Raw genomic sequence first — 57,671 nt, forward strand, 5'->3', positions numbered from 1 at the left:
TACTGAGTTGTCGTAAGCGCTTGTTTATCGCTTTTGACAACTATTTAATATTATCATGTGGCACATTCAGTGTCAATGACTTTTTAAAATTTGTGGCTTATCGAAGAAGTCATTCTTGCGAAAGCCGCACTAAATAATATACCGGCTTTTGCGCGCTATGTCAACTAAAAAAGACAGATCAAATTTGATCTGTCTTTCCTACTATTTAATTCTTGCTAAAAAATACTTTTTCTTTCCGCGACGAACAATGACAAATTTGCCATCGAACTTGTTTGCGGGGTTAATTTCGTAATCAACATCCTGAATCTTTTCGCCATTAATTCTGATTGCACCATTGGTAATATCTTCACGCGCTTGGCGGCGAGATTTTTCAATCTTAGTGGCATCAACCAACCACTGCACAATATTAAGCGGTTCTGAAGATACTTCAACAGAAGGCATATTCTTAAATCCCTGTTCAATCTCAGCCGTTGTTAAGTCAGCAACGTTTCCTGAGAACAATGCTGCAGTAATATGTTCTGCCTGCTTCACTGCGTCTTTGCCATGAACAAACTCAGTCACTTCTTCCGCTAACTTACGTTGAGCTTCCCGCTTCTCTGGTTGAGTTTCAACTTTCTTTTCCAAATCAGCAATTTCGTTCTGAGATAAGAAGGTGAAGTATTTCAAATATTTGATCACGTCGTTATCGTCTTGGTTAATCCAGAATTGGTAGAACTCGTAAGGAGATGTCTTCTCAGGATCCAGCCAAACGTTGCCACCTTCTGATTTACCAAACTTGGTTCCGTCCGATTTCAATAACAGAGGAATCGTTAAGCCAAACACTTGAGCATCCTGCCCTTCAATTCGATGAATCAAATCAGTTCCAGAAGTGATATTTCCCCACTGGTCAGCACCACCCAATTGAACTTGAACGTCGTTATGTCGATACAAATGGAGAAAATCGATTGATTGCAAAATTTGGTAGGTGAATTCAGTGAATGAAATACCGACTTCCAACCGACTGGCAACAATTTCCTTATTCAACATGGTGTTCACGTTAAACAACTTGCCGTAATCACGCAGGAAATCCAATAAGGATAATTTTGAAAGCCAATCATAGTTGTTAACAATTTCAAACTTTCCATCTTGGCCAAAGAGCTTTTCCATTTGAGCAGTCAGGGCATCTTGATTATGGCGAACCTGATCCATCGTTTGAAGGACCCGCTCTGATTTCTTACCACTAGGGTCACCAATTGAACCTGTTCCACCACCAATAACAATCACTGGATGATGACCAGCCAATTGGAATCGTTTCAAAATCATAAATGGAATCAAATGTCCGATATGCATACTGTCACCGGTTGGGTCAATTCCCACGTAAATACCGACTGACTTCTTATTCACCAAGTCATTCAAACCATCATGATCGGTCTCTTGATTAATCGCGCCACGCCACTTCAGTTCTTCCAAAATGTTCATCTAATAATTCCTCCTAAAATAAAAACGTCCCCAGCAAAATTAATTGCCAGGGACGAAAGTTTTCCGCGTTACCACCCAAGTTCTTGCTGGAAAAGTCCAACAACCACTCAATTCATCGGTAACGAGATGATCCGTCTAACATATTAAGAACTCAGCAGCTGTATGTTCGTTGGCCATCCGCTCAGCTCACATCCCCGCTGAGTTTCTGAATTCTCAAAATGACCAACTACCGGACTGCGTCAACGTCCATAAAACAATAAGTTAATCATAGTGTTTGAATATGACCTTGTCAATGGCTTCTTGCTGGAAATTAAAGCCGACCCGTCAGCATTTGCTGGTAATAAAGTCCTGCGTTGGAGCGGTAATGGCGGAACTCAGTCTGAGACATACTCCGAGTTTTCTTCAGCGTCCACTTGGCAAGTTTGCTGTCAAAAGACTTGATTTGAGAGGAATAGTTACCACCCATGATCGTCTGTTTTTTAAACAAACTCCTTAAAGATGCATTTGGATAAGCATATAAATCTTTGGTACCAAACGTGTGACCCAATTCGTGAATCACAACTGCTCGGCGCTTCTGTTGATTATATCGACTCATCCATGACGTGTTCAAAGCAATCACGCCACTATTTATTTCTGCTACCCCCGCGTAGTTGCTGCCAAGCTTGTTAGTTCCCGTAAAGACCAACCGGGAATGACTGATTTGAGTTGTTCGTTTAAAAACATTTTTACCAAGAGCTCGATTCCATTTCTTGGTGGCATAGGTTATTTCAGGTGAATATCTTTTAGCATCTGCTTTAACGTAATACTTGATTGTTCCGTTGTAAGTCAGATTTTTGCTGGTGTGCATCGCGCTGGTAAATTTAATCGTTTGAGCTGAACTTGACTGACCGCCAACTGCGGCAAATCCGATTACAAACATCAACGTTGCTAACACAAGAACAAAAACATGCTTAAACTTAAACATTCAATTCCCCCTAATTAAACGTCGTCACTGTAATATTAAGTTTAAGGATGTTACGACAGCCATCCCCTCATCAATAATATATCATGGCACTATTTTCTGGTCGAATTTAAAGTCTCAAAATAGTCAAACATTCTTCACACAAATTTCATAAAGGCAGTTAGTTGTATTTCAAAAATGTTCAATCTAAAATTAAGTTGTTAAGGGAATATTGATCCTATATAGAAAGAAAGTGGCAGCATGTTAAAAATTAAATATGAGAATGGTGCGGGAACTGAGTCTATTGAATACAACTCAGTAGCTGACTTCGTAGCCAACCAACGCTTGGAAATCCCTGATCTGGAGGACTACTACAAAATTGTTGACGTCACATTGGATGGCAAGCCAGTGGAATTAAAAGACAAAACGATTATTGGTTTGTATAAGAAGTTTGATGATGAGGATGACTAGTCTCCTATAATTCAACTGAAGAGGCCAAACTAAAAGTATTCACTTTTGGTATGGTCTCTTTGTGTGCAGACATCAATTAGCAAGAGTCGCCGTTGATGATTGCTGAATTTCTTTATTTCCTAAATCCACTGATTAAGTTACACTTAACCACAGAAAGTAAAAACACAGTTCCGGCTGGTAGTCCGGACGTAACTCAATTGCGAGTTATCAGTATCCTTCCTCCTAGGTCGTCCATCTTTCTGAATCAAACAATTAGGAGGATCTATCAAATGAATACAATTACCAGTCAGCTAACCATTGTCTTTGATCCACCATTTTATAAGGCAATTTTTGAAAGAAGAACTAAGGACAGCTATGAAGTTGCTCAAGTTGTCCTGGGCTCTTCAGAACCTAAAACGCCTTTAATTACCGACTTAGTAATTAATAAATGGTCAAGGATTCAGTTCTTTGAAGCCACTTCTGACACAAAATCAAAATTGGCCGCAACGACAAAAGTTAATCCGAAACGGTTACAACGTTTGGCTCGAAAAACCATGACATCCAATACAAGTTCAAAAGCTCAGGCAGCCTTGAAGAAAGCATTCGAAAAGTCAAAGCAAACGCAGAAACATTCGAGTGTTTTGCAGAAGGCCGTTGTGCAAGAACAAGAATACCGATTGCGGAAGTCTAAAAGAATTGAAAAACATAAGGGACATTAATGTTGATTGATCGATAGATTTTGAAGGGGTTGAGGCAGTAGGATCATTTCTGTCTCATCCCTTTTAAATTACGAAACAAAAAAACTTTGGAAACAGAATCTTCCAAAGCTCGCTTAAATCTCGTTCAGTTAATCAACATTTTCAATCTTAAAAGACGTTTCACCATTCTTAACGATCCCATAAATTCGCTGCTTATGCTCGGCGTCAACGTAGCCAAAATCAATCACACTTTGGTCGTCTTGAAAATCAACACCCTTTAATTGTGAGCGTAGAAATTGACGAAGAACCGGCAGCTGACGGTCAAACTTCTTGGCCTTGTCGACAGCGGCTTGGAGGGTGAAGCCATCGTCTAAGAAACGTGTCACATGAAAGATAAAAAACAATGTATGCATTGAATATTCACGCGCCGCACCCTTCTTTTGACTGATCGACTTGATATAGCCCTGCTCTTCCCAATAGCGCAGTTGTCTGCCAGAAACGCCAGTGATCTGCTGAACCTGACCAATTCCAAAAATTAACTTGTCTGTATCGATAAATGCGTCATTGCCGTGCAGTTCTGCCATCATTTCCACCTAGCCTTCGTTTATAAACTCATTATATCAATTTTGGCGGTTGACACAAAGTCTTCAAAAAACAGCGTGACCTTTTGTGGAGATTTGTTATAATGCAGTTTGAAAGGTGTGAACAGTATGGGATTTTCTCCAAAACTAATTGTCGCAGACATTGCCCTAGTGGCGTCAATCGCATTAGCTTTCTTTATTCAAAAATCGTCATTTCCTAGTGATGTCAAGATTGGGCTGCTAATTTTAGCATCAATCTTCTTACTAGTATCAGTCATAATCAACTTAGTGTCAGCAAACCAGAATCGAAAAGAACGTAAGAATAGTCAAAAATAAAGTTGTGGCAAACTTCGCCACAACTTTTTCTTTTACCTTCAATTATTTGTCTTCATAAACTTTGATTAATCCTTGGGTGCCTAAATCTCCCAAGTGAAGTTCGTCGGTCATTTTTTCATACAGTTCTTTGGCGACCTTGGTAGCAGGTAACTCGATTCCCATTTCATCAGCTGAATTTAAAGCAATCCGCAAATCTTTGAGAAAATGTTTGGCTGCGAATCCTGGTTTGAAATCGTCCTTTAGAATCCGTGGACCATAATTGGTCATGCTCCAATTAGCAGCCGCACCACCGTTGATGGTTTCAATCATTTGGCTGAGATCGATTCCCGCCTTCTTTGCATATTCCAGCGATTCGATCATGCCAGTCATCGTACCGGCGACCATAATTTGATTGGCCATCTTGGCATTTTGACCTTGCCCCGCTCCGCCAAATCGGGTGATTGACGTGCCCATTGCCTTAAATATTGGTTGGACGGCCGCAAATGTCGCTTGGTCGCCACCAACCATGATCGTTAAAGTCCCTTTGGCAGCACCAACATCACCACCTGAAACGGGTGCGTCCAGCACACCAATTTCTTTTGCATTCCCCGTCTCAGCAATCTTTTTGGCTAAGCTCGGAGAACTCGTCGTCATGTCAATTAAAGTTTGACCGCCATGAGCAGCGCTGAAAATACCATGGTCGCCAAAATAAACTTCTTCGACATCAGCAGGGAAACCAACAATTGTGATGACGACATCACTCACTGCGGTAACTGCTGCCGGCGTCTCCAGCCACTTGGCACCCGAATTCAGTGCCTCTTGAGCATGCGCTTTGGTGCGGTTATAAACGGTCACCTCGAAACCCGCTTTCAGCAAATTCTTGATCATGCCAGTTCCCATCACACCTGTTCCAATAAAACCAATTTTCATCATGTCACCCCATTATCTATTTTGAACGTTCTGTAACAAAGGCCGCCACCAATCCTCATGGTGGAGGTACCAATCGATTGTTTGAGAAATGCCTTCATCAAAATCGATTTTTGGCTGCCATCCTAACTCGCGACGAATTTTTGAATCATCAATTGAGTAACGCAAATCGTTGGCTGGACGGTCAGTGACATAGTCAATCTTTGATTCTGGCAATCCTAACCGTTTGAGAATTTTTTCAACAATCTGAATATTTTCCGCATAATTGTGAGCAGCAATATTATAAACGTTTCCCGGCTGTCCCTTTCGTAAGACGGCATCGATTGCTCGACAATTGTCGGCAACGTGCAGCCAATCGCGGACATTTTTGCCGTCACCATAAACCGGCAGCTGTTTGTCTCGCATGCCGTTAGTCACCATCAGTGGGATCAGTTTTTCCGGAAACTGAAATGGCCCATAGTTATTCGCGGATCGAGTGATACAAACCGGTGTCCCATATGTCTTGAAATAAGACAGTGCCAGGAGATCCGCACCAGCCTTGGTTGCGGAATATGGTGAGCTTGGATTTAAAGTGGCTGACTCATCAAATTGACTACCTGACTGTGAACTGCCGTAAACCTCATCAGTCGAGATTTGGACAAGTTTACGAACGTCAAATTGCTTTACCGCATCCAACAATGTGCTGACACCAACAAAATTACTGCGGACAAATTCATCCGGGTGGCGGATCGACCGATCGACGTGTGATTCGGCCGCAAAGTTGACAATGGTATCGATCTGATATTGCTGAATCGTTTTTGTCACAGCATCCTTGTCAGCAATATTTCCTTCCACAAAATGATAATGAGCAGAATTTTTCACATCGGCCAAATTTGCAAGATTCCCAGCGTATGTCAATGCATCAAAATTGACAATTTGGTCGCCAGAATGATTTTCAAGCAGATAGTGGATGAAGTTGGCACCGATAAATCCCGCTCCACCAGTCACTAGAATATTCAAGCTGCACCTCCCGGAACTCTTTTTTATACATATAACTTACCATAATTAATGACAAAAATGAGACCAACCGCAAATCTTCGCTTGCGATCGATCTCATTATTTCAGTTAATCATCAATTGCATCTTCATTAACCCAGTAGCGGGTGGCCTGCTTATTGGCAGACACTCGGATTCGGTAGAAATCTTCACTTTCACGTTCGCCGTCATCATCGCGATAGTATGCCTTAGCTTTCTTATCCACGTATACGCGTTTGCCAGTGTGAGCTTTAATCTTTTTCCAACTGTATGTTCGATTGTTTTTCTTAGCCCCCGGAACATAGCGATATAGTTTTTCTTCACGATAATCTTCATCTAAAACAGTCTTGAAATTAACCGTCCGATATTTAACGCTAAATACTCGTGAAGCTTGGAAATATAATGGTCTGATCGTTCCTTTATTTAAATCAGAACTACCAGAATATTCAGTGTCGATATTTTCCCCAATTTTATTAACCTGAGCTGCTCTAGTGGTTGAAATATCGTGATCCCGGGTATGAATACTAGCGGAGAAGCCAACCATGGTCAATGGAATAAGCAAAAGCAATACGGCATCGGCTAGATCAAACTTTTTCATAATAAACGCCCTCCAATGTTGAATATTGATGTGGTTCTTTGGGTTATCTCTTATCTACACTATAATCTTATCGTAATGTTTTGGGGAAGTTGTGAAGAAAGTGTGAAGATTGTTGGAAAGTTTTTGGAGATGGCGGATGAAGGCCGATTGTGTGCATCATCTGTTTGGTTTAATGTCACTGAAGTTGGTGCGATTATTTTATTGGCCGGTTCCTTCGGCCTTCAAAATACGCTCCGGGGCCACCCGGGGCTCGTCACGCTCTACTTTTGGTCATAAGCCTTCTGGAACAAGGCGACAATCTCTTCTTTAGTTCCTTTACGTGGGTTTGAGAAGGCATTTCCATCCTTCAACGCATTTTCTGCCATCAATTCAAAATCCTCAGGTTTGGCACCGATGGACTTGATGCTGCGTGGGATATGCACGTCATCACACATTTGACGCATGCCCTTAATCGCTAATTCCGCAGCGTCTCTGGTTGACAAGCCGTCGGTATTTTCACCCATTGCTTTGGCCAATTCAGCAAATCTTTCTGGGCAGGCTACCAAGTTATATTCCTCAACAATTGGCAACAGCATTGCACAGCAAACACCATGTGGAGCATCATACTGTCCACCCAATTGGTGAGCCATCGCATGCACGTAACCCAGGTCCGCATTATTAAATGCCATGCCGCCTAACATTTCGGCTTCAACCATCTTGGTCCGAGCTTCCAAATTATGACCGTTGGCAACAGCTTCACGCAAACTTTCCTCACATAATTTGATTGCTTCAATACACTGACCGTCAGTAATTTCGTTGCGGTTAGTTGACACATATGGCTCAATCGACTGAACAAATGTGTCCATTCCAGTTGCCGCAGTCATTGCAGCAGGAACGTCCAATTCGAGCATTGGATCGTTGAATGAGACCAATGGAATATTACGCCATGACACAACCACGAACTTTAACTTAGTCTTTTCGTTGGTGATAACACAGTGGCGGGTTAATTCTGAAGCGGTCCCGGCAGTGGTGTTAACCGCCATCAGTGGAGGCAATGGATTTTCCAAAGTTTCAATTCCGGCCAATTTGGTAATGTCGTCACCGTTCGTCAAAATAATGCCAGTTCCCTTACCACAATCGTGTGAAGAGCCACCACCAACAGTGATGATACTGTCACAATCATTATCCAAATAGACTTTTTTAGCTGCTTCAATATTTCTGATCTTAGGATTAGGCTCAACGCCGTCAAAAATGACATATGAAACGCCAGCCTCATCCAATGAACTAAGGGTCTGGGCAACAGGACCGTTGTCCATTCCGCGAAGAAACTTATCAGTCACAATCAATGGCTTCTTCATGTTCAACATTTTGGCACGGTCGCCAATCTTTTTAATAACGCCTTTACCAAAAAAGTTCACACTCGGCATTAAGAAATCGAAATTTTCTTTCATGAGTTCTTCCTCCTATGAAATCAATAATTTTTAAACCGCTTTCATGGTAACACCTTGTGAAAAATATGTAAATAGACTCAACAAATTAAATATTGCCTGATTTTCACACTTTCATTCTCATTAATCCTTTGTAAATAAAGGGTTCATATTACAAAATGATTTACATCAGCTTTCAACTTTTAGAAGACAATCATACACATAATTCATCACTTTGTGAATTAATAAACCAGTGATTTCAAATCGGACATTGACCTTTGTCTAAATTTATCTTACACTTAAATAAATTTTAATTTACTTAAGTGTTGATGAGAAGAGTAGCGTTTTTAAGCTGATAAAGAGAGCTTCGGTTGGTGAGAGAAGACTGGTTGAAAATGTGAAGATGATCTCTGAACCCCGATGCGGTCGCACGGCCAATTCGACGTCAGCAAGCGTTACTTTGCCGAGTATCCCATGTTTTTCCATGGCGTACTTACTGAGGCCGAGGTTGCAAAATCTCAGCGAAGCCAGGTGGTAAAGTGAAAAGCCTTCACCCTGAACAATGCCCATTACATTGTTCAGGGTGAAGGCTTTTTTAATCTAATTATTTAAAGGAGAACGATCATATGTCAGACAAATTAATTGATATCGATACATTACTCGCACAAGCAGGAAACCGGGACAACAACGACCAGTATCACTCAGTGTCCACACCAATTTACCTCACATCTAACTTCCGACACCGCGATTTAGAGGACGCAGAAACTTTTGATCCCCACAAACAATATTCATATTCGCGGCTGTCGACTCCTACCAGAAGTGTTCTCCAAAAAACACTGGCCGAACTGGAAGGCGGCGCCAATGCCTTTGCCGTTAGTTCCGGAATGGCGGCAATCCAATTGGTCTTTTCACTGTTCAAATCCGGCGATGAAATTATTACCTCAGATGACCTGTATGGAGGCTCATTTCGATATTTCGATTATCTGGCTGACCACTATGGCGTCAAATTTCATAAATGGAATGGCAAGGATTACGAAAAACTGAGTGACCTGGTGACTGCTAAAACCAAAGCGGTCTGGCTAGAGACCCCTTCCAACCCAACTATGAAGATTATCGATATCCAAAAGGTGGCGGATCTCATCCATGGTGCCAACAAAGATACCCTAGTTTGTGTCGACAACACATTCTTAACCCCGGTCTATCAGCAACCGCTACGTGAAGGTGCTGACATCGTGGTTCACAGTGCCACCAAGTACCTTTCTGGTCACAATGATATGCTGGCCGGTTGTGTCATTGCCAAATCAGAGAAAGTTGCCAATGAACTGGAATTTAATTTCAATACCACTGGTGTGACGCTTGATCCATTCGACTCCTGGCTACTGCTTCGAAGCCTCAAAACATTGTCCGTCAGAATGGAACGCCACACCAGCAATGCCAAATATGTCGCAGCGTGTTTGAGCAAACTGCCGCAGGTTCAAAAGGTATTGTACCCCGGTGTCGGCGGCATGATCAGCTTTTATCTGCAAAATATGGACCAAGTCGACCGATTATTCAAGCACCTCAAAATTATTTCCTTTGCCGAAAGTTTGGGTGGCGTGGAAAGTCTTCTTACCATCCCTTCCCTACAGACCCATAGCGACATGGCAAAAGAAGATCGTTTAAAACTCGGGATTACGGATGAACTGCTCCGGTTGTCCACTGGATTAGAAAATCCCAAGGACTTAGCAGCTGATTTGACCCAAGCGTTAGGCGATTAGCAGACAAAAAAGTCGAGACATTTCGTCTCGGCTTTTTATTTTGATTCTTGTGATACTTTAACGTAAAAGTTTGCAAAAGATAATTGATAATATGGCTGTAACCACAACAGCAAAATCCCATAGGTAAACGAGTTCAAAATGTACCAACCAATAAAACTCAGTGCCATGACAAAATATTCCATCTTGTGGCCGTCCATCATTTTTCGGCTCTGCGTGATGGCATCCAAATAGCTGATTGGTTTGCCCGCATCCACTGAATCGCGATAGATATACAACGCCTGCGAATACGCAAACCCTTTGATAATCCCAGGAATAATCAGCAGTATTGACCACAATAACGTCAAGACGGTGGTAATAATCCCCATCATAATCGCACCAATGAAATATTGACCATTGTTTAAAATCGTAAATGATTTGGTGACAGGGGCATCAAACTTCACTTTATTACGAATAATATCAATACAGACAAACATCATCCCAGATAACAACAATCCTGAAACAATTGAGATAACTGTGGAAATGCCCCACAGATTCAACATTTCATTGCTGCCAAAACGCGCCGTCCCCTGAACAATTTGTTTCATCGCCAGATCGATATCGGATTGATGCAGTGGATTCATTGAGTAGGCAACCGAATAACCCAATTGAATAATAATTGCTGGTAAAAACAACAAAATAAAGAACGGGAAATGGCTGTTAATGATGCGTTTTGCTTCTAGTTTTAATCCTACGCGATCCATAAATACCTCCAAAATGATTAATAACTTCTATTTAAACATAACTTGGAGTCCGGCCGCAATAATTCCACCAGTTAGGGGACCAAACATTGGCACCCATGAGTAATACCATTCCCCACTGCCACGATTAGGGACCGGGATCACGGAATAAGCAAATCGTGGACCCCAATCACGGGCAGGGTTCAAAGCAAACCCAGTGGTAGTCCCGACACCCAAACCAACAACCATAATCAATAAGCCTACCACTAACGGTTTGAGGCCTTGAGTAAAGTCACCCAAGTTCAGCAGCGCAAAAACAAACACGAAGGTCGCAACAACTTCTGATAAAAAATTGGAAACTGGTGAATAAATAGCTGGCCGAGTCGCAAAAATGCCAACCGTATTCCCATTTTCAGGCGTTGTGGTTTTGAAATGTGGATAGAAGATAACCATGATCGTGGCTGCTCCTAAAAACGCACCAATAAACTGCCCCAACAAATAAGGCACCACCTGATCCCATGGGAAGAGGCCAAAAATTGCAAACGGAATCGTCACTGCTGGATTCAAGTGCCCCAATGAACCAAGTGATGAAGCCACATAGACGCCCATCGTGACTGCCATCCCCCAGGCAACACTGATAAAGGTCCAGTTTGATCCTTTGGCGTACGTTTGTCTCAAATTAGATCCGGCACAGGCACCGGTTCCAAGTACGATCAGTACATAAGTTCCAAATAATTCACCGATAAATCCATTCATATTCTCACCCACCAAATTTTTTGTATTCAATCACATTTTACAGGTTCGTTGAGCGAGATGAAAGCCCTTTCGAAGTTAAATGATTCAACCATAAGACCAGTCCAAGTGCAACCACCGCATAGACTGCCCCACCAGGGCCGACACCATCGAGGCTGAGATTGCTAACGATGATACCGCCAGTGGCTGAGCCCAATGCTATCCCAAAATTCGAAAAGATTGAATTCAGGGAAGACGCCAACACGATTGATTGAGGATATTCACGCTCGGCAATTTGGAGAAAGAACAGCTGGATCGGTGAATTAATCAGCGGCATCGTAAAGATAACCAAGGTCAATAAGATTGCCCCCGGCCAGCTGAAGTTAAAGACTAGCGGCATCAGCATCATCAAAATAAACTGAGCAATGAAGACGTAAGGCATTCCCTTCATCCCCGGTCCCTCACTAATTCGGCCGCTGACACGGTTGCCAATAATGTTAGAAATTCCAAACACAGACAACAAGATCGTCAGCATTGAAATTGAAAAATGCAGCTGATTAGTAATGATCGGCCGCAGATAGGTGTAAAAGACATAGATACCGGCTAAATTAAACATCGGCAGTAACATGCCAATTTGGATTTTATGATTGGTCAATAACGTGAGCTGACCGGATATGGTACTCTTTTTCTGTTTAAAATCAGTTGGTAGGCTCATAAAAATCATGACCATCGTGAGCAACGAAATCATAATCACCGTTAAAAATGAAATCCGCCAGCCAAATTGAGTTGAAATCCAAGTTCCTAAAGGCACTCCGACCACTGAGGCGATTGAGAAACCGGAAAACACCCACGACAGCAGCCAGCCACGTTTGGCCATTGGCGCAACATAACCCGCAAAGGTGAGCCCAAGTGAGATGGAAACGCCGGCAACCATTGCCGTCACCACTCGGGAAACAGCCAGCATGAAGAAGCTGGGTGCTAAAAAGCTCAAAATATTTCCAAAAGTGAAGACTGCCATGGCGACCATCAAATCCCAAAACAAATTAAATCTTCCAATTAAGATTGTGATAAACGGCGTGCTGATGGCATAAACAATCGCAAATGCAGTCACCAAATAGCCAACCGTCGCAACTGGAACGTTGAACTGACTGCTCAAGTCATCCAGGATCCCGACAATTAGGAATTCACTGAACCCCAATACAAATGCAATAAGAACTAGAACAAAGCTTTGAAACTTGAATGTTTTCATTGATTTCTCATCCCCTTTATTAATTTCTGAAAAGCACAACTTTTTTATACTACAGGTTATCCAAGCAATTATCTAGCCATTTGGGAAGAAAAAAATAGGTTCTAAGGTTATTTAATATGCCTGTAATATTTCATGAGGCTTGGGTTGCTTCTATATATGTTGGTAATTTGTTACAATTGTAGAAATTATTACTGATTCATTGATAAGGAGGAGCAATCGAGATGTTTGGGAATAAGAAGGTCGAGAAGCGTTTCACGTCCACTAAATTGGAAGGAACCGATTCAGGAAATTTAGTCAGCATCATTACCGATACCAAAACCGGTGTGCAGTACCTAAGTATTGGTGGTGGCGGAGTCTCTACTGGTGGTGGTGTAACTGTGTTGGTGGGTGCAGATGGCAAACCTTTGTTGAATAAGGATGAAGGATAGCTGTTTATTCGCGGGAATTTAATCTTAATGCAAATAACGACCACCGGCGAACTAAATCGTTCACCGGTGGTCGTCTTTTTGTTGGTTTATTTTGTGGGCTCTAACTGTCCCACTCGAATTATTCATTCCATATAATATTGCAGGCATGGACGCGAGCATTTTACTGACTGCACCCTTCGGCTTTTGAGCTATGCTCCGACGACCTAGGGCCCTACTGTACAAGAAGAAGCTGGTAACAATGAACAAAATGCGTTCATCATTACCAGCTTCTTCTTGTACTCCGGGCCCTAACCAGGTCTCGTCGCACACTACCAAAAAGGAACCCGCACATTATTTGCGAGTTCCCTTCTCAAATGCATCAACTATTTTAATTCGTTCTCCACAGCTGATGCCTTAAGAAATATTCCACTATTCAAAAAGCATCACCTCCTTTTTTGATTGTGTATAGAATACTGCGATTCAAAATAAAATGCAAGCTGTTTGAATGATCAGTCATCATAGTCATTTTCGTGGTCATTCTGTAAAACGTCATCGCCCACCCAGTAGTGCTGGTTAGACTTGCTGTTATCAAATGTCACGCGATAAAAGTCTTCATGGTCAAACTCGTTATCGTCGTCATCCTTGAACGTTGCCACTGCCTTTTTATCAACATGAACTTTCGTCTTGGCAGTAACCTTTAAATCATCCCACTGATAAATCTTGTTATGATCCACCGTTCCTGGTAGATCCTTATAAACATTTTCTTCCAAGTATTCGTGATCCAGCGTCGTTGTGAAATTTACCTTTTCATAACGGACCTTTTCTGCGCGCTTTGCGTTAGATGTTGTTGGGGTCACCTCTGAAGTGCTTGTGGAACTTGTTTGTTCCGTTTTAGTGCTGCTGGAACTGCTGCTATTGGAACTACCGGAATTATTCGAGCAGCCAAATAATCCCAAAGGTAGAACCAGCATCAAACCAACCGTAATCAATGCCTTTTTCATCGTTCGGCCTCCTATCATAAAGTCGTTTGTCAGATATTGTCTTTATTATAAATGATTAGGCAACATAAACCCAACAAACCGCTTAAATCAAGAAGCAAGCAATCTAATCCAACACGGTATATGAATATTTATGTTCATACTTGTGGTTCGGGAACACATGGTAAGTGCCGATTCCATGATATTTTATGAGCACTTTCTTATATGAACCGCGGATGAGCTTCTTAGTCACTTTGTATTGACCGAGATCTTTAGTTGAAGATTTAGATTTATTAAACAGATACCAGGATCCCCACTTACTGACTCGGAGTTTCCGATCGGATTTCTTCGATGGTGTGTAAGACTTGCCGTTAGTAGTAAAACTGTGCGTGGTAATCTTAATCACATTAAATTTTCCGCTGCCCCTATACTCATACCAGGTGCCGCGTAAAGCCTTGGGCGTTGTGGTAGTCGAGCTGGCATCGGCGTTGGCTGGAAGAGCTATTAACTGAATTCCGAAAACAATTGCGATTGCGAGCATAAAGAGTTTAATTTTTTTCATTATTCCGCCTCCCGTTGGTTATAAAAAGTATATCATCGATTAGTGGCGATTTAGTTTTCCATCCGACTACAGTTCCTTTACAGAAAAAGCCTTTGACACAAAGGTTCTGTCAAAGGCGTCAGGTTGCACGATTAGAAATTTTATAATGAAGTAAGTTAATGCTAAAAGAGTAATACCTTTACCGTTTTTGTAAACAATATTACGAATAGACTACAAGATTTCCAATCTCAGGCATCAAATCGGCTTTCAATTGCCCGAGCGTGGGCTTCCAATCCTTCGACTCTCGCAAGCGTCGTGATGGCGTCCTTTTCTTTCTTGAGCGCTTCTCTAGTATAAGAAACAAATTGCGTCCGTTTGACAAAGTCTTGGACCCCAAGTGGTGAGAAGAACCGTGCGGTACCACCAGTGGGCAAAATGTGGTTAGGCCCGGCCAGGTAGTCACCAAGTGGTTCAGAGGCTGAGAAGCCAAGGAAGACGGACCCGGCATTCTTGATTTGGTTCAGATATTCAATGGCATCGGGTAATTGAACCTCTAAATGTTCGGGAGCAACGGCGTTCATCAACCTAAACGCATCATCTATATCGTCAACCACGGCAATGAATCCTTCGTTATCCATCGCAGCCTGGGCGATTTCCTTACGAGGTAATAGTGCGACCTGCCGATCCATTTCAGCACTCACAGCGTCCGCAAGTTTGCGATCATCAGTGACTAAAATTGGTCGGGCTAATTTATCATGCTCAGCCTGTGATAACAAATCGGCTGCCACTTGGCTGGGAACTGCTTGAGAGCCTGCAATGACGCCAATTTCTGAAGGGCCCGCGATCATATCAATGTCCACTTGACCAAATACCTGCTTCTTAGCAGTGGCCACAAACACGTTTCCGGGACCGGTGATCTTATCTACCCGTGGAATGGTTTCAGTACCGTATGCCAAACTGGCAATCGCTTGAGCACCACCAACCATGTAGATTTCATCGACGCCGGCAATTTTAGCTGCGGCCAGGACTGCCTGATTTAAACCATCCTTTTGTGGTGGCGTACACATCACGATTCGGCCAACACCAGCAATCTTAGCTGGGATCACATTCATCAAAATTGATGATGGGTATGCTGCAGTTCCACCGGGTACATACAAGCCGACAGCAGCCAACGGGGCAATCTTTTCACCACGGATAACGCCCTTCTTTTTAGCATCGATGAAACTGTCTTCGACTTCCATCTTGTGGAATGAAGTAATATTTTCTTTGGCAAGTTTCAAGGCATTGATTACTTTGTCATCGGTTGCGGCATAAGCATCATCGATCTCTTTTTCGGTGACCTTCAAATTGTTCAAATCAACGTTATCGAACTTCTTCTCATACATTTTGACGGCTTTATCACCATCCTTAACAACATTGGCGATAATATCTCTAACCGATTTTTCAACTTCCTCACGGTTAGCGACTGCGTTTGTTCTGATTGCGACCTGCTTTAATAATTGATCTAAGGAATCTTCAATAATTTGCATATATTCCACTCTCCATTTCCGATGACAAAACATTCCACCATGATCAGAATTCCATGTAACAAAAAAGTCCCCAGACATTGCCTAAGCAATATCTGAGGACGATCTTTCGCGGTTCCACCTCACGTTTATCGTTTTCTTACAAAAACGACCTTATGCTGCTCGTAACTAGTCATCCAAATTGGAGAACAGTCACAGTAGCCGTGGTAACGCTCACTAGCGGGACAACCTACTTGGTTCAATCATCCAGTTCATAGATGTGTTTTCACTGCTCCTCATTTCCCCTTTTCACCAGCGGGGCTCTCTTTATGTGAGATAAGCAATTACTTTTCTAATCGTAACTTCATGTTTATTATTTGTTTTTAATTTGTTGATACTTGTAATTTACCACCCAGCGGAAATATGTCAAGCAAATTTTCGAAAATTCTGTCAATTACAATCCTAAATATTAAAATAAATCGACAAAAACATTGTCAAAGTGCCACCCATCACGAAGAAGTGCCAGATCAAATGCATTCCCGGAATCCGCGGAATGCTGTAAATCAAAGCCCCTACCGTAAAAGTCACGCCACCTGCTACCAACAGCCAAAATCCACTGGTACTCAAATTGGCATATAATTCCTTGCCAAGAAAGACGCACAGCCACCCCATGACAACATAAATCGTGGTTTCGGTTTTCTGAAAACGGCCATGAAAGACCACATGACTGACGATACCCCCAATTGCCAAGACCCAAACGCTTGCCAACAACAAATTGCCGGCCCAGTTGTGGACAAAGATAATGCAGTACGGTGTATACGTCCCTGCAATCAGGATAAAAATATTACTGTGATCCAGTATTTGGAACACGCGCTTTGCCCTGGTAAAGACAAAACAGTGTAGGAGCGTTGATGCCAAATACAGGGATAATACGGTGGCACTATATATAATCAAACAGATAATTGCTGCAGTGGAAAGCCCATCTCGCAGAGCTTTATTAACAAGCATAATTGATAAGACAATTGCCACCACAAACGAAACACCGTGGGTAACGGCGTTTAAAACCTCATAAATAATTTGTTGATGGCGCATTTTTACTGTTGATTCATTCATCACGATGCCTCCTTAGCATCATAATAAGTTATTCTATTCTGTAAGTCAAGATAACATAGTTTCGATGTCTACATACTTTATTTTTCCGTTTTCATATGCAATAATACTAGTATTCAATTGTAAGGGGAATAATATGGCTAAAGAAAATTTCACAAAAAAATTAGCGGGAATGACGATGCCGCACTTTAACGATTTACCCAACCTGGATTTGTACATGGACCAGGTAATCGACGAAGTTAATCAATATTTGGCACCCATCACCCACACCGATATTACCAAATCGATGATCAATAGTTACGTTAAAAAAGGAATTGTTGACCGACCGACCAAAAAACGCTATTCGCGAGTCCATCTGGCCAAAATTCTGGTAGTCAGCCTGCTCAAACCGATTCTGTCTTTGGATACCATCGACCAAGCAATGAAAATCGCCCTCAAATTAGACTCTGCCCAAAAAGCCTACGACCAGTTCATCGACCTTTTCAATCAGGAGTTGACTGATGTCGACATCGACAATCTATCGGCCAAACAATATCAATCAATGGCAATTAAATCGTTACTGTATAAATTGGTCGTTGATGATCTGATTGAAAACAGTAAGAAAGCTTAAACGACGTTTTATTAAGTGAAACCTGACAGTTGAACTATAATTAAGTTGTAAAGATATTATATATTGACGGGGGTAGAGATTATGGACAGAAAAGCATTAAAATTAGACTCCAAGAGTCTATTAAATGCGCATTTCAAATTTTTCTTTTTGCTATTTTTACCAGTATTTGTTCTAGAGTTTATTGGTGGCTTTATGTATGCACCACGGGAAGAGTACAATGCCCAATTAAACTCTGACATGCCAGTGTGGACTGGCCAACAAACATTGGGCATGATCATCATATTGCTCGGGTCATTAATTGCCATGGGTGTGGCTTTTATAGCTATTGACGCAATGCGACAGAAGTTGACCTACGAACAGCCACTTCAGAAATCGATGACGATTTTTAATAATGTCGATTACTTCTTAGGAACAATTGTCATTTACATCATCGAACAAGTCTTCATTTTCCTTTGGATGTTATTGTTATTCATTCCAGGAGTCATCAAGGCAATTGCTTACTCACAAGCCTTCTATGTCTATCGTGATGCGGTTGACAGTGGTGAGAAGATGAGCTATTTGGATGCAATTACTGAGAGTCGGAAATTGATGGACGGCCATAAATGGGATTACTTCGTTATGGAGTTAAGCTTTATCGGCTGGGGACTTTTAGTCGTTGTCACCCTTGGTATTGCAGCCATCTGGGTTCAGCCGTACATGGTCTTGAGCTTCGGTAATTTCTACCGCGAATTGATCGACGAAAAAGATCATCCTGAAACGTTGGCTGATACGTTGACAGCACAGCCAACTAATCCTTCGAATGATCAGCCGGCAACGCCTGATAACTCAAATGACCAATCCAATGATTCGCAAGATACACCAAAAGAATAATCTGATTAATAAAGTCCGACATCTCAAAAATGAGTTGCCGGACTTTTATTGTCAGCGGTTTACCCGTCACCAATATGGTATTATACAGATACAAGGATTTATAACGATTGGAGATTTTCAAGATGCAAGTAACGACCTTTGGCGAAATCATGTTACGGCTGACCGTCCCGGGCAACCAAAAATTTGTCCAGACTGATTGGTTTCATGCTAATTACGGTGGTGCCGAAGCAAATGTGGCAGTATCCCTAGCTTTACTTGGGGATCAAGCAACATTTATCACCAAGCTGCCAAATAATATTTTGGGAGACACGGTCATCCAAAAGCTCAACGAATTTGGCGTCGACACAAACCGGATTGTTCGCGGTGGCAAACGCTTAGGCTTGTATTTCCTCCAACCAGGAGCTGGGGTGCGCTCAAGTAAAGTGATTTATGATCGAAATGACAGTGCCTTTGCGGCTTCAAAAGACGGCGATTATCATTGGGATGAATTGCTGGACGGCACGGATTACTTCTACATATCAGGCATTACACCTGCACTGTCAGAAGAGCTCCAAGCAACACTTCTTTCAGCTGTAAAGTTTTGCCAAGATCACAGCATCAAAGTAATCTATGACGCCAACTTCCGCGGTAAGCTTTGGACGGCAGATGAAGCCAATACTTTTAACTCAAAAATTTTGCCATTTGTAGACATCTGCCTTGTGAACGATGAAGATCTTGAAAATGCTTTCGGCCTGAAGGCATTTGACAACCGAAATCACCAGGCAATTCACGAAAAGGATTCATTCAAACAATCCTTGGAAGAACTGACAACCAACTATCCTAATATTAAATTAGTTGCCAGCATTCTAAGAAACATTTACTCCGCTCAAAAAAGTGATTGGCAGGCAATCCTGTTAACTGATCACAAGTTCTACGAAAGTTCCACTTACAACATGCAAGTCGTTCCCGAAGTTGCCGCAGGAGACGCATTTGGCGCCGCAATCGTCCATGGTGTTTTGAACAATTTCAAGCCACAATTTCAAGTCGATTACGCAATTGCAGCGGCAACTTTAAAACTCACAATTCCGGGAGACTTCAATCTGTCACGGGATTCTGAGATTCGTGACGCAATGACTCGCTGAAATAATTCAATTAAACGATAGAAAAAAGCTGTGAACAAACTCTAGTTTTGTTCACAGCTTTTGTGTTATCACTTTTAGATAATACTTTTAGATAATTAGGAAAGGTGTCCAAGGTGTATCCCCAAGTCAAACTCACTTTTTTGCTTTCATACAAGCTTCCCAGAGCCCATTTAGGTACGCAATTCCAAGTGCCCGATCGTACAAGCCATATCCAGGCCGACCATTTTCGCCCCAAATATTACGGCCATGGTCAGGACGAATGTAACCGTCATAATCGTTATCGGCTAACGCCCTGATAACCTCGTACATATCAATTGAACCATCCGCTGATAAATGATCCGACTCATGAAACTCAGTCTTTTCCGGATTCATGAAGCGAATATTTCGGGCATGAATGAATGGAGCCCGATCCTTCTTCACAAATTCACGGATAATCGCCGGAACGTCATTCTTAGGATTTTCGCCTAAACTTCCAGTACAAATCGTGAATCCATTATATCGAGATTCATAAAGCTGCTCAATTTTCAACATATCTTCGCGGTTCTTATAGATCCGTGGTAACCCAAACAATGGAAATGGTGGATCATCTGGATGCATCGCCATGCGAACATCATACTTTTCACAAGTTGGCATAATACCATCGAAGAAATATTTCAAATTCTCCAACAATTTTTGTGAATCAACATCCCGATATTTAGCAAACAATTGCTGAATATGCGCTAAACGCTCGGGTTCCCACCCAGGCATCGCAAATCCTTTTGAGCCTGACATGATCTGTTTGATCATTTCATTTGGATCATCCGTCAGCATTTGTGGCTGATAAGCCATTGCATTGGAACCGTCGGACAACTGATAGCTCAGATCAGTTCTTAGCCAGTCAAATACGGGCATAAAATTGTAGCAAATAACCTTCACGCCATACTCTGAAAGGTTTTTGATGGTCTGCTTATAATTTTCAATATATTGATCACGTGTTGGCAAGCCGATTTTGATGTCGTCATGAATATTGACCGATTCAACAACCTCAAAGCCAAGCCCGGCATCCGTGACTTCTTGTTTCAGATGCGCTATCTGGTCTTTAAGCCAGACGTCACCAACCGGAACATCATACAATGCTGTGACTGCTTGGGAAACACCAGGTATTTGTCGTATCTCCGATAGCTGGATTGGGTCATCAGTTGAGCCAAACCATCTAAATCCCATTTTCAAAGTAATTCGCCCTTTCTTGATTCACAAAATTCTACACTAATATATCACTTTTTGTGAACGTCGTCAAAGCAGTTATTTCGGGGTTTACTTCACTTTTATAGTTCAGATAAATGATTAATATGGTACCATAATCTCAGTGATCAGATTTCAAAAAGGAAAGATGAGATGACATGGAAAGTTTACAAGATAAGACTTACAACGCAATTTATTCAAAAATCATGAACTTGGATTTGTATCCAGGCCAACAAGTTTCAGATAAACAATTCGAAGAAGAAATTGGTGTGAGTCGAACTCCCGTCAGAGAGGCAATGCTGCGTTTGCGTCGAGACGACATGCTTTACTCACTTCCACAAAGTGGCACCTATGTCACCCGAATTGACCTCAAAAAATCCTTAGACGCACGTTATGCCCGCCAATTATTGGAGTCAGACATTGCCCAATCAATTGGTACTTCGCTAACCAATGATCAAGTCAATACTCTGACAGATGTCGTCGACGAGCAAACTACCGCATCTGAAAAGGATCAGATTAAACGTTTTTTCCAAATGGACAATCAATTTCATCAAAAAATTTATGAATTTGCCGACAAACAAAATATATGGGATTGGCTGCTGAGCCTTAGCACCGACCTCAACCGTTATCGCCTTTTGCGTGTATATGACGCCAACTTGCCGATGGACCGTTTGACCAATGAACATCGAGAAATTATTAAAGCCTTTGCCGATCATGATGCTGACAAAGTTCACCAATTGGTTTACAGCCATTTGAACCTGATGCTGAGTGAGCAGCAATCTGTTCTCGATAAATTTCCAGACTATTTCACCAATATTAAGTAGTTCCCGCAGAATTACTCAGATGGCACAATTCTTTTACAGTTCTGTTAAAAAGCCAAAGTCGGTAATCTTTGAATGTTACACTTTTTATTGAATGAGGAGGAGATTATATGAAAATCACGAAATTTTTGCAGGTGGCATTTGTAAGTTGTGCCGCTGCGATTACAATTGGGATTGGCCTTGGGAACCAACCAACAACTGTAAACGCGAGTGCAAGTACTTATAAGACCGTTTCAACGGCCAGTATTAAGAAAGCACCGTACCATAAGAAATCATCTGCAGGCGCTGTCTACAACGCTTCGCACACCAAAAAAGTTGCTAATTTAAAAACATATCCATACACTACTTGGTATGCAACCGCTAAGGTAACCCTTAAGCATGGCAACTCCAAAGCACTGTATTACAAAGTTAAAAACGGTTCTGGAACTGTTTCCGGAATTGTTTGGCACAATTACTTAAAATCCGGAACATCACCATTTGGCTTGAAATACGCCAAATCAGCAGTTGCACTGGATGTTAATACCAATAACAATGTTTGGACCAAGCACGCTAACACCGCTCGTCCAATCGCTTCGCTTTCCAAGTTAATGACACTTTATCTGGTTCGACAAAAGATTGCGCAAGGCAAAGGCACTTGGTCAAGCAAAGTTACAACCAGTAATGCTGGCTTGAAGAAGTTAGGCAGTTCCAGTGTCTTTGGTGGCTTTAAATTCAAGCACAACTCATACACCGTTCGCCAATTATATTTGGCAGGCTTGATTGAATCTTCCAATAATGCTGCAATTGCCCTTGGACAATGGGTTGCCGGTGGTTCAACACCTGCTTACAACAAAAAATTCATTGGCATGATGAATCATCAAGCTAAGACATGGGGATTGAAGCATTCATCATTTGTTTCCGCTTCAGGAATGGAACAAAACAGCTTGGTCCCATATGGTTACAGCATTGGCGCATCTAAGAATGCCAACTACGTTTCCGCAAGTGACATTGCGCAAATTTCTCGCCACTTCATCGTTGATTACAATGACATTTTGACGGATGCTTCAGTAAAATCAATGAAAGTTGACGGTCAAACGCTTCATAACTACAACAATTTGCTTCCTGGCAGAAAGTATTACCAGAAATCATTGAACGTTGATGGTTTGAAGACTGGATACACTGATCCAGCCGGCTACTGCTTCGTTGGTACCGGCCGAATGTCTGGACACGACCGAATCATCACCGTTGTCTTGCATGACGAAAACGAATTTACTGAAACTCGTTCGTTAATGAATTACGTTTATAACAAGAATTTAGCATAACGAATCAAAAAGCTGTTAACTGGGCAATCCAGTTAGCAGCTTTTTGTTATTGATTGACTTATCTCCAAAAAAATCATAATCTTATAAGTGATGATTTCATAATACAAGTAATGACATTCTGGGGAGACTTACATAACAATGGAAAATTGTAGTAATTATGAATTGTACACTAAACTGACTGCCACCAGCTTTGCAAGCGGTTTGGTATCAGTGGCGGCTCGTCATGAGTTGGAAAGACGAGCAGATAACGGTGATGGCGAAGCAAAAATGCTGCTGGAGCTGCATAAACTTCAGCCAGCAAAGAAACCATTACATGGGCACGTGGTTCATTCAATCAATCCACAGCCTCGTAAGCGTAAGTTTATTTATACTTTACGGATGAAGCTTGGGGATTAAGGACTTTGATGTTGCAACACTTTCGGCTTTGGTTGGAAGTGTTTTTTGTTTGGGTTTGGGGCACTATTCTAGTCGGTAACGATGAACAAGAACCGTTCCACTCGTATGGTTCATCCAAACTGATGTCACTGGGATAGACGCAGTCATTTTATTTACAGCTCCCTTCTGCTTTTGAGCTATGCTCCGACGCAACTGATCCCTACTGCACAAATAAAAGCGGCCAACGATGAACAAAAAACGTTCATCATTGGCCGCTTTTACTTGTGCCCCGGGATCAACCGTTGCTCGTCGCACACTTACTTACATTGCCGTCATTCCGCCATCGATCACGAATTCCGATCCCGTTGAGTAGCTTGCGTCATCCGATGCTAAGAACAGCACCATCTTTGACACTTCTTCCGGTTCCGCAACTCTTTGTAGTGGAATTGATTTTGCAAATTGTTTAATAACTTCTTCGCTGTCACCTTGGTGAATCATTGGTGTTGAAATCACACCCGGGTGAACTGAGTTGACTCTGATATGTGAGCCAGCCAACTGCAGTGCAGCTGCTTTGGTCATCCCACGAACCGCAAACTTGGTATCCGTGTAACCAATTGCGCCACCAACCAAACCGTTCATTGAAGAAATATTAACGATACTACCGCTGCCATTCTTCTTCATTGCTTCAGCAGCATACTTCATTCCCAAGAAGACAGAGAGTTGATTGATCTTGAAGATCTTCATGTAGTCATCAACCGTCATATCAGAAAGTGGTTTGTTAAAACTAATCCCGGCATTGTTGACTAAAATATCCAACTTGCCAAATTTCTGAACCGTTTCGTCAATCACTTTCTTCCAGTCGTCTTCACTGGAAACATCCTGTTTGATAAAAATGGCGTTGTCGCCTAATTCCTTAGCCAACGCATTACCCTTCTCATCATTGATGTCGGTAATTGCCACTTTAGCACCCTCATCAATAAATAGCTTTGCATGACTGGCACCCATTCCTTGCGATGCGCCGGTAATAATTGCAACTTTGTTATCTAATTTTCCCATGAGTTATACCTCCTATGAAAGCGTTTACCTTATACAAGTACAGTATAACTGATTTATTTTTAATATCTAAACAATACGCTCATTAAAATGTCAGTAAAATCTTTTTCTTCTTCGAATTCTTCTCGAGCTTCTTGTGAGCCCAGGCAGCATCTTCATACGATTTTTCCAGCACACTATCTTCTAACAGATAGCCATCTGCCATCAAACGATTAATAAATTTGGCAGCGTCTTGAATTTGATCAAGGGGCGCGTTGCTGATAACGAAGCCACTGATCGTCTTTGATTGGGTATAGAACTTCCGGACATCAAACGAGAATTTATTATTTTTCGGCGCGGTAATTAAACAAACTGTTCCACCAGGGTTCAACGCTTGTAAATTATCCTGCAGTGGGACCTGTCCCGATGTGTCGACAACGTAATCAACCTTTTGAATGTCCGCTTTGGCAAGTTGTTTCTTCAAGGATTTTCCGTAATCCAAGCGCTCATCACTCCCCAGCCGATCCAGCAGATCAAAGTCGCTGGAATTCGAAGTTGTGACAACTTTGAGACCCATGATATGCGCCATCTGGACGAATTTGGTGCCGACATGTCCGGCAGCTCCCTCAACTAAAATCGACGAACCGGAAACAGCACCAAATACTTTCGTCAGCACAATGGCTGCCGTTGCCGAAGAATGAACGGAAGCAACTAACTGCGTCGGCTCCACTTTTTCGGGAACATGAAACAAGCGAGTGGCTGGAATAGCAGCATATTCGCTGGTCACACCTTGCCGACCAGCATAGCCCATGCTGTTAGTCCAAACCCAATTTCCTTTTGAAAATCCAGTCACATCCGCACCGACTTCTTCAACTTGACCAACGGCATCCCTGCCGATGACAAACGGAAAATTCGTTTCGGTTTTAAATGAACCTGAACGTACAAAAGCATCGACATGGTTCACTGAAACCGCATTCACTTTGATCAACACTTCACCTTTAGAAATCTCTGGTTTTGGCAAATCGCCGACTTTGATATCTTTGGCTTCACCATTTTCAGTAATATAAGCTGCGCGCATCACAATTCCTCCCATCCAATTGGTCTATTCTTAACATCTTGATTATAATGCCAAAGTGATAAGTACATGGGAATAACGACCATAAAAAAGCACCCAACCAGATAACACCTGATTGCGTGCAAAGTATGAAACAAATCTTATCAAAATGGCTAAGGTTCACGTTCTTGTATATTCTCCCAAATAAAGATTGCGGTAATATACAAACCAGCGAATTATTTATTCAACCACTGAATCTTAAACTGCTGCTCGCCATCAATTGAATGAACGGTTTCTTCATCACCATTGACTGGCGCATGGGCCATCTCGAAACTAGGATGCATGTGGCTGGTAAACTCAAATTCATAGCCAATACCAGACTTCTGCTTTTCAGCTTTCATCAAACCAAACGTCCCATCGGACAGCTTAACGATCTGTTCCTTCTTTTTTGAAGGGTCAACATAAATTGTTGTCATAATCTGCACCTCCACTTACATTATAGCAGTGGTTAATCAAGGTGGGTGATTTAATCAAAATATGATTCTGAGATAATTTGGAGGATTCGCTTGACTTAGAGTCAACTTCAACGTTTATAGTAAGGCTATTCGAAATCAGATTTTTGATAACGGAATTTTCTGAAACGAGTATACTGAAATTAAGTGATTTTCAGAAAAATAATCAATTAATCATAAAGGAGCCGCAATGAAAAAATATACTAATCAATATTTTGATGGTGAACGGCCATTGTTCGCTGAAACGAACGCGGACATTCAAGGGACCACTTTTGGTACTGGGGAATCCCCACTCAAAGAAAGTCGGAATATTCATCTAACTGATTCAATTTTTACTTACAAGTACCCTTTATGGTACAGCAAGCATGTCAAAGTTGACCATTCAATTCTAGAAACGCTGGCCAGATCGGGTATCTGGTACACCCATGATATCGAAATCAATGATAGTGCCATTCAGGCGCCCAAAATTTTCCGCCGCTGCAGTGACATCACACTGAACAATGATCATTTTTCTGACGCCAAAGAAACCCTTTGGAACTGTCAAAACATCAAGATTAACAATGTTCAGGCCAATGGAGATTACTTTGGGATGAACAGTGAAAACATTTACGTGGATCATTTGAACTTAATCGGCAACTACGTCTTTGATGGCGCTAAAAATGTTGAAGTTCATAACTCTACTTTGGTTTCCAAAGATGCCTTCTGGAACTGTGAAAATGTCAAAATTGTCGATTCAACCATCAATGGTGAATATCTTGCCTGGAATACCAACAATATCACGCTGGTTAACTGCACCATTGAAAGTGACCAAGGACTCTGTTACATCGATCATTTGACGATGCGCAACTGCCGACTTTTGCGGACTGATTTGGCATTTGAATACTGCTCAAATATTGATGCCGACATCAATTCCAACATCATGAGTGTCAAAAATCCAATCAGCGGGACGATCCATGCCCATTCAATTAGCGAAGTCATCTTGGATCCAACCAAGATTGATCCCAGCAAGACAACGATCATCACCGATGATAAAGCCAAAAAGGAGACTGCCTAATGTACGACTTTACTTCAATTATTCCCAGAAGAAACACCGATTCTGTCAAATGGGATGTCAAACCCAACGAACTGCCAATGTGGGTTGCCGACATGGATTTCAAAGTGGCACCAGAAATTCTTGACGCCATGCGCAAAAAAGTCGATTTTGGGATTTTTGGTTACGAGGAGCCCCATGACGATTATTTTGACGCTGTTGCCAGCTGGTACACCAAGGAACACCATGCCACTCCTAAAAAAGACTGGCTATTTCTGTCCACCGGTGTGGTGCCGACGATTTCCTCATCCGTTCGCCGCGTGACCAATGTTGGCGATAACGTCTTAGTTCAAGCGCCCGTTTACAATATTTTCTACAATTCAATCGTTAATAACGGCCGCCATGTTCTCTCCAGTGACTTGGTATATGACGCCACTACACACCAGTACCATATTGACTTTGATGATTTGGAAACTAAATTGGCCGAACCACTGACGACGATGATGATCTTATGCAATCCGCACAATCCAATCGGCAAAGTGTGGACAAAAGATGAACTGATCAAAATTAATCAATTATGTATCAAACATAGTGTGACCCTGTTGTCCGATGAAATTCATGGTGATTTAGTCTTCAAAGGCACCGATTATACGCCGATGTTCTCACTTCCAGAGAACTTGATTCAAAACATCATCGTCTGTGTTTCACCAAGCAAAACCTTTAACGTGACAGCCCTCCACGCAGCGACAGTGATCATCCCCAACGAAGCACTACGGAATAAAGTAAACCGTGGCATCAACACTGATGAATTGGGCGAACCCAACCTGCTGGCAATTCCCGGCACAATTGCCGCCTACACCAAGGCCGGCCGGTGGGTCCACGAACTCCGGGAGCAAATCCGGACCAACTATGAAACAGTCACAAGTTTCTGTGAATCAAACATCCCAGATGTCACTGTCGTCCCATCAACAGCCACTTACTTGGTTTGGATCGACGTCAGCAAGTTGACTTCAGACTCTGCCCAATTAGAGTCGTTTATCAGACAAGAAACCGGCTTGTATGTTTCAGCCGGCACCGTTTATGGCGGTAATGGCAATCTATTCTTAAGAATGAATATTGCCAGTCCGACCTCGATGGTTGCTGATGGTTTGCAACGTTTGAAAAACGGTGTGGCCCAATTTAAACAGGTCAAATAATAGCCTACCAATTCTAAGTTTCAGTTATAAACACTAAAAATCGGCTCGAAGCAAAAATTCAACGAATTTTGCTTCGGGCCGATTCATTTTTATCTTCTACTATTTAAATTCAATTCCGTAAAGGCAGTTGTCATATGTCCATCGAATAATTGTTTGACTATCGTCAGTTTCATAATAGCTTGATAGCAAAGTATTAAAGGTTTCCAACTGGTTCTCATTGATATTAACAATTCCAGCCCCAGCATTAATCAAAATATAATTAGCAGACAACACGGCAGTTCGCTTGTTCCCATCCCAAAAGATCTGGTGTCGCATCATATAATACATAATCTTCAAGGCCTTGTCAGTCGCACTGATATCATCATCCATAATCTGTTGGATGAAGGCCTTCACCTCATCCGGATTGGGAACCTGCGGGACATACTCAACCCCACCAATCTGGACATTGCCACTTCGAATTTGACCAGGATCCAGTGCATCTTCAGCAGCCACAATCCCGTTGATTGTTTTGCACACATCAACGGTAAATGGTTCGCTATGTGCCATGACATATTCCAGCCCTTTTTTGAGATTGACAATCACTTGAATGTCATCAATTGATACACCTGCAACACTCATCCCATCAATAATCGTTTTAGTTTGTGGGAGAGTGGTGTTAACGCCTTCAAATTTCGAATTGGAATAAACCATATTCACAAAGTTCTTTTTCGCGAGAAATCGATTTTGTTTAAGTGTTAGATTGAATTTATTTTCCATCATTGTCGACCTCCGAAGTTATCACTCAATTTCTATTATCCCAAATTTTTCATGAAGTGTACATGCCTTTGCGGTAAACCAAAAATTAGACCAAGCTTGCAACCGAAATGCATCAGCTGTCAACTTGATCTAATTGGGTCTACATTGAAATTAATCTGCCTCAAATAGGAACTTTAAATCAGATCATTGCTCAACAATCTTGCCAACCGCAATCGGTAAGGTCGTATGTTGATCATATTTGCCAACTGCGCCTTGAATGGTATCTGGCAATTCCATTGAATCAGGAACACCGTGAATATAAATGACTCTTTTTTCGAGGTGTAAATCAGCATCATTAAAGACTTCTTGGAATTTCTTGCTAATTTCAGCCAAAGGCACCTCCTTCTTGTAATGGAAATGACCATTGGCATCCGAGGTTGGATAAGTATCAGTTGGGATATCCATCTTTTCGGGTGCATCGTTAAATGGGACCATTGTTGTACCAGAAACTGGTTCCGTTTCGGGTAAGTCAACATAGCCATCATGATTGGTATCTTGGGCAATTGTTGCCGGTTGCGCGTCCTTACCGTCTGGGAATCCGTGAAAATGCATCCAGTGTTGGGTGTTCGGTGAAGTATGATCCATGGTAATTTCGACGGTCAAAGTATCGCCATCAACAGTGAAGGTCGCTTCGCCAGTTGGATGAGTCCCAATTTTTTCGCCGTTCAATGACTTGATTTCTGCTTGATATTTTTTTGTCATGATTAACGCTCCCCTTAAATAGATTGATTAGCCAACTTAAATATAGCACTTATTTAGGTTGTACACAATCTAATGATCGATTTCGGAAGCTATTATTTTGGTTGATTCACCGGCCATTGTGGCTGCTCGCCATTCAACACTCGGACAACTTCGCTGGCTGCATCGGTGGCCATTCTGGAGAAACTTTCAACGGTGCTCGATCCAATGTGTGGTGTCAACAACACGTTATCCAGCTTGAATAATTCACTGTCCATTGGCAACGGTTCCTCGTCAAAGACATCCAAAGCTGCACCAGCAATCGAACCGGATTTGAGTGCATCAATCAACGCATCAGTATTCACCAGTGCACCTCGTCCGAGATTGATCAACACGCTAGAACGTTTCATTTCTGACAGTTGTTTTCGACCAATGATGTGGCGGGTTTGTGGATTAGCTGCTAGATGAAGGGTCAAAACATCTGATTTCTCCATCAGTGTGTCCAAATCCACAAATTCACCATATGGCGATTCCTTCGGGGTTCGGTTATGAATCAAAATTTGCATCCCCAAACCACTTGCTTTTTTGGCAACTAATCTGCCAATTCTACCATAACCCAGAATTCCCAGAGTTTTTCCTTCCAATTCGAACCCCAGATGAGACAACGAATAACCAAAGTTTCCAGATCGCATTTCAATTGAATCCTTGGTCAATTTTTTCGAAACATCCATGATCTCGGCAAGTGTCGTCTCAGCCACCGTCACCGCATTCGCATTTGGCGTTGTTGTCACCCAAACACCATGCCTTGCACTGGCATCCAAATCAACGCTGTCATAGCCCACACCGTGGCGGGCAATGATTTTCAAATTTGGCATTTGTGAGATGACCGGTTCTCCAATCGGATCCACAAACAAAATCATTCCAGCGGCATCTTTGCCATTCTTCAAAATATTTTCTGCGTTGGCTCGGAGAAGCTCAACAACGTCAAATCCGTGATCACGCAGATATCTCTTTCCATCCGGATGTAGTTGTGCCGGAACTAAAACTTTATCAGTCATGATTCAACCTCCCTATAAATGTTCCTCAGCAAACGCCAACATCTGTTCAGTCTGAGTGTTCAACAACGGTGGCAGTTTACCAAAATCAAAATAATCTAATCTCAGGGTTTCGTCAGTCGCAGCAGACAGTAGTTCTCCACCAACTTTTCTGACCAAAAACAACTGAGTGATCGTTTGAACTTTATCACCATTTGGATAAGCAAAAATCCCCTGGTCAAATAGCTTCAACGGCCTGACAATTTCCACGTCCAGGCCACTATCTTCTTTGTATTCTCGGACACAGGTTTGGGCAAAAGTCTCGCCAAATTCCATATACCCTCCCGGCAAGCTCCAATTATGAGTATCTGTCCGCAGGTTCAACAACACCTGATGTCGATCGTTTAGCAGGATTCCACCCGCTGTATCAAGAATCAACGGCATATGCCCGACGAGTTTTCTGATGTCCCCAATATATCCAGTTGCCATCTAACCATCCCTTTCGCGTAAAATATTGATCTCTGCTGTTATGGTCTTACAAAATAGCGGACAAAGCAAGCAGACTTCATGAAGAATCCTGAATCGTCGTCTGAGATACTGACATATTAGCTGAATGAACCACTAATTTAATCGATTTCACAAACGGCAACGTTTTCAATGAGAAAAGTAAAAGAAATCCGCTGTTGTCAACGTTTTCATAGTGATTTTCACTTGTATTAATTTTTGAAGTGTTTAAAATAACTATTGAGGTAAGGGGAACATAGCTGCTACTAATATGTCAGATTACTGATTCCTTACTTGATTAATTGAGGGTTCACATAACGAAAGGAAGATATAAGATGACAAATACCAACTGGAAAGACTCATTGCAGTCAGAAGAAGCATTTAATGATTTTATTATTAACTATTTTAAAGATCACAAGCAATTGAATGGTAATTATGAAACACCATCGTATTACGAATATTACACGGTCACTTTGAACAGCAAAAAAGGCTTGGTCATCACACTAATCAGCTCTGTAAATCCAGCTGTGAATACTGATGCTCCAACAATTCCATTCAAGGACGTTGAGACAATCTCAGTTGAAGAATTTCGTCAACTGATTCTCCACAAAAAATTTGCGGACATGCATACCTCATTGGCAGATGTCTTCCAGACAGTTGCTGGTGTCCCAGGGTCAACTAACTAATACGTCAATACAAAAGAACTTTGGCCAATCGCCAAAGTTCTTTTTTTAGTATGAATTAACGAATAATCTTATGATTTGGATCCAATAAATTGATCACGAATACCACGACCAACATTGCCACCACGCCAACAAACACCATATGAAGCGCTGTGAGAATGATCGGATCGATTAATGATCGATTGACCACAACCGCGGTCCCTTTTGTACTGATAACGTTATTAACCTGTGAGAAGGTAATCCCGCCGTGAAGTTGCATGCGAATCACCAAATTAAGAATTGCCCCGTAGACACCTGCCATGACCGTCTGGCCGAGTGATCGACCAAGGGTCAGCACAGATGTCGCCGAACCGACCATGTCATTTGGCACCAAATGCTGGCTGAGAATCGTGTTCATGCTGACAACGACCCCCATACCAATCCCGTTGATCATCGCAATCACATAAAAAGACCACACAGGAAATGTTCGACTGGCAAAGATTAGTGACAAGTAACTTAGTAGCATCACGCCAATCAATGCGATCGCAATTTGCTTGGGGACATATCGATTAATTAACTTGCCGACAAGAAACGATGCTGCCAACCACATGATGGAACTAGACGTCACCACCAAACCGGCAGTCGTTGCCGAAACTCGATACAGCGACTGCAGCCAGATTGGAAAGTACATTTGATATCCGATCAGGACACCGCTCAAAATGGTTGCGGTCATAATTTGAATGGTAAAAGTCTTTGACATGAACATTTTCGGAGAAATCAACGGATCCACGAACCGCTTCTCCTGACGGATGAACAAGACTACCGCAATGATTGTGATCAGTAAAAGTCCGATTCCAAGAGCTGGCATGGTATCCAAGGCCTGAATTCCAAGTAATAATGTGACCAACGAAATTGCCAGCCACAAGATTCCCCACCAATCAATAGTCAACCGACTGCTAAGTTCAATATTCTCGTGATAACCAAGCCAAACTAGGACTGCAACGATCAGTCCCAAAGGTACGTTGACAAAGAAAACCCAATGCCAGGAAAGGTGGTCAACTAAAAACCCACCAATCAGCGGTCCTACCAAGGCGGACAACCCCCAGGCGGTATTGTTGAGTGCCAGCACGTTTGCTCTTTCTTTAAAGGTAAAGATATCTGCAATGATTGTAAACGTCAGCGGCATAACTGCCCCGGCGCCGATTCCTTGAATGGCTCGGGCTAAAATCAAAAATAAAATAGACGGTGACAGCCCACTAAGCAGCGACCCGATGGTGAAAACAATCACACCCCATTGAAAGACATTACGTCGACCCAAGGCATCTGCCATTTTCCCGTAAATTGGCGTGGTAATTGCCGTTGTCAACAGATAGGCACTCATAATCCAACTTTGGTAAGCCAGTCCATGCAGTTCACTGATGATTGATGGCAACGCCGTCGTGACAATCGTGACTTCCACGGAGGTCATAAAAGTTGCAATAAACACCGCGGTCATGATGACCCACCGCTGATGACGGCCAATTGTTGATTGATTCATTTTGTTCGATCCCCTATCGTGCTATGATAATCGTTATTGATTCATGAAATGATACACAATCAAATAATACCACAAGCCAAATGGAGGCCCAATTTGAATTTACATTTTGAAGACGCCAATTTAACCGAACTTCCAGAAATTATGACAATCGAAAATGCCGGCTTTTCACCAGCTGAAGCAGCCACCGAAACGGCGATGAAGGAACGAATCAGCTTATATCCTGATACGTTTATTACCGCCAAAAACGGTGAAGACCAGCTGGTCGGCTACATCGTCGGACCTGCCTTTGACCATCGTTATTTAACCGACGAACTGTTTGATCAATCCCATCCCAACCGAACAAAAGACCGCTACCAAACAGTTTTAAGTTTAGCTGTTCACCCCAGTTTTCGTGGTCAGGGCGTAGCCAGCCAATTGCTCACAGAACTTGCCAAAGTTGCCAAAGCTCAGAACCGGATTGCAATCACGCTGACCTGCCTGGCAAATTTGGTCTCCTTTTATGAACAGAATGGTTACCAAAACGAAGGCCTTTCGGCATCTAGTCACGCTGGTGAGACCTGGTATAATATGGTTTTTACCCTCGAATAATTCATAAGCCTTCATTAAGACGGCTGAATTTCAAGCAGGTTTGCTTGAACGGACCTCATTGGAATGATATTATTCAGTCGAAATGATTTTTATGCAACTTCAAGTGGGGGTCACTTATGAAAAAACGCAGTTTCATTCTCGTCGCATTAGCTAGTATCAGCTTCACCTTAGCGGTTCCGCTGACATTGAATACGACTTCAAGCCCAATTACTTATGCAAAGTCAACTAAGCGTATTGCCGGCAAAACCGTTGCCAAAGCCATCAAAAAAACGCCGGATTTAAATCCGACTGCTAGTGTCCGCAAGTATCCCGCTTATATTTATGACAAGTACTGGCAGGTATTCGACCGGTGGTACAACGTTCAACCCATGAGTGCCCCAGGCGTTTTCAAAAAACATACCGCCAGCGTGTACGTCGCAAATCAGTCGCTCAAATCCTACACCTATGCGGCCATGCAAAATTGGAACAAGGCACTAAAAGTCAAAGCCTTTAAGCTGGGAACGAAGGCTCATCACACCATTACCGTTGGCTTTAAAAATGCTGGGACTGGTGAAGGCAGCTGGGATGGTTATTACATCACCAGCAAACTCTACATTAACTACAATTTCTTTGATAACGCAAAATACTTACCGGCAGTCTACAAAGCTGAAACCGGCAAGACATTAGCATCCGCCGATCAACCAAACAGTGCCGATTATCAGGCACTCTATGACACTTACTGGAAATCAGTTATCACTCATGAACTTGGTCACAGCTTAAGCTTAGACCACACTCCCTACTCCAACGACATCATGGAGGCAGATTCCGGTACCAAGAGCGGTGATGCCAAATATTCCTGGAGTCAATCAAAAGTGGTTAATGACGATTACGCCATTTTCCAAAACAAATTATCTTCACGAGATATTAACCGGGCCAAATTGACTAGAATTCTTGGTTATTGGTAAGCTAAAAAAACTCAAAATGAGGCTGGGACAAAAGTACAAACTTTTGTCCCAGCCTTTTTTATTACGTAGCCAAAACGTGCTCAAATCGGCTAATCCCGGCCATTTAAGGGAATAAACCAACCATTCCAGAACCAGGAATAATTGGTTTATTCCCTTAAATTGTGGGATCAAAACGCCTCTTTTCCCACTCTCATTTTTTATTTTTTACTATTCAAAGTCTCCTGATGATTGTAACTGCCATCAAATGAGGTCAGAAAAATTACAGTCACCACCAGGATGATGCCCCAAACAGCACCAAACACCGGCCATGAGACCGTGGAATTGACAAGATGGGTAACCGAAATGCCTGGCTGCCAATCAATCAGGGCATGAATTAAGATGACCCACGTCAGCGTATTCGTTGTTAATCTGATTGAGGCGAAGATGGCACCAATCACAAATGCATAAGTTGCCTGTTGAAGTGTTGGCAAAAAGCTCTGCCCCGATGTTAAATTCAGGAAGTGAAATAGACCAAAAAAGATGCCTGACGCCAAAGCTGCCTCGGTAAACTTATATTTGGCATTTTTGAACACGGAAAGAAAGCCCGATAACAATAACCCACGACATAGAAGTTCTTCAAAGATCCCAGCAGATAACGCCATCATGGAGTCAGCAAGAATGGTCTTGGAATGCATCATTAAAGTCGTATGCCCAAGAAAGCTGATGAGCAGGAACAAACCACCCAAGCAAATTCCAAAGATGAATCCCCAAATTTTTGAGAAAGTTCCCAGCTTAATTCGATGTTCAAATATTTTCATCGTGCCCAATACATAGAACACAATCCCGGCAACGACTAATGCGAAGACTAGCCGAACACCGCCACGCATTACTGGTCCGGCGCCTTTTACCGAGAAATCGATCCCCATTAATAAGATCAGGAACAAGATTGCCAGCAGAAATTCTTTTCCCCAAGTCATTTTATTTTTAATCATCGCTTGTGACCCCGTTTCATTATGTAAAAAGTAGCTGGGACTGACCCAGCTACTTTAGTTTAACGCATTATATTGTTTGATCAAAGAATCCTTCGATATCATCCCAGACATCATCCAAATAACCTTTGGCATGCCGACTCCCCGGCATCATCCGGGTTCGATATGGAATTTGGTGTTTGGTCAGTGCCTGAGCCATGTCCAGAACACCGCTGGTCGGCACAAATTCATTCAGCGAATTAGCCAAATACATCTGGCCGGTCTTGTCGGTTACCCGATGAACCGGCGTTGCTTCGGCATACTGGTCAGTTCGACCATTGAAGTAGTTGGTCACAAACCATTTGTAAAATGGATCGTTGGCACCAGTTTGGTTGATGTTTGCACTAGCCGTCGAGTTAAAACCACTGGTATCGCCTTCCGCAGCCACAACATCCTCATGTTCACCCAGCCATTTATCAATATCCAAAATGCCGGATAGTGAAACAATCGGAATCCCATACTTGATGGCGAGCTCGACGGTCATATTCCCGCCGGCAGAAGACCCAAATGCGCCGATGTGATCGTGATTGAATGGCAAGTCAGACTTCTTCAGCCACTCATATAAGTGATCCATATCTTCCAATGGTGCGGGATAGAATGCTTTTGGGGTGATCCGGTATTCCGGGGTCACAACCAAATATCCAGCTTCCACGAAACGAATCGATGCATCTGCATCCTTGGATTTGTTGCCACGGAACCAACCGCCACCATGAATATCGATAATGGCACCTTTGCTTTGGGCTTTTTCAGCATCGTAATAAATATCAGTTAATTGATGGTTAATGGAATCATATTCAACGTCTTTTTTAATCACTAAATTTGTCATGTGAATCCTCCTCAAAGTAATAACTTATCTGGTCACCAAAAGTATCTACCCAGAGAAGGTTGTGGTCAATCAAATCGACTCCAACAAAAAACAGCCAACTATGGCTGTTTTTTGTTGCTTTATGATTTCGTAATCCTGAACCCAAAATCAATATCCTTGCCAGCCGGAATGTGATATTGTTCCTCAACATCCCTGCCCCAGCTATCGATCCCACCAACACCACGAACGGCGCCTAATATTGAGACAACCGTCCGTCGAGGTAATGGTAATTCCTCTTGGTGAGTCGCATTTTCCAGCTCTTCAGAGGTGTATGGCAAGCAGCTGAAAGCAAACGGCTGGCCGTCATTGACAAATTTAATCTTGAATGGCGTACTTGATTTATCTGAATTATCCTTGGTGGTGTTGCGAGTGACCGTCAATGATTTGGTAGCCATGTGAACGCCGCAATCTTGTGGCACCATATAGTTAGTCACTGGCAGGCCATCGACCTGATATTCGCCGGGAATCCCGCCAGCCATGCGGTCTGGATAAGTTTCTCCAGACAAGCCATCGTATTGAAAACCAGCTGCCAAAGTCGGCATCACAAAGCGAACGCCAAATGCCGGTAAATCAGGTAATTGATCATTGCCAGTATAGTGGACATGAACCGCAATATCACCATCTGGCATAACCGTATAACTGATTTCAACATCAGTCGTTGGGGTGGTTAAAGTCGTGAAATGATAGATTACCTCAACCTTATCCGCGTACTCATGATTGGAATATTTGTTATTCAATGGGGCACTCGGAAATTCAATTAATTGATCATTAATCTTAATATCCACTTTATCTGCACTGGCAAACATATCAGCACCGTACCACTGAACTGATTTCTGTGAAAAACCGTTACCACGGTCATTATCAGTAGTTGCCCGCCAGAAAATCGGCTTTGGCTCCCGATACAGCCATTCCTTGCCGTTGATGACCATCGACTCAATTCCGCTTCGAGTGTAATTGAAAATATAATGGAAGTTGTCGCCGCCGACACCTAATCCACCATCGCTATAAATCACGTGTAACTGATTATTTGTGTTGACCATAGTAATATTTCACCTCCTGCATTGCTGGCTTTTCTGTACGATCCGCAAACATCAACCCGTCACCGGAAAATTCGTAATCAGACATCCGGTCGTCAAAATCGCCACCATATCTCAAAACTTTTTGGCCGGTCACTTCATCATTGACTCGAATTGCTTGATCGATGAAATCCCAGATAAAGCCGCCCGAATACATTGGATACTTGTCGATTAAATCAATATACGATTTCATGCCGCCAAGTGAATTTCCCATGTCATGCATATATTCGCAGAGTATGAATGGCTTCTTCGGATGGTTATCAAGATAGTCTTTAATTTCATCAGGGGAAGCGTACATCCGGCTTTCAAAATCCGAAATTACATCTTCATACTTACGATTCTGGACAACCCCTTCGTAATGGACCAACCGGGTTGGGTCAACACGCTTATAAAATTCCTGCATCGCTTGAATATCATCACCGGCATAAGATTCATTCCCAAGTGACCAGAAAATAATGCTGGCATGGTTCTTCAACATTTCATAGTTATTGCGAGCCCGATCGACAACAGCTGCTTTCCATTGCGGAACCGATCCTGGAACGTTGTAGGAAGGCTCCACAGCGCCAAGCTTCTGCCAGGTGCCGTGGGATTCCAAATTATTTTCCGCCATCACATAAATTCCGTTGATGTCACAAAGGTGATACCACAACTTGTGGTCGGGGTAGTGACAGGTTCTAACGGCATTAATATTGTTGGCTTTAAACGTCCGAATATCAGCCTCCATATCATCCACCGAAACGACTCGGCCGGAATCACAATCCCACTCATGTCGGTTGACACCATTAATAACCAGGCGTTTACCGTTATACGTCAACACTTTATCCTGATTAATTTCAATTTTTCTGAAGCCAAATTTATAAGGCACAATCTCTAAAACATTGCCATCTTTGTCATCGATTTCAATCGTCAGTTGATACAAGTATGGATCGTGGTTACTGTAGAGGTGAACGCCTTTAAAGGGCGCGTCTTTCACGGTAATTGAATCTGTAACCGGTTGGGTATCATTATAGAGTTGGTTGCCATCCGCATCGCTCACGGTTACTTTGGCGACCGCCCCGGATTTGTTAACCGTCATTTTGGTTTCAACGTTTAATGTGCCATCTTTTAAATCATCCGATAAGGTCGGTTTGATCGAAAGATCTTCAATGTGGGCTTCAGGCTGGGCAATCAATGAAACGTCTCTGAAAATGCCAAAGAAACGGAACATATCCTGATCCTCAAGAAAAGCAGCAGTACTCAATTTAAACACTTCGACAGCCAAGGTATTTTCACCCTCTTGAAGATATGGCGTCAAGTCAAATTCTGAAGGTGTAAAACTGTCCTCGGCATATCCAAGGAAGTGACCGTTCAGCCAAACGTACATTGCCTTTTCAACGCCGTCAAAACAAACCCGCACTTTTTTATCTTTAAAGGCTGGGTTCAATTCAAACTTTTTGATGTACTGACCAACGGGGTTATCAGGGGCTTCACTGAACATCCCTTCGCCCTTATCGTTTTGGTCGAGTGCATAAGCTGGCCGGCGATAGATTTTTCCTTCCCATGGATACATGGTGTTAATGTAATGAAATTTGTCGTATCCAGCAAACTCGATGTGTTCTGGAACTTTAATTTCATCAAACGAACTTGCGTCAAAGTCAGCATCGTAAAAATGTTGAATTCGATGCATTGGATCCTTCGCAAAAGCAAATTGCCATTGCCCATTCAGGCTCTGAACAAAGCTGCTATCATCGTTTCTGATTTCATCGGGGGACCGATAAAATCGATGATCACTGTGGGCTGGCAGCATTCCTACCCGGAAAGTTTCCGGGTCATCCAACCATTTAATGTCTGGTTCCATAAATATCTCACGCTCCTATTCCTTCATCTGTGCACTAATTATAATGTAAGCGCTTAACCTAAATCTGTCAATAAACATTTAATTAAACATCGATTAAATATTTAACTGGATTTACTAAATAAAAAAGTAGGCTTCAAAAATAAAGTCTACTTTTACCAAATGCCATATTAAACTAAATACATTTCCCTTAGTCGTTCCTGCTGTTCTTTAGTAATGTGAAGCCCATTGATGATAAATTCACCAACCGATCCAAAATCTTTTTGCATTTCATTAATGGCTGATTTCAGATATGAAAGGTCCACACTACCATCAATCTTAGCAAATTTAATTTCAGCCCGAGTAGCACCTTGGGCTTTCAAGCCAGCAATGCGTTGCTCAATTTTCGGTTTCAAAAAATCATTAGACGCAATGTAGTCCTTAAAAATCGTTTTTGAATCGACACCCAGCGTATAAAGGATCAACGCTGCGGCAACTCCAGTCCGATCTTTGCCGGAAGTACAGTGCCAAAGGATTGACTTCCCCACTGGCTTCTTCAGCAAGGCCATAAACAAGTCGTGATAAACTTTGCGAGCTTGTTTCGAGGTTGCATATGTCCGATAGTGCTTGCGGTTATTTTCAGGATTAATCTTGTAGTAATAAGTCTCCCGAGTATCGACAGAATCATTAATATATTTCACACCCGGCATTGCAATGTCAGGTCGTTCATTGACCTCTTCAGGTCGGCGCAAATCAAAATCTATTGCTAAATTATAAGTATTAACAAGTTTATTAATATCTGATTGAGTTAAATGATTCAGTCGAGCAGATCTCAAGAGCAAGTGGCTTTTGACGACCAAACCGTCTTTGGTCGGATAACCGCCCATATCTCGGACGTTGAAAGCTCCTTGCAGATGGATTTCATGTTCTTTCACATTTTTCAATGTTCTTAAAGCAGGTTGACTGACGGAAAAAGTTTTTGTGGCCTCCCCGGTACCGGGGATTGCCCCTCCTGATAGTGCAGAAGCGACAAATGATTCATGACGTTCTTTCATGTAAAACCCTCCCAACTTTCTCAATCTCGCATATTCCAATGTAACACTTTTAGTATAGAAGGGTAATGTTTTTGCTTGGTTTCGATTGTGTAAAGGAAAGGTAAAAGATGAGATTGTTTAGAAAAAATGAGGATAACCTCGCTAGGCCTGGAAGCATTTATTATACTCACTGCTCCCTTCGGCCTTTGAGCTATGCTCCGATGACCCAGGGCCCGGAGTACACTTACATTTTTCTCCTCATCTTCAACATAATCAGCATCGCCACAATTAACGCGATTGAAATGCCCAACGTCACCATCCAGGCGTACTGCAACCCTGCCAGAGGCAGCTTCACGTTCATACCATAGAATCCTGTGATAATTGTTGGCACCGCCATTGTCAGTGACCAAATCGTCAAGAACTTCATTGTGTCGTTCAGGTTATTGTTGGCAATGCTATTAAAGGTATGATCGATACGGTCGACCACCTGAGTTTCAATTTCAAACATTCGTTGAACCTGCTCACCTTCAATTTGAACATCCTCGAACAAGTCCATTTTATCTTGGTCAGCGTTTGCACCAAAATGGGTCTTTGGTAACCGATTCAACTCACTGAGATTGGTCTGAACCGCACTGGACAAGAAAGTCAGTGTCTGTTGTAAATGGGACAGTGAAACCAAATCACTGTTCTTGGTTTTCCTGTTCAGCATCTTATCCAAATAATTGCGCTTCTTGGTAATCCCACGAGAAATTGGGATAAAACTGTCAACCACTGCAAACAATGTCTCCAGAATAAACGCGTCCACTGTCTGCACCTCTGGATTATCCATTGCAGAGTACAATGCAGTATTCACCTCTGGGATATGGCTTTGGTTGAAGGTAAACAAAACGCCCTTATGAAGCAGCATCCCAAAAGGCTGAGTAATGTACCGTAAGGCCTGCTTATCCAATGCATATGGCGCTAAGAAAATGAACAGCTGATCGTCTTCATTTAAGTCATAAACATAGTTGGTGCTTTCATCTTTATCAGTAACGTACTCGATGATATCCTCATCAATTCCATACTGGTCTTCTAATGTTGCACGTTCTTCTGCATTGATTTGAATCGTTTCGATCCACTTAGTGCCGTTAATCATCTTTTCGGGTTTGATCATCTGACAATCCCCCTGTAAGTTATTAAGTTCTATTTTAGACCAAAAAATATCAAACCGCAGACAATTTTTCAAATTGTCACCATCTTCCCTCTCATCTACTAGATGGACGGTAGCGTTTCCATTCCCCACGTTAACCACCTTGGAATTCCAATCTCATTTAATTACCAAAACACGAACATTAATAGATAAAATTAATTACCAATTACATATTGATTATTGTAAAGCGAGTGTTTATAATGAAAAGCAATTAGCAATGCGAATTATTTATTTTTATTTTTAACTAATGTTCGTGTTTAGCCGAATTTTATAAATTGAGGAGAATAATTAATGAAACGCAATGATAATGGTTTGCTCTATGGTCCAGAGGATAAGGTTTCCTATTTTCAATCAGGATTATTAGGTCTGCAGCATGTGTTGGCGATGGATGTTTATGTCCCACCAATCATCATTGCCGGCTTATTGTCAATGAGCCTGGCACAAAAGACCGGCTTCTTGCAGGCAGCATTTCTGGCTTGTGGGATTGGAACAATTCTTCAAACTAAATACTTTATGAAGCTGCCAGTATCCCAAGGCCCGTCATTTGTTCCGATTGGCGCTGTTGCCGGTGTTTATCTCGCAAATGGGGCTTCCAATGGCGGTATGGCAACTGTTCTTGGATCCTTGGTTGTCGGTGCCATCCTCTTAATTTTACTGGGAATCTCAGGCATTTATCAAAAGATTATTAACACACTGGTGCCAGCAATTGTTGGGGGAACCATCATCACCTGCGTGGGTCTGTCATTATTACCTTCAGCACTTAATGACAATATCTTTAAAGCAACCGGCAACATTAATCAAAATATCGAAATTGCTGCAATCACTGCTTTAGCAATGTTGATCGCCATTACCATCGGGATTCGGATTCCTCAACTTCAACGTTTATTCAAAGTCAGTTCAATCATCATTGCCTTAGTTGTTGGCACTGTGGTAGCTTCCATGATGGGCCGTTTTGATTGGTCAGTCGTTAACAACGCCGCTTGGATTAGCCTGCCCCACTTTACTTCATTACATTATGGAATTCACTTTTCATTACCCGCTATTTTGACATTTGTTGTGATTTATATGGTATTAACCACTGAAACCACTGGAACCTGGTTCGCCATGAGTGCCGTTGTCGGTGAAAAGATTACCAAAAAACAATGGAACCGTGGAATTATCGGTGAAGGACTCAGTTGTTTAACCGCTGCCCTGTTGGGAACGACGCCAATGACTGGTTATTCAACCAATGCCGGGGTTGTCTCAATCACCGGTGTCGCCAGTCGTCGGGTGTTTGTATCTGCCGGAATTTGGCTTATCGTTCTTGGGTTCTTTGGCAAACTTTCCGCCTTCCTCTCAGCTGTACCTGCAGCTGTCATTGGTGGAATTTTCTCAATCATTTGTGTGATCATCATGCTCAACGGATTAAATGTTATTCGCAATTTAGCCACAGATGAAAGTTCAATTTACGTTCTGGGAATCCCAATCGTCTTGACCATGGCCGTTATTCTCCTGCCTGCCAAGGTGGTTAGTGAAACGCCTCAAATGATCCAATACCTGCTTGGCTCACCCATTACGATTGCCGCTCTCAGTGCGATCATTATTAATCTGGTCATGGGCAATCGAAAAGTTTCAGAGTCAACCGAAGACACAGAAGAAAAGGTCGAACCTGTATCTAAGGAACAATTAGCTGAATCTAAATAATCATTCATGTAAGCAAAAAATCTCAAGCCTCGATAAAACGGGCTTGAGATTTTTTTGATACGTTTATTTGGTTAATTTGTTATAAACTTCGTCGGCAATTAAATCGTTGGTCCACATCCAAACAACGTGGCCCAAAGCTTCGGAGACATGTTCCTCAGCTGGCTGATCTTTGGCAGCAGGCACCGTCCCCATTGCTGGCATAATGCCAAGATGGAAGGCTCCCCAAACACCGAGACCAAATAAGGTACCATCCCCGAGCTTGATCACAGGAACATAATGGCCGGCAAGACTGTAGAACATCGCAAATGAAGTCGAGAACCCAAAGTGAATCACGTAACTGACCCATGGTAATTGTTGATCCGAATACGTATAAGTTGCATGGGTGACCTTCTCAGGTATGCCCGCTTGTTCCAACAAACGTTGTGGCGGATTGGTTTTATTCCGTTCTGGTGTTCGTGGCGGCAGAACATTTTCCCAGCCTAACTTGACGAGGCCGGAAATGACTCCGGCAACGCCGCCAGCAATTAAGGCAGCTTTCCAATTGACTGATTTACTCATGTGACGATCTCCTTTCGAGATTAACGTTACCCTCATTATAAGCCAACAATCGAATCTTCAGGCAATCTTACCCGAAAAATGCTTCTATTTGCTTTTTTCAAATTTACCTGTTATAGTACAGATAATGTATTTAGCTTCGAAACAAGGTCCATCGTTCTACTAAGAATGACTCCTTACTTTTCAAGTTTCAAATGCAAAATTTATCGCGCTATGCGCAACGGAGGTTTCATTCTTATGGAACAAGGTACTGTTAAATGGTTTAATGGAGACAAAGGTTACGGTTTTATCACTTTAGAAGACGGCAAGGACGTTTTTGTTCACTTCTCAGCTATCAATGCTGACGGTTACAAGACCCTTGAAGAAGGCCAAAAGGTCACTCTTGACGTTGAAGACAGCGATCGTGGCCCACAAGCTGCTAACGTTTCAGTTGTTGAATAATTAAATCAAACAAAAAATAAAAGCCTCCTGTGAGGGGCTTTTTTTGTTGAAAAAATTTTGGGGAACAGGTTGACTAAGTTTGCCAGCCGCTCACCCAAAAGATTAATCAAAATCAGCGATGAACACTTTTGTTCACCACTGATTTTTTTGTTAGGCTCAATTTTTCTAATTGCTATGAAGGATTAGCTCAAAAGATTCTAAAAAACAGTCGTAATAACAGCGCCAGAGACAATCAATACAAGACCAAAAATCATATACATCATCTCACGCCGACTCTTGGTCTCTTGCATCCAAATCATCCCCAACAGTGTCGAAATGACAACCGCCAACTGTGATGCCACAAACGCTGAATTGACCCCGTTGGCATTAACCGAAAGAATATATGTAATCGCCCCAAAAGCATAGACTAACCCACCGGCAATGCACAACCAGCTGGCGCTTTCCTTAAAAATTGCGGTCTGTCGAGTTACGATGACATAGATCAAGACTGCCATAACCATCCCGACACATTCCGGTAAAAAGATTGCCAAGCCAGAGCTGCTCAATCCCCGAGGAATTGCCATATAGACAATATACCCCAACGTTGTAAATAGCAGCATGATCATCGTGTTGACCTGATTTTTATCATGCCCCTTTTTGCCAGACCGCTGATCTCTAATTGACGTCAACCAAATACCAACAATCAGCACCAAAATTCCCAGCGCACCGAGGACTTTTTCACTAACAGCTGACCACTCACCGAAAACGACCACCCCTACCAAGGAAGTCCCGATTAACTGCATACCGGTTGAAACTGGCATCGTTGCTGAAACACCAATATTTTTCAACCCAATAAATTGGCCAATCTGGCCAACCACCCAGAAGGCACCAGCCAAAGCAGCAATTAAAAAGGTAACAGTCGAAATATGTGGATGGTAAAAAATAAATAGTACCAAGGCCGAAACCAATGCCCCGATGGCGGTCCCAAAAATTTGATTGGCAGGTTTGCCGCCAATGCGGGCAACGACAGGTGGTAACAGACCCCACCCGATTGCCGGCATGATCATTAACAAAACGTTCATTGTAACAACTCCCCAGATTAGTTTTGGTCAGAAATGGATCGTGCACGGGTATTCAAACTGCTTTTATCGAAATCAACCAAGAAGCTGTCGTTGAACTGCTGGCGATCCTTGAGATATTTTTTGCCAAATTCATCAATCAGCCCATGGAATTCCTGGGCATCCTGATAAGTAAACATCTTCGGAAGCACGATTCGTTGCTGCAGCTTGTGATAGTTCTTCAAATTTCGAAAGCCCAGATAAGTAAACAGCGTCCTGGCATATTTATCAGCGATGAATGCCGGCTGATCGAAAACATATACTAATAATGAGTCTGCCGTCTCCTCACCTACCCCAGGAAGCTTCAGCATCGTCTCTCGGAGCTGATCACCATATGTATCGACCATCTGACTGAAGTTGCAGTGATGTTCGTCAAACCAGCTTAAAACGGCTCTGAGGCTCTTACTTTTATTGACATAAAATCCACTCGACTGAATCAAAGATTGTAACTGTTCAACAGACAGATTCAAAATCTGCTTAACATTCAAACCAGTTTCATCCCGCAAGTTGGTCAAAGCCATATCAACGTTATTCCAATTCGTATTTTGAACTAAGATAGCGCCGATCACGATTTCCATCTTGGAATCGGCCGGCCACCAATGTTGTGGACCCATTTCTTGATACATTTTCTGATATAGCGGAATTGGATTAATCACGGTTTTTCCTCCTCAATCCCAGTCATTTCATTATGAAATTTTGAACAGCAACTTAGATTGACCACTGCGGCTGCGGTTCATTTGTGGTAGCGCTATCATACAAGATTACGTTATACTCAATATATAACAAATTTCAGGAGGAAACCATGACTGAACAAGAAAAAATGCTGGCTGGAAAGATTTATGATCCATCCGATCCGATTTTGCAAAAACAGCAGCACAATGCCCACCGACTTTCCAAACTGTATAACGACACCTTTGATGAAGATACTGAAGAACGGGCCAAAATCATCGCTGAACTGCTCCCAAAAGCAGACGAGTCCATTTACCTTCAGGGACCCATCTTCTTTGACTACGGCATTTACACGACGATTGGTGACCACTTCTATGGCAACGCGAACCTCTCAATCTTGGACGACTGCCCCGTGACCATTGGCAGCAATGTCATGTTTGGGCCAAATATCACTTTAGCCACACCCATGCATCCCTTCCGCTATCAAGATCGGAATATCAAGCAACGAGCGGACGGCTCTGAATATGACGACGAGTACGCCAAACCAATCCACATCGGCAATAATTGTTGGCTCGCCAGCAACGTCGTCGTTGTGGGTGGCGTCACCATTGGCGATGGCTGCGTAATTGGTGCCGGTAGTGTTGTCACCAGAGACATCCCAGCCAATTCGTTGGCGGTTGGTAATCTATGTCGCGTACTACGCAAAATTACGGATGACGACGATATTCATTTAAAGCCTGAATTATTCTAGATAAGCGTCCACTCAAAAAGGGGTCCAGACAAAGTTATAATTTTGTCTGGATCCCTTTATTTGTCACTTAAATTAGGACTTCTTCAATTTTCTTGATTGATATGCCAAGAATGCCCAAGCAATCGCTCCAAAGAAGATTGGGCCGATGATTGTCCAGAATGCAGTGACATAATCATGTTCCAAAATTGGGTAAACGGCAGTAAACCCGATTCCGAGAACCAGAACAATCAACACAATGATTGAAATTGTATCAGTCATCCAACGTTTCGTATAAATTTCAAACGGACGTTCCAAATTCTTCTTCCGTTTGAAGAATGGGAATGCGGCAACTAAGAAGATGTATGGGAATGATGTGGAAATGTTTCCCATGTTCGTCAAAATCACGTAGAACTGTTTGGCACTTGAACCACCAAAGGTTACGAAGAAGATCAGAACGGCAACAATGATTGCTTGAGTCCACATTGCAAAACCAGGCATCCCCTTCTTGTTCAATTTAGTCATTCGAGCTGGCCAGAAATTGGGATTGGATCCCATAATAAATGACTTCAGTGGTGAATATACCAACAAGAAGAATGACCCCATGTAGGCCATGAACATACTTAGGCCGGCAAATCGCGCAAAGCTAGTTCCCAACAATGTGCTGGCTGCGGCAGACAAATGCAAGCTTTGCCCCAGTTCAACACCCAGGTTGGCCATCAAGACATAGGTAATATTTCCCAAGTTAACATGGCCATTGCCAAGAACAGAGTGCCAGTTGGCGGTGATCCCCCACAAGAAGATCGACAGTGAGTACATCACAGTAATGACCAAAGTGGAAATAATCAGGCCACGAGGAAAAGTTTTCTCAGGGTCGTGCATGTTATCAGTGACACCACCCAAGGTTTCAGTTCCGGCGTACGCAAACACTGCGTAAACCATGAAAGAAATCAAAGCGATTGGTGATTGAAAATCGGGATTAGGTGACTGAATAAAGTCGCTCATCCCAGTCACTGGTTGTGCCAAGTGACCGCTGTTCATAATCAACACGATCACACTGGCAATCGCAAAGATGACAGTTAGCAATGAAACAAAGATTCCACCAACAGAGGAAATTTTAGAAATTGAATCCATCCCCCGAACAGCGAACCAGGTGACGGTAATGATCCACAAAATAGCCAGTAACCCAATCGTTTTGGTCGAACTCAGGCCGAGGAAACTCCAAGTCTGCGTCGTATCATGACCAAAGATGGTCGTAGCAAACGGAATCCAAACCTTGGAGGCCGTTGACATCATCCAGATAATCCAAGAGGATAGCCAAATAAATGTCCCAATAAAGGCCCATTCTTCGCCAATCGATCCAGCCAGCCAGGAATAAATTCCGCCATGTGCATCTTTAAAAGTTGAACCATATTCAGCGAACATCATTGCGGTTGGTAATAAGAATAAAATAGCAGCTAACACGTACCAAATAATACTTGCATACCCCATCTGTTCATAAGCAACGGTGGTGTTTGCAAAACCGTAAATCGTCGTCAAAATCATTAAGATTAAACTAACTAAAGTGATCTTTTTCTTTGACATAATATTGATACCCCAATTTATAATTGATAAACGCCTACAGGTAAACGTTTTCGGACAAAAGTCAGTGTAGCACTCAATTATTAAAATTAATTGCGGTTATCTCACATATCGAACAGTTGATTATTAAAAGATTCACAAGTTACATTATAATCGGTCTTTCAGGTGATCGTGAATAAAGAATAGCACTGGAATTAGAATTTACCAGTAAAATGCATTCAAAGACATTTTTCTAATAATAGTTTAATGATAATCAAAGGCAGTGCTTAGAAGCTGCTTAAAATTTTCAACAAAAAAAGATCGACCTATAATGGTCGACCCAAAAACAGATAATAGAATTAGTCCAACTTAGTCTTGCTGACAACGTTTAATTTGTCATCAAAGTCATAAACCACTGGTTCACCGGTAGCCATTTCAAGGTTCATGATGTCTTCGTCAGAAATGTTTTCGATGTACTTCGAAAGTGCTCGTAATGAGTTACCATGAGCAGCAATGATGACGTTCTTGCCATCAAGCAGCTTAGGTGCAATTTGGTCTTCCCAGAAAGGCATTACACGTTCGAGAGTAACTTTAAGGTTTTCACCACCAGGGATAATATGTGGATCAAGGTTGGCGTAACGACGGTCGTGAACAGCAGAACCTTCGTCATCAGCCTTCAAAAGTGGAGGCAATACATCGTATGAACGACGCCAGATATGAACCTGTTCGTCACCATACTTTTCAGCAGCCTTCTTCTTGTTGTGGCCTTGCAAAGCGCCGTAATGACGTTCGTTCAAACGCCATGATTTGATTTCTGGAACCCAAAGTTGGTCTGAGTATTCCAAAGCATAATGTAAAGTCTTGATTGCACGAGTCAATACTGAAGTAAATGCGAAGTCGAATTCAATGCCGGCCTTTTTGATTAACTTACCAGCGTTGATGGCTTGCTTAACTCCTTCTTCACTCAAATCAACATCGACCCAACCAGTAAATTGGTTAGATAAGTTCCATTCACTTTGACCATGACGAATTAACACAAGTTTTGCCAATATAATTACCTCTTTCTTTATCTCTATCAGATTGATTTTACACCAAATGGGATTATTTTTCAGCCTAATTGTGAAACTTTTATAAAGTGAAGTGATCCACGATTACTTATGAACCCTTACGTAGTAGCTTTTTAGGCTTGATGACATGGTTCTTAACTCCCAGAATGTCCAGGAAGAACGTAAAGATTGGTACCCCACAGACTAATCCCCAAATGCCAAAGAAATGCTCACCAACCAGCAAAACCACAAAGGTATAAAAGATTGGCAGGTTAGTCTTGGATGCCATGAAGTTGGGATTCAATACGTATGCTTCAAATATGTGGATAACGATAATCGTAATCAACAGGTAAAAGACATCATTGATACCACCAACCGAGAACCCGACCAGGGATAACGGAATAAACGAAATGATCACTCCAGCAACTGGAATCAGGCTGAAGATGAAGACCATCAGTGCTAACGCTGCCAGTTGTGGTAATCCCATGATGGCGATGACAATCGTGGTTAAAGCCGTGTTGCACAAAGCGATGAAGAATTGGGCTTCAATGACAACACCAAAAGTTGAAACAAATTTCTTACCAAAGAATGCCAAGTCTTGGAAGAACCAGCCAAAATCACTATCTAATAGTGACGCAGAGAAGCGATTCATTTCCTTGAGTTCGATGGTGAAGAAAAAACTTAACATAATTGACAGGAACAAGGTTATTCCCATCGTTCCAACACCCGTCACGTACTTCCAGACCAGGGAGACCCCGTTTTTCATCTGGGACATGACGTTACTTTGTTTGATTAATTCATTCACCCACGAGAGTGTGCTGTCATCCGGCAAATTTTTCGGGTTGGAGTAAAAGTTAATGATATCCTGGGTTACATTGATCGTTTGATCTGCAACTTTTGGAATATATTTAGTGATCGCAAAGTACAACGCTAAAATCACTAGCAGGTAAACAACGATGACGATCACAACCGCTGGTATTTTAACATGCCGGCGAATCGAATTAGTTAACTTGACGACCAGCAATGAGAAAATAAACGTCAACAGCACGGTGCTGATCATGCTTCGTGTCACGTATAACACAAAAATTATTAACATCAATACTGTGAATCTTCTCAATGGAATGTTGTTTACGAACCTTGCCCAAAGTGACAAATACTCGACCCCCTCTTGGTCTGATTAATTGAAATTAATTCTACTCTTAGAAAGCGGTTCCTCACAAGCATTATTGCTTGTGGATCACCAAAATTCTGAAAAGTGCGAAAAAAGCCGATTTGAGCACGTTTGCACTAAATGATAATCGAACCAACAGAGGCTGAGACAAAAGTGTTTTGCCTCAGCCTCTGCCAATCATTTAATTATTGTCTAATAACGTGCTTTCACATATTGGCCAATTGTTTCACCATTCTTGTGGGCACCCTTGATAATATTTCGAACATCCTGATCACTCATGGCATTGGAATCAACACCTGCGGCAGAAATCTGTTTTCTGGCACTGGCAACCTGAGCAGCCGTGATTGGCTTCCCATCGAGATCCCGCTCACCTTTAGTAACCGTGTATTCATTAGAACCTTTGTAGGCAGCTGCAGCTTTCTTCTCAGCAGAAGTCAAGCTGGCACCTTTGTCACCTGTCACGTTGGGATTGTTGCTGGTATTACTGTCAGAGGTGCTGGATTCAAAACTATTTGAACTGTCTGAAGAGCTGCCTGTAATTGCACTGTTGTTCTTATCACGCAATGTTTCGGCTTTCTTCAAGATGTCAGCATAGTATTTCTGATGGATTGATTTATCAGAGAAAATCTTGTCCAACGTGCTGTTTGACTCGGTATACTGACCATTACCAGCTTGATCAAGCGCTTGGTCGTAAATCTTATTATAGTTTTTCCGATTCTTTTGAATAGCGTTAATTTTGGTAATTCTCGCCTTGGCCCGATCAGCCAAAAGCTCATTACCTTTCTTGGTGTTGGCAACAGATTGATACTCGCCCTTTGCCTCACCAAATTTGAGTGAATTAAATAAATCATTTGCTGAAATAAACGACTGTGTCTGATTCAGAACCTTATTCGCCTTATCATCATTTGGCTTACGCTTCAATGCATTGGTAAATGATGTTTCAGCTGCTGTATATTTTTTATTTGAAATTTGAAGGCGGCCTCGCTGCATAGCCTCAGCGTAAATTTTTTCATTTTGACTATGACGGGCGTATGCGTAACCACCAACCGATGCACCGATCACAATGGCGATTACAATCCAGATCCATTTTTTCAAATTGAAGCCCTCCTAATAAAATTTGTTCAGATTTATTATAACATTTTTGTCGAACTGACATTTTCGTGCAGGCGAATTGTTAGTCGCATGATTTGGCAAAAAGTTCTTTAGAGTCTATTATAACAAATGACTGATGCAGACTTTGAATGAAATCTTTGTTATATTAAATTTAAACGCTTGAGAGGAGCTTGGAAATGGCAGACAGTTCAGAAGAATATATTAAACAGCACATGTTTGGCAATCCCACCGTAAAACCTGACGAAAAACGCGCCTTCCTGGGTAACTTTAGGGAACGCGTGGCACTGGCACTTACCATTGGCCAGCTTCAACAAACTGGAACGACGGAGATGGTCACAAAGATTTTGAAAAATTATCCAGAATATCGACTGTATATTAATGGGCGAATGGATCAGGAATTAATCGACCCGTTCATGGATATTGCGATTAAAGAAAATTATAAATACACCATTTTGGTGCAAAATGGGATGCGGGTTGACCAACACTTGAGCCCCAATGACTTCGGATTGGTAGTCGCAAACCCAACCGAAAAAATTAAGCGTCGAATTTTACTATAAAAAAGGCCGGAACAAAAGTTAACACTTTTGCTCCGGCCTCTTTTTGACTTGTATTTTTATATAGCACAATAAGATTTCACAAGCTATTTCTATGATTTACCCCTTGTCACACTTCCAATCAGTATGTACAATCTGCCATTAAATGACCATCGCAAGTAAAAATACTGCCAGCAATCCCAAAACAACCGAGATTGCCATGGACCGTGTCCAATAAGCAATCCCGATAACGATCACTGCAGCAATCATCTCAGGTGCTCTGTTCACAAGTGTCACCGTGTATTCCGGAGAAATAAAAATATCTTTGACGACCAAGGCGGTAAACAAAGACACAGGTACATATCTCATCCATTCGTTAAACCAATTTGGAATTTTTCGAGTACGAAAAAACATTAGGGGAATTAAACGTGGTGCAAATGCCACGCAAAAACACCCTAAGACTAACCAAACATGTTGTGTCGTGTTCCATTCCATAAAGATAGCTCCTACTCATCAACGTCTTCGTCTGCGTCCTCAGGTGACCCAGCGGGGTTCTTCATCGACCTCAGCCAACCACTCTTTGGACGGTACTTTCTGATGGTTGCTTCGACCACGAATCCAATAAATGATGCAGCCAAAGTGGATAAAACCAGGCCCAATGTGGATTTGGTGATGACCATGAAGAAAGCAGCTAAGAATCCTGACAAGATACAAATTACAATAATCAATCCGTTCTTCAGCTGCATGACAATCATGTAAAGGAATAATGCAGTTAAAGCAAAGTGGACAATCGTTAAGTCGATGTTAATTGCACTACCAATCAGGCTTCCAATCAGGTTGCTAACAGTCCAAAAGAGCAGTGTCATGTGTTCAACGTGCAATGCTTCACGCGGCGTAAACTTCTTATCCGTTGAAAACTTCAAATAGTTCAATGCGTAGTTTTCATCATTCATCGACGCCGCAAACAATGCGGTAAACCCAAGTGACTCCCCATGCAGATACTTAGAAAGACTGGACCCCAGCAACGCATAACGAAGTTCCAAAAAGAACATCATTAAGATCACCGAAAGCATTGGGGAATTGGTTGCCAGAAGTGAGGCGATTAAAAATTGGGCACCACCGGAAAAGACCATGATTGAAACCATCAAAGTGGTCCAAACATTAAAGCCGGATGCGTTCAGTAAAATACCGCATGCCAGCCCAATTGGAATGTAACTCAAATCTACAGGTAAAGAAGCATCAAGAATTCTTCGCCAATACGGAAGCTTCTCCCTAGATTTTGCTTCAGCTTTTCCCAAAAGGATTCCTCCATTTAAACCCAACTCACACATTCGTAATATGTGTGTAAAAATAATGTAAACACAATCCACATACAATTATATGGGATATGACGCAATTAATAAACACCTTTTGTGTAATTGAATTTTAAAACAGCCTCAATATCGCGCGCCATAAGCGAACAAAGAGATTGGCTTTTTTCACAGATTTGTCAGTAACCATCACAAACTTACCCGCTGAGTGGCCAATGTATTGCAATCGTTTGCCGCCAATACTCAAATGGGCATTACCAACCAGCGTCCCTTTTTTCGTTGGCGATGCCAATTTGGCCGGCTTATTCACATACTTCCCGCTAATCTGGCTTGCACGAGTCCCCTTACTTGCCCAAACCCATTGATTCGATTTGGTAACAGGCAAAGTCGTTGTTTGTTTTCCATCAGGAATTTGCGCCTTACCCACTCCGGAAATGGTCGAACCCGCAGCTAGTTTAATCGGTCGTTGAGTAGTGTACACCCATCTCATCAGCTTGGCAGTCTGAATGAACCTTGCCGGATCACTGGCACTCTTGTTGCGGGCACCTAACACCACGGTGATAATTCGATGTTTACCATTTTCAGTTGCTGAGCCAACAAAACTTGCACCAGCTTTATCAGACGTCCCGGTCTTAAGACCATCTACCCGAACGCCATTTGCAATGCTGTGATCATCAATCAACTGATTGTGGCCAGTCATCTGGGTTCCGTAAAAGTTGGCCGTGGTTTGACGAGTGATATTTGTGATGCGAGGAAATTTTTTCAAAATGTTCTTTGCCAATAACGCGACATCGCTTGCAGACAGTAGATTTTCTGCATTACCGCTCACATTTTTAAGTGCTAACTTACCGGTCAGCTTATTGGTTAGGCCAGATGCATTGTAGAATTTACCATCATGAATGCCAATGCTACGAGCCGTTTTGTTCATCAAGGCGGCAAATTTTGCAGGAGTCCCGGCAATTTTTTGCCCCAGTGCCAGAGCAGCGGCATTGGCAGATTCCACTAAAGTGGCGTTAACCAACTGGCGGACAGAATAAGACCGACCGGCTGTTAACGGAACGTTTGTCAGCCCTGAAGCGGTACTGAGTTTGGCAAGTTCGGCTGAGATTTTAACTTTGTCGCCCCACGCAAGCTTGTTCTGTTTAATTCGCTGATGAACGATGTAAACCGTCATCAGCTTTGAAATAGACGCAATTGCTCGCGGCTCGTTGGCATTCTTTTGATACAGAATCTGGCCGGTTTGCGCGTCCACGGCAATCGCCGATTTAGCGTAAATATTGGGTGTTTCTGTAGCTTGGCTCTTAGCATCTACGCTCACTGACAGCGCTAAAACGCAAAAAAAGCCCATCAAGGCTGTTAAAAATCGTAAACGATGCTTCATAAAATTCTCCTTTTATTCAGCAGCTTTTTTCTGACCCGGCTTACTTAACTTGTCGCCGTGTTTGACTGGCAGATGAATGGCGAAAGTCGTCAAGCCTTCATCTGAGCTGACGTTAATGTAGCCGCCATGGAGGTCAATGATACTTTGTGCAATGGCCAGACCCAAGCCTGAACCGCCGGTATCCTTGTTCCGCGAGCTTTCCACCCGGTAGAATCGCTCAAAAATCTGGTCAAGCGACTTCTTTGGAATCTCTGGGCCGTCGTTGGCAACATGAATCACAACTTCACCAGGTTGACCACCCGTCGCACTCAAATAAATGTGGTGACCGCCCTTGCCGTACTTGATGGCATTGGAAATTAAATTGTTAAACACCCGACCGAGTTTTTCTGCGTCAGCTTCAATATACAATGGTTTGTTGGTTTCTTTAGCAGAAATCGCCAAATCGCTTTTATCAGCTTCCAATTCAAAACTGGCCACAAGTTGTTCCATCATTTGATTGAGATCAATTCGGCTGATTGAAAGCGGTGTTCCGGTTTGTTTGACTTTCGTATATTCAAACAGATTATCAACCAGGGACTTCATTTGTTTGGCCTTAAGATAGGCGATCTCGGTATACTTGAGCAAATCTTCCTGACTATGATACTGCTTATCACGGATCAGTCCAAGGTAACCCAGAATAGAGGTCAAAGGTGTCCGCAAATCATGGCTGACATTGGTGATCAATTCATCTTTGGAACTCTCGATTGCCCGTTCTTCGTCCATGGATTTAATCACACTATCAACCAAAGCATTGATACTCTCAACAACGGATTGGGTATTTCCGCTTAATTTGAACGGAATTCGGTGATTCAAATGACCGTTGGCAATATAATGCAGTTCGCTGATGATGTGTCGCAGCTGCATTTGATGATAACGACGGATTAAGCGCCAATAAACAATTGCGGCATCAAACAGAACCATCAAGACGATGAAGATATTTTCCCAGCTCCACAAATGCATGTGGTCTGGTCCGATAACAATCGATCGCTTGATGATAAAAATACCATCCCGCAAACCGGGGTTCGTATAGATTGATTGGTTAATTAAAATGATAATTGAAAGGTTTAAAAGCAACAGTAAAATAACCGTCACAATTCCTTCCAGGAACAATTCGGTTTTTTCGCGGCCCGTCAGTTTCATGCGACATCCCCCATTTCAAAATTGATTCGAATTAATGGGACTCAATCTTGTAGCCCACGCCCCAAACGGTTTGAATAACTTTCTCGCCGTTGGTAGCTTCCTCAATCTTGTCACGCAGGTGGCTCACATGAACCATGACAGTCTTGGCAGAAACGATACTTTCCTGACGCCATACTCGTTCAAAGATTTCGTCAGCTGAAAAGACCCGGTTGGGATGGCTGGCAAGCAGGTATAAAATACCAAACTCTAAAGCGGTCAATTGAATCGGTGTGCCAGTGATCGTTTTAACTTCGTGAGAATCCTTGTTGATGGTTAACGGGCCGATGTCCAAAACATCTGGCGTGTCATTGGTGACATGCTCCTCAGTCCGACGAAGGAGAGATTTAACCCGCGCCATCACTTCAAGGGGATTAAATGGCTTGGTAACGTAATCGTCAGCCCCACTGATGAGGCCTTGAATTTTGTCCATGTCTTCAGTCTTCGCTGACAAAATGATGATTGGAATCTGGGAGTCTTTACGAACTTCCTTCACAACTTCAATTCCGTTCATCCCTGGCATCATGATGTCGAGGATCATCAAGCCAATATCTGATTCAGTTCGCAGACGAGTCAGCGCTTCTTGACCACTATAGGCAGAAACTGGCTCATACCCTTCGTTTCGAATATAGATTTCAAGCAGTTGAGCAATTTCCTTGTCGTCATCGACAACTAAAATTTTCATAATTTAATCAACCTCATTATCGTATTTACTATTATTTTATCATTATTATGTGCGTTGCTTTATCATTTAGCATCCAGTTCTGATTCTACACTTTTTAACAAATTCGACAACCATACTTGAAATGCTACTGTAAGGCGTTTGCACAACGTTTACAAGGATAGCAGGGAAAGCTTAAGAGGAACTTAAAGTTGGGAGAGAGTGTGCCGAGCAACGGTTTGACACGCCAGGTAGGCTAG

General features: G+C 42.3%; 61 protein-coding genes. 20 read left to right on the forward strand and 41 right to left on the reverse strand.

Going from position 1 to position 57,671, the window contains the following annotated elements:
• Positions 1-201: 201 nt before the first annotated feature.
• Positions 202-1,458: a tyrosine--tRNA ligase gene (tyrS, locus tag FD05_RS03765; protein WP_020280959.1), complete on the reverse strand. Its 1,257-nt coding sequence runs from the start codon at positions 1,456-1,458 to the stop codon at positions 202-204.
• Between the two features lie 310 nt (positions 1,459-1,768).
• Entirely contained in the window at positions 1,769-2,422 is a 654-nt protein-coding gene (locus FD05_RS03770; RefSeq protein ID WP_020280958.1) for a zinc metalloprotease, read from the reverse strand.
• Positions 2,423-2,659: 237 nt separating this feature from the next.
• Here FD05_RS03770 and FD05_RS03775 point away from each other — a divergent pair, with 237 nt between their 5' ends.
• Both FD05_RS03775 and FD05_RS03780 read left to right on the forward strand, forming a co-directional pair.
• Positions 2,660-2,869 carry a hypothetical protein gene (locus tag FD05_RS03775; RefSeq protein ID WP_020280957.1) on the forward strand — a complete coding sequence of 70 codons (210 nt, stop codon included), beginning with the start codon at positions 2,660-2,662 and terminating at the stop codon, positions 2,867-2,869.
• Between the two features lie 269 nt (positions 2,870-3,138).
• Positions 3,139-3,567, forward strand: a complete 429-nt coding sequence (locus FD05_RS03780) for a YjdF family protein (protein WP_020280956.1) — start codon at positions 3,139-3,141, stop codon at positions 3,565-3,567.
• A 128-nt stretch (positions 3,568-3,695) separates the two neighbouring features.
• Here FD05_RS03780 and FD05_RS03785 read toward each other — a convergent pair whose 3' ends face one another.
• Positions 3,696-4,130 carry a MerR family transcriptional regulator gene (locus tag FD05_RS03785; protein ID WP_020280955.1) on the reverse strand — a complete coding sequence of 145 codons (435 nt, stop codon included), beginning with the start codon at positions 4,128-4,130 and terminating at the stop codon, positions 3,696-3,698.
• A 126-nt stretch (positions 4,131-4,256) separates the two neighbouring features.
• On the opposite strand from FD05_RS03785, the gene FD05_RS03790 reads away from it, so the two are divergent.
• Positions 4,257-4,463 (forward strand): hypothetical protein, encoded by a 207-nt coding sequence (locus FD05_RS03790; RefSeq protein WP_039932701.1) that lies wholly within the window; start codon positions 4,257-4,259, stop codon positions 4,461-4,463.
• A 42-nt stretch (positions 4,464-4,505) separates the two neighbouring features.
• Here FD05_RS03790 and FD05_RS03795 read toward each other — a convergent pair whose 3' ends face one another.
• The 4 genes from FD05_RS03795 to FD05_RS03810 all read right to left on the reverse strand — a co-directional run bounded on the left by FD05_RS03795 (position 4,506) and on the right by FD05_RS03810 (position 8,410).
• Entirely contained in the window at positions 4,506-5,372 is an 867-nt protein-coding gene (locus tag FD05_RS03795) for an NAD(P)-dependent oxidoreductase (protein ID WP_039932699.1), read from the reverse strand.
• Between the two features lie 12 nt (positions 5,373-5,384).
• Positions 5,385-6,368, reverse strand: a complete 984-nt coding sequence (gene rfbB / locus FD05_RS03800) for a dTDP-glucose 4,6-dehydratase (protein ID WP_039932696.1) — start codon at positions 6,366-6,368, stop codon at positions 5,385-5,387.
• Positions 6,369-6,473: 105 nt separating this feature from the next.
• Positions 6,474-6,980: a hypothetical protein gene (locus FD05_RS03805; RefSeq protein WP_020280952.1), complete on the reverse strand. Its 507-nt coding sequence runs from the start codon at positions 6,978-6,980 to the stop codon at positions 6,474-6,476.
• Between the two features lie 260 nt (positions 6,981-7,240).
• The gene (locus FD05_RS03810) at positions 7,241-8,410 is read right to left on the reverse strand and encodes an iron-containing alcohol dehydrogenase (RefSeq protein WP_020280950.1); all 1,170 of its coding nucleotides are present in this window, start codon (positions 8,408-8,410) and stop codon (positions 7,241-7,243) included.
• A 602-nt stretch (positions 8,411-9,012) separates the two neighbouring features.
• On the opposite strand from FD05_RS03810, the gene FD05_RS03815 reads away from it, so the two are divergent.
• Complete coding sequence (locus tag FD05_RS03815; RefSeq protein ID WP_020280949.1) at positions 9,013-10,143, forward strand: trans-sulfuration enzyme family protein; 1,131 nt, start codon at positions 9,013-9,015, stop codon at positions 10,141-10,143.
• Positions 10,144-10,178: 35 nt separating this feature from the next.
• On the opposite strand, the gene FD05_RS03820 is transcribed toward FD05_RS03815, so the two are convergent.
• Genes FD05_RS03820 through FD05_RS03830 form a run of 3 tightly spaced genes read right to left on the reverse strand, consistent with a single transcriptional unit; the run spans position 10,179 to position 12,840 of the window.
• Positions 10,179-10,883, reverse strand: coding sequence for a DUF975 family protein (locus FD05_RS03820; protein WP_020280948.1), 705 nt, complete (start codon positions 10,881-10,883; stop codon positions 10,179-10,181).
• A 27-nt stretch (positions 10,884-10,910) separates the two neighbouring features.
• Entirely contained in the window at positions 10,911-11,615 is a 705-nt protein-coding gene (locus tag FD05_RS03825; protein ID WP_020280947.1) for an MIP/aquaporin family protein, read from the reverse strand.
• A gap of 37 nt (positions 11,616-11,652) precedes the next feature.
• On the reverse strand, positions 11,653-12,840 hold the full coding sequence (locus tag FD05_RS03830) for an MFS transporter (protein ID WP_020280946.1): 1,188 nt from the start codon (positions 12,838-12,840) through the stop codon (positions 11,653-11,655).
• A 221-nt stretch (positions 12,841-13,061) separates the two neighbouring features.
• Here FD05_RS03830 and FD05_RS03835 point away from each other — a divergent pair, with 221 nt between their 5' ends.
• Positions 13,062-13,268: a DUF6440 family protein gene (locus FD05_RS03835; protein ID WP_020280945.1), complete on the forward strand. Its 207-nt coding sequence runs from the start codon at positions 13,062-13,064 to the stop codon at positions 13,266-13,268.
• A 488-nt stretch (positions 13,269-13,756) separates the two neighbouring features.
• Here the strand turns inward: FD05_RS03835 and FD05_RS03845 are convergent, their stop codons facing one another.
• The 4 genes from FD05_RS03845 to trhA form a co-directional block, all read right to left on the reverse strand.
• Positions 13,757-14,248 carry a hypothetical protein gene (locus FD05_RS03845; RefSeq protein WP_020280944.1) on the reverse strand — a complete coding sequence of 164 codons (492 nt, stop codon included), beginning with the start codon at positions 14,246-14,248 and terminating at the stop codon, positions 13,757-13,759.
• Between the two features lie 103 nt (positions 14,249-14,351).
• Positions 14,352-14,786: a hypothetical protein gene (locus tag FD05_RS03850; protein WP_039932691.1), complete on the reverse strand. Its 435-nt coding sequence runs from the start codon at positions 14,784-14,786 to the stop codon at positions 14,352-14,354.
• Positions 14,787-15,013: 227 nt separating this feature from the next.
• Positions 15,014-16,294 (reverse strand): histidinol dehydrogenase, encoded by a 1,281-nt coding sequence (hisD, locus tag FD05_RS03855; protein WP_020280943.1) that lies wholly within the window; start codon positions 16,292-16,294, stop codon positions 15,014-15,016.
• A 438-nt stretch (positions 16,295-16,732) separates the two neighbouring features.
• A complete protein-coding gene (gene trhA, locus FD05_RS03860; protein WP_020280942.1) occupies positions 16,733-17,383 on the reverse strand; it encodes a PAQR family membrane homeostasis protein TrhA in 651 nt (216 codons plus the stop codon).
• 133 nt (positions 17,384-17,516) lie between these two features.
• Between trhA and FD05_RS03865 the strand changes: the two genes are divergently transcribed.
• From FD05_RS03865 to FD05_RS03875, 3 genes are all read left to right on the forward strand, one after another.
• Positions 17,517-17,990 carry a DUF1836 domain-containing protein gene (locus FD05_RS03865; RefSeq protein WP_020280941.1) on the forward strand — a complete coding sequence of 158 codons (474 nt, stop codon included), beginning with the start codon at positions 17,517-17,519 and terminating at the stop codon, positions 17,988-17,990.
• An 81-nt stretch (positions 17,991-18,071) separates the two neighbouring features.
• Complete coding sequence (locus FD05_RS03870; RefSeq protein ID WP_039932690.1) at positions 18,072-18,860, forward strand: DUF975 family protein; 789 nt, start codon at positions 18,072-18,074, stop codon at positions 18,858-18,860.
• A 122-nt stretch (positions 18,861-18,982) separates the two neighbouring features.
• Positions 18,983-19,981 (forward strand): sugar kinase, encoded by a 999-nt coding sequence (locus FD05_RS03875; RefSeq protein WP_020280939.1) that lies wholly within the window; start codon positions 18,983-18,985, stop codon positions 19,979-19,981.
• 132 nt (positions 19,982-20,113) lie between these two features.
• On the opposite strand, the gene uxuA is transcribed toward FD05_RS03875, so the two are convergent.
• A complete protein-coding gene (gene uxuA / locus FD05_RS03880) occupies positions 20,114-21,190 on the reverse strand; it encodes a mannonate dehydratase (RefSeq protein ID WP_191980518.1) in 1,077 nt (358 codons plus the stop codon).
• A 170-nt stretch (positions 21,191-21,360) separates the two neighbouring features.
• On the opposite strand from uxuA, the gene FD05_RS03885 reads away from it, so the two are divergent.
• From FD05_RS03885 to FD05_RS03895, 3 genes are all read left to right on the forward strand, one after another.
• Positions 21,361-22,026, forward strand: a complete 666-nt coding sequence (locus FD05_RS03885) for a GntR family transcriptional regulator (RefSeq protein WP_020280937.1) — start codon at positions 21,361-21,363, stop codon at positions 22,024-22,026.
• A 107-nt stretch (positions 22,027-22,133) separates the two neighbouring features.
• Positions 22,134-23,324 carry a D-alanyl-D-alanine carboxypeptidase family protein gene (locus tag FD05_RS03890; protein ID WP_020280936.1) on the forward strand — a complete coding sequence of 397 codons (1,191 nt, stop codon included), beginning with the start codon at positions 22,134-22,136 and terminating at the stop codon, positions 23,322-23,324.
• 138 nt (positions 23,325-23,462) lie between these two features.
• A complete protein-coding gene (locus tag FD05_RS03895; RefSeq protein ID WP_020280935.1) occupies positions 23,463-23,720 on the forward strand; it encodes a hypothetical protein in 258 nt (85 codons plus the stop codon).
• Between the two features lie 300 nt (positions 23,721-24,020).
• On the opposite strand, the gene FD05_RS03900 is transcribed toward FD05_RS03895, so the two are convergent.
• The 3 genes from FD05_RS03900 to FD05_RS03910 form a co-directional block, all read right to left on the reverse strand.
• Complete coding sequence (locus FD05_RS03900) at positions 24,021-24,755, reverse strand: glucose 1-dehydrogenase (protein WP_020280933.1); 735 nt, start codon at positions 24,753-24,755, stop codon at positions 24,021-24,023.
• A gap of 82 nt (positions 24,756-24,837) precedes the next feature.
• Complete coding sequence (locus FD05_RS03905; protein WP_020280932.1) at positions 24,838-25,809, reverse strand: alcohol dehydrogenase catalytic domain-containing protein; 972 nt, start codon at positions 25,807-25,809, stop codon at positions 24,838-24,840.
• Between the two features lie 212 nt (positions 25,810-26,021).
• Entirely contained in the window at positions 26,022-26,261 is a 240-nt protein-coding gene (locus tag FD05_RS03910) for a hypothetical protein (RefSeq protein WP_020280931.1), read from the reverse strand.
• 226 nt (positions 26,262-26,487) lie between these two features.
• Between FD05_RS03910 and FD05_RS03915 the strand changes: the two genes are divergently transcribed.
• Together FD05_RS03915 and FD05_RS03920 are read left to right on the forward strand one after the other, a co-directional pair.
• Positions 26,488-27,351, forward strand: coding sequence for a DUF3737 family protein (locus FD05_RS03915; RefSeq protein ID WP_020280930.1), 864 nt, complete (start codon positions 26,488-26,490; stop codon positions 27,349-27,351).
• The gene (locus FD05_RS03920; RefSeq protein ID WP_020280929.1) at positions 27,351-28,523 is read left to right on the forward strand and encodes a MalY/PatB family protein; all 1,173 of its coding nucleotides are present in this window, start codon (positions 27,351-27,353) and stop codon (positions 28,521-28,523) included. The genes FD05_RS03915 and FD05_RS03920 overlap by 1 nt, the downstream gene beginning before the upstream one ends.
• Before the next feature lie 99 nt (positions 28,524-28,622).
• Here the strand turns inward: FD05_RS03920 and FD05_RS03925 are convergent, their stop codons facing one another.
• From FD05_RS03925 to FD05_RS03940, 4 genes are all read right to left on the reverse strand, one after another.
• Positions 28,623-29,279, reverse strand: coding sequence for a Fic family protein (locus tag FD05_RS03925; protein ID WP_051990606.1), 657 nt, complete (start codon positions 29,277-29,279; stop codon positions 28,623-28,625).
• A 183-nt stretch (positions 29,280-29,462) separates the two neighbouring features.
• Positions 29,463-30,020 carry a hypothetical protein gene (locus FD05_RS03930; RefSeq protein WP_020280927.1) on the reverse strand — a complete coding sequence of 186 codons (558 nt, stop codon included), beginning with the start codon at positions 30,018-30,020 and terminating at the stop codon, positions 29,463-29,465.
• A 92-nt stretch (positions 30,021-30,112) separates the two neighbouring features.
• Positions 30,113-31,054 carry a phosphoglycerate dehydrogenase gene (locus tag FD05_RS03935; protein ID WP_020280926.1) on the reverse strand — a complete coding sequence of 314 codons (942 nt, stop codon included), beginning with the start codon at positions 31,052-31,054 and terminating at the stop codon, positions 30,113-30,115.
• Positions 31,055-31,066: 12 nt separating this feature from the next.
• Positions 31,067-31,519 (reverse strand): NUDIX hydrolase, encoded by a 453-nt coding sequence (locus FD05_RS03940; RefSeq protein WP_020280925.1) that lies wholly within the window; start codon positions 31,517-31,519, stop codon positions 31,067-31,069.
• A 350-nt stretch (positions 31,520-31,869) separates the two neighbouring features.
• On the opposite strand from FD05_RS03940, the gene FD05_RS03945 reads away from it, so the two are divergent.
• Positions 31,870-32,220: a hypothetical protein gene (locus FD05_RS03945; RefSeq protein WP_020280924.1), complete on the forward strand. Its 351-nt coding sequence runs from the start codon at positions 31,870-31,872 to the stop codon at positions 32,218-32,220.
• Positions 32,221-32,275: 55 nt separating this feature from the next.
• Here the strand turns inward: FD05_RS03945 and FD05_RS03950 are convergent, their stop codons facing one another.
• Positions 32,276-33,733: an MFS transporter gene (locus FD05_RS03950; protein WP_020280923.1), complete on the reverse strand. Its 1,458-nt coding sequence runs from the start codon at positions 33,731-33,733 to the stop codon at positions 32,276-32,278.
• Positions 33,734-33,826: 93 nt separating this feature from the next.
• On the opposite strand from FD05_RS03950, the gene FD05_RS03955 reads away from it, so the two are divergent.
• Both FD05_RS03955 and FD05_RS03960 read left to right on the forward strand, forming a co-directional pair.
• The gene (locus tag FD05_RS03955; RefSeq protein WP_020280922.1) at positions 33,827-34,321 is read left to right on the forward strand and encodes a GNAT family N-acetyltransferase; all 495 of its coding nucleotides are present in this window, start codon (positions 33,827-33,829) and stop codon (positions 34,319-34,321) included.
• A gap of 116 nt (positions 34,322-34,437) precedes the next feature.
• Positions 34,438-35,265 carry a matrixin family metalloprotease gene (locus tag FD05_RS03960; RefSeq protein WP_020280921.1) on the forward strand — a complete coding sequence of 276 codons (828 nt, stop codon included), beginning with the start codon at positions 34,438-34,440 and terminating at the stop codon, positions 35,263-35,265.
• A gap of 197 nt (positions 35,266-35,462) precedes the next feature.
• On the opposite strand, the gene FD05_RS03965 is transcribed toward FD05_RS03960, so the two are convergent.
• From FD05_RS03965 to FD05_RS03990, 6 genes are all read right to left on the reverse strand, one after another.
• Positions 35,463-36,236 (reverse strand): CPBP family intramembrane glutamic endopeptidase, encoded by a 774-nt coding sequence (locus FD05_RS03965; protein WP_152436158.1) that lies wholly within the window; start codon positions 36,234-36,236, stop codon positions 35,463-35,465.
• Between the two features lie 67 nt (positions 36,237-36,303).
• Positions 36,304-37,098 carry an alpha/beta hydrolase gene (locus tag FD05_RS03970; RefSeq protein WP_020280919.1) on the reverse strand — a complete coding sequence of 265 codons (795 nt, stop codon included), beginning with the start codon at positions 37,096-37,098 and terminating at the stop codon, positions 36,304-36,306.
• 119 nt (positions 37,099-37,217) lie between these two features.
• A complete protein-coding gene (locus tag FD05_RS03975) occupies positions 37,218-38,177 on the reverse strand; it encodes a beta-galactosidase small subunit (protein WP_039932686.1) in 960 nt (319 codons plus the stop codon).
• Positions 38,161-40,050: a glycoside hydrolase family 2 TIM barrel-domain containing protein gene (locus FD05_RS03980; RefSeq protein WP_020280917.1), complete on the reverse strand. Its 1,890-nt coding sequence runs from the start codon at positions 40,048-40,050 to the stop codon at positions 38,161-38,163. The genes FD05_RS03975 and FD05_RS03980 overlap by 17 nt, the downstream gene beginning before the upstream one ends.
• Before the next feature lie 167 nt (positions 40,051-40,217).
• Positions 40,218-41,081: a tyrosine-protein phosphatase gene (locus FD05_RS03985; RefSeq protein WP_020280916.1), complete on the reverse strand. Its 864-nt coding sequence runs from the start codon at positions 41,079-41,081 to the stop codon at positions 40,218-40,220.
• Between the two features lie 223 nt (positions 41,082-41,304).
• Entirely contained in the window at positions 41,305-42,213 is a 909-nt protein-coding gene (locus FD05_RS03990) for a magnesium transporter CorA family protein (RefSeq protein WP_020280915.1), read from the reverse strand.
• Between the two features lie 327 nt (positions 42,214-42,540).
• On the opposite strand from FD05_RS03990, the gene FD05_RS03995 reads away from it, so the two are divergent.
• Complete coding sequence (locus tag FD05_RS03995) at positions 42,541-43,932, forward strand: uracil-xanthine permease family protein (RefSeq protein ID WP_020280914.1); 1,392 nt, start codon at positions 42,541-42,543, stop codon at positions 43,930-43,932.
• 63 nt (positions 43,933-43,995) lie between these two features.
• On the opposite strand, the gene FD05_RS04000 is transcribed toward FD05_RS03995, so the two are convergent.
• Positions 43,996-44,490, reverse strand: a complete 495-nt coding sequence (locus FD05_RS04000; RefSeq protein ID WP_020280913.1) for a DUF1440 domain-containing protein — start codon at positions 44,488-44,490, stop codon at positions 43,996-43,998.
• Between the two features lie 234 nt (positions 44,491-44,724).
• Between FD05_RS04000 and FD05_RS04005 the strand changes: the two genes are divergently transcribed.
• Positions 44,725-44,928, forward strand: a complete 204-nt coding sequence (locus FD05_RS04005) for a cold-shock protein (RefSeq protein WP_020280912.1) — start codon at positions 44,725-44,727, stop codon at positions 44,926-44,928.
• Positions 44,929-45,125: 197 nt separating this feature from the next.
• Here the strand turns inward: FD05_RS04005 and FD05_RS04010 are convergent, their stop codons facing one another.
• Together FD05_RS04010 and FD05_RS04015 are read right to left on the reverse strand one after the other, a co-directional pair.
• Positions 45,126-45,989: a GRP family sugar transporter gene (locus tag FD05_RS04010; protein WP_020280910.1), complete on the reverse strand. Its 864-nt coding sequence runs from the start codon at positions 45,987-45,989 to the stop codon at positions 45,126-45,128.
• 17 nt (positions 45,990-46,006) lie between these two features.
• The gene (locus FD05_RS04015) at positions 46,007-46,681 is read right to left on the reverse strand and encodes an endonuclease III domain-containing protein (RefSeq protein ID WP_020280909.1); all 675 of its coding nucleotides are present in this window, start codon (positions 46,679-46,681) and stop codon (positions 46,007-46,009) included.
• A 146-nt stretch (positions 46,682-46,827) separates the two neighbouring features.
• Between FD05_RS04015 and FD05_RS04020 the strand changes: the two genes are divergently transcribed.
• Positions 46,828-47,445 carry a sugar O-acetyltransferase gene (locus tag FD05_RS04020; RefSeq protein WP_020280908.1) on the forward strand — a complete coding sequence of 206 codons (618 nt, stop codon included), beginning with the start codon at positions 46,828-46,830 and terminating at the stop codon, positions 47,443-47,445.
• A gap of 72 nt (positions 47,446-47,517) precedes the next feature.
• Here the strand turns inward: FD05_RS04020 and yjeM are convergent, their stop codons facing one another.
• From yjeM to FD05_RS04040, 4 genes are all read right to left on the reverse strand, one after another.
• Positions 47,518-49,005: a glutamate/gamma-aminobutyrate family transporter YjeM gene (yjeM, locus tag FD05_RS04025; RefSeq protein WP_020280907.1), complete on the reverse strand. Its 1,488-nt coding sequence runs from the start codon at positions 49,003-49,005 to the stop codon at positions 47,518-47,520.
• Positions 49,006-49,340: 335 nt separating this feature from the next.
• Positions 49,341-50,030, reverse strand: a complete 690-nt coding sequence (locus tag FD05_RS04030; protein WP_039932683.1) for a 2,3-diphosphoglycerate-dependent phosphoglycerate mutase — start codon at positions 50,028-50,030, stop codon at positions 49,341-49,343.
• Positions 50,031-50,136: 106 nt separating this feature from the next.
• Positions 50,137-51,123, reverse strand: coding sequence for an AI-2E family transporter (locus tag FD05_RS04035; RefSeq protein WP_191980521.1), 987 nt, complete (start codon positions 51,121-51,123; stop codon positions 50,137-50,139).
• A gap of 267 nt (positions 51,124-51,390) precedes the next feature.
• Complete coding sequence (locus FD05_RS04040; RefSeq protein ID WP_020280904.1) at positions 51,391-52,293, reverse strand: hypothetical protein; 903 nt, start codon at positions 52,291-52,293, stop codon at positions 51,391-51,393.
• Positions 52,294-52,487: 194 nt separating this feature from the next.
• Between FD05_RS04040 and FD05_RS04045 the strand changes: the two genes are divergently transcribed.
• A complete protein-coding gene (locus tag FD05_RS04045; RefSeq protein ID WP_020280903.1) occupies positions 52,488-52,868 on the forward strand; it encodes a DUF1694 domain-containing protein in 381 nt (126 codons plus the stop codon).
• Between the two features lie 138 nt (positions 52,869-53,006).
• On the opposite strand, the gene FD05_RS04050 is transcribed toward FD05_RS04045, so the two are convergent.
• The 5 genes from FD05_RS04050 to croR form a co-directional block, all read right to left on the reverse strand.
• Positions 53,007-53,339, reverse strand: a complete 333-nt coding sequence (locus FD05_RS04050; RefSeq protein WP_039932679.1) for an AzlD domain-containing protein — start codon at positions 53,337-53,339, stop codon at positions 53,007-53,009.
• Between the two features lie 11 nt (positions 53,340-53,350).
• The gene (locus FD05_RS04055) at positions 53,351-54,142 is read right to left on the reverse strand and encodes an AzlC family ABC transporter permease (RefSeq protein WP_039932677.1); all 792 of its coding nucleotides are present in this window, start codon (positions 54,140-54,142) and stop codon (positions 53,351-53,353) included.
• A 127-nt stretch (positions 54,143-54,269) separates the two neighbouring features.
• On the reverse strand, positions 54,270-55,535 hold the full coding sequence (locus FD05_RS04060) for a D-alanyl-D-alanine carboxypeptidase family protein (RefSeq protein WP_020280899.1): 1,266 nt from the start codon (positions 55,533-55,535) through the stop codon (positions 54,270-54,272).
• A 12-nt stretch (positions 55,536-55,547) separates the two neighbouring features.
• Complete coding sequence (locus FD05_RS04065; RefSeq protein ID WP_020280898.1) at positions 55,548-56,714, reverse strand: sensor histidine kinase; 1,167 nt, start codon at positions 56,712-56,714, stop codon at positions 55,548-55,550.
• Positions 56,715-56,745: 31 nt separating this feature from the next.
• The gene (gene croR / locus FD05_RS04070; RefSeq protein ID WP_013727423.1) at positions 56,746-57,435 is read right to left on the reverse strand and encodes a response regulator transcription factor CroR; all 690 of its coding nucleotides are present in this window, start codon (positions 57,433-57,435) and stop codon (positions 56,746-56,748) included.
• Positions 57,436-57,671: the final 236 nt, after the last annotated feature.

The organism is Lentilactobacillus otakiensis DSM 19908 = JCM 15040 (assembly GCF_001434145.1).
GTDB classification, from domain to species: Bacteria; Bacillota; Bacilli; order Lactobacillales; family Lactobacillaceae; genus Lentilactobacillus; species Lentilactobacillus otakiensis.

Bases quoted from the DNA above. Each gene is read 5' to 3' on its own strand.
- FD05_RS03795 (WP_039932699.1), bottom strand. From the start codon at position 5,372: ATGAAAATTGGTTTTATTGGAACAGGTGTGATGGGAACTGGCATGATC.
- FD05_RS03930 (WP_020280927.1), bottom strand. From the start codon at position 30,020: ATGACAAAAAAATATCAAGCAGAAATCAAGTCATTGAACGGCGAAAAA.
- FD05_RS03845 (WP_020280944.1), bottom strand. From the start codon at position 14,248: ATGAAAAAGGCATTGATTACGGTTGGTTTGATGCTGGTTCTACCTTTG.
- FD05_RS04000 (WP_020280913.1), bottom strand. From the start codon at position 44,490: ATGAGTAAATCAGTCAATTGGAAAGCTGCCTTAATTGCTGGCGGCGTT.
- FD05_RS04045 (WP_020280903.1), top strand. From the start codon at position 52,488: ATGGCAGACAGTTCAGAAGAATATATTAAACAGCACATGTTTGGCAAT.
- FD05_RS03960 (WP_020280921.1), top strand. From the start codon at position 34,438: ATGAAAAAACGCAGTTTCATTCTCGTCGCATTAGCTAGTATCAGCTTC.
- FD05_RS03820 (WP_020280948.1), bottom strand. From the start codon at position 10,883: ATGGATCGCGTAGGATTAAAACTAGAAGCAAAACGCATCATTAACAGC.
- FD05_RS03925 (WP_051990606.1), bottom strand. From the start codon at position 29,279: ATGGAAAATAAATTCAATCTAACACTTAAACAAAATCGATTTCTCGCG.
- FD05_RS03890 (WP_020280936.1), top strand. From the start codon at position 22,134: ATGAAAATCACGAAATTTTTGCAGGTGGCATTTGTAAGTTGTGCCGCT.
- FD05_RS03920 (WP_020280929.1), top strand. From the start codon at position 27,351: ATGTACGACTTTACTTCAATTATTCCCAGAAGAAACACCGATTCTGTC.
- FD05_RS03970 (WP_020280919.1), bottom strand. From the start codon at position 37,098: ATGACAAATTTAGTGATTAAAAAAGACGTTGAATATGATTCCATTAAC.
- FD05_RS03945 (WP_020280924.1), top strand. From the start codon at position 31,870: ATGACAAATACCAACTGGAAAGACTCATTGCAGTCAGAAGAAGCATTT.
- FD05_RS03985 (WP_020280916.1), bottom strand. From the start codon at position 41,081: ATGAAAGAACGTCATGAATCATTTGTCGCTTCTGCACTATCAGGAGGG.
- FD05_RS03910 (WP_020280931.1), bottom strand. From the start codon at position 26,261: ATGACAACAATTTATGTTGACCCTTCAAAAAAGAAGGAACAGATCGTT.
- FD05_RS03865 (WP_020280941.1), top strand. From the start codon at position 17,517: ATGGCTAAAGAAAATTTCACAAAAAAATTAGCGGGAATGACGATGCCG.
- hisD (WP_020280943.1), bottom strand. From the start codon at position 16,294: ATGCAAATTATTGAAGATTCCTTAGATCAATTATTAAAGCAGGTCGCA.
- FD05_RS03975 (WP_039932686.1), bottom strand. From the start codon at position 38,177: ATGGTCAACACAAATAATCAGTTACACGTGATTTATAGCGATGGTGGA.
- FD05_RS03805 (WP_020280952.1), bottom strand. From the start codon at position 6,980: ATGAAAAAGTTTGATCTAGCCGATGCCGTATTGCTTTTGCTTATTCCA.
- FD05_RS03790 (WP_039932701.1), top strand. From the start codon at position 4,257: ATGGGATTTTCTCCAAAACTAATTGTCGCAGACATTGCCCTAGTGGCG.
- FD05_RS03895 (WP_020280935.1), top strand. From the start codon at position 23,463: ATGGAAAATTGTAGTAATTATGAATTGTACACTAAACTGACTGCCACC.
- FD05_RS03810 (WP_020280950.1), bottom strand. From the start codon at position 8,410: ATGAAAGAAAATTTCGATTTCTTAATGCCGAGTGTGAACTTTTTTGGT.
- FD05_RS03875 (WP_020280939.1), top strand. From the start codon at position 18,983: ATGCAAGTAACGACCTTTGGCGAAATCATGTTACGGCTGACCGTCCCG.
- FD05_RS03850 (WP_039932691.1), bottom strand. From the start codon at position 14,786: ATGAAAAAAATTAAACTCTTTATGCTCGCAATCGCAATTGTTTTCGGA.
- FD05_RS04065 (WP_020280898.1), bottom strand. From the start codon at position 56,714: ATGAAACTGACGGGCCGCGAAAAAACCGAATTGTTCCTGGAAGGAATT.
- FD05_RS03815 (WP_020280949.1), top strand. From the start codon at position 9,013: ATGTCAGACAAATTAATTGATATCGATACATTACTCGCACAAGCAGGA.
- FD05_RS03995 (WP_020280914.1), top strand. From the start codon at position 42,541: ATGAAACGCAATGATAATGGTTTGCTCTATGGTCCAGAGGATAAGGTT.
- FD05_RS03990 (WP_020280915.1), bottom strand. From the start codon at position 42,213: ATGATCAAACCCGAAAAGATGATTAACGGCACTAAGTGGATCGAAACG.
- FD05_RS03935 (WP_020280926.1), bottom strand. From the start codon at position 31,054: ATGACTGATAAAGTTTTAGTTCCGGCACAACTACATCCGGATGGAAAG.
- FD05_RS03900 (WP_020280933.1), bottom strand. From the start codon at position 24,755: ATGGGAAAATTAGATAACAAAGTTGCAATTATTACCGGCGCATCGCAA.
- FD05_RS04020 (WP_020280908.1), top strand. From the start codon at position 46,828: ATGACTGAACAAGAAAAAATGCTGGCTGGAAAGATTTATGATCCATCC.
- FD05_RS03950 (WP_020280923.1), bottom strand. From the start codon at position 33,733: ATGAATCAATCAACAATTGGCCGTCATCAGCGGTGGGTCATCATGACC.
- FD05_RS03780 (WP_020280956.1), top strand. From the start codon at position 3,139: ATGAATACAATTACCAGTCAGCTAACCATTGTCTTTGATCCACCATTT.
- FD05_RS03835 (WP_020280945.1), top strand. From the start codon at position 13,062: ATGTTTGGGAATAAGAAGGTCGAGAAGCGTTTCACGTCCACTAAATTG.
- yjeM (WP_020280907.1), bottom strand. From the start codon at position 49,005: ATGTCAAAGAAAAAGATCACTTTAGTTAGTTTAATCTTAATGATTTTG.
- FD05_RS03940 (WP_020280925.1), bottom strand. From the start codon at position 31,519: ATGGCAACTGGATATATTGGGGACATCAGAAAACTCGTCGGGCATATG.
- FD05_RS04060 (WP_020280899.1), bottom strand. From the start codon at position 55,535: ATGAAGCATCGTTTACGATTTTTAACAGCCTTGATGGGCTTTTTTTGC.
- FD05_RS03870 (WP_039932690.1), top strand. From the start codon at position 18,072: ATGGACAGAAAAGCATTAAAATTAGACTCCAAGAGTCTATTAAATGCG.
- FD05_RS03915 (WP_020280930.1), top strand. From the start codon at position 26,488: ATGAAAAAATATACTAATCAATATTTTGATGGTGAACGGCCATTGTTC.
- tyrS (WP_020280959.1), bottom strand. From the start codon at position 1,458: ATGAACATTTTGGAAGAACTGAAGTGGCGTGGCGCGATTAATCAAGAG.
- FD05_RS03965 (WP_152436158.1), bottom strand. From the start codon at position 36,236: ATGATTAAAAATAAAATGACTTGGGGAAAAGAATTTCTGCTGGCAATC.
- FD05_RS03775 (WP_020280957.1), top strand. From the start codon at position 2,660: ATGTTAAAAATTAAATATGAGAATGGTGCGGGAACTGAGTCTATTGAA.
- FD05_RS03770 (WP_020280958.1), bottom strand. From the start codon at position 2,422: ATGTTTAAGTTTAAGCATGTTTTTGTTCTTGTGTTAGCAACGTTGATG.
- FD05_RS03830 (WP_020280946.1), bottom strand. From the start codon at position 12,840: ATGAAAACATTCAAGTTTCAAAGCTTTGTTCTAGTTCTTATTGCATTT.
- trhA (WP_020280942.1), bottom strand. From the start codon at position 17,383: ATGAATGAATCAACAGTAAAAATGCGCCATCAACAAATTATTTATGAG.
- FD05_RS03785 (WP_020280955.1), bottom strand. From the start codon at position 4,130: ATGGCAGAACTGCACGGCAATGACGCATTTATCGATACAGACAAGTTA.
- croR (WP_013727423.1), bottom strand. From the start codon at position 57,435: ATGAAAATTTTAGTTGTCGATGACGACAAGGAAATTGCTCAACTGCTT.
- FD05_RS04050 (WP_039932679.1), bottom strand. From the start codon at position 53,339: ATGGAATGGAACACGACACAACATGTTTGGTTAGTCTTAGGGTGTTTT.
- FD05_RS03980 (WP_020280917.1), bottom strand. From the start codon at position 40,050: ATGGAACCAGACATTAAATGGTTGGATGACCCGGAAACTTTCCGGGTA.
- FD05_RS04005 (WP_020280912.1), top strand. From the start codon at position 44,725: ATGGAACAAGGTACTGTTAAATGGTTTAATGGAGACAAAGGTTACGGT.
- FD05_RS04010 (WP_020280910.1), bottom strand. From the start codon at position 45,989: ATGAACGTTTTGTTAATGATCATGCCGGCAATCGGGTGGGGTCTGTTA.
- FD05_RS03905 (WP_020280932.1), bottom strand. From the start codon at position 25,809: ATGCGCGCAGCTTATATTACTGAAAATGGTGAAGCCAAAGATATCAAA.
- FD05_RS03825 (WP_020280947.1), bottom strand. From the start codon at position 11,615: ATGAATGGATTTATCGGTGAATTATTTGGAACTTATGTACTGATCGTA.
- FD05_RS03885 (WP_020280937.1), top strand. From the start codon at position 21,361: ATGGAAAGTTTACAAGATAAGACTTACAACGCAATTTATTCAAAAATC.
- FD05_RS04035 (WP_191980521.1), bottom strand. From the start codon at position 51,123: ATGTTAATAATTTTTGTGTTATACGTGACACGAAGCATGATCAGCACC.